This window comes from Rhizobium sp. RAF36, from assembly GCF_052114105.1.
Taxonomy (GTDB): domain Bacteria; phylum Pseudomonadota; class Alphaproteobacteria; order Rhizobiales; family Rhizobiaceae; genus Rhizobium.
This window is the reverse complement of record NZ_JBFREC010000008.1, coordinates 1-57,671: the sequence shown is the minus strand read 5'-3', so window position 1 is coordinate 57,671 and position 57,671 is coordinate 1. Positions and strand designations below refer to the sequence as shown.

The window sequence follows — 57,671 nt, the reverse complement described above, 5'->3', positions numbered from 1 at the left end:
TTCTCAGACTGGCAAACCAGGTACCATGCAACCGGAAACCCGAGCAGCATGCAGATCACAGTTGTCAGGCCCGCCAGATAGACCGACCGCAGAATGATGATCACATAGCTCCAGGAGAACAGCAGCGTATCATCGAAATCGCGCTGGAAGAGGAACTGCACATAGGCATCCAGCGTCAGCGGCATGTCGACGCCGCCATAGGGATTGGCAGTCATGAAGGAATAGGCGACGGCCACCAGCAACGGCAGCACCATGAAGATGCCGATGACCAGGACGGCCGGGGCAGCGAGCGTCAATGTGCGCTGTGTGTTCATCCGCCCTCTCCCTAGTTCGTCAGATGCCGTTCGGCATCGCTCGACCAGTCGAGCACCACGGCCTGCCCGGCGACCAGGCCATCGACCGACTGGCGGGTGCGGCTGCGCAGCCGTTCGCCGTTTTCGATGACGATTTCGTAGAGCGTATCGAGCCCGAGATAGGTCACGGCGGTAACCGTGCCGCGGATCCGCCCCGCCGAGCCGCTAGCCGGCGCCGAGACCGCAATCCTTTCCGGCCGCACCGCGATCAGAATGTCGTTGCCGCGGCCGATCATGGCGCCGGGCAAGACATTGGATTCGCCGATGAAATCAGCCACGAAGCGGCTCTTCGGATTGTCGTAGATCTCGCGTGGCTCGCCGATCTGCAGCACGCGGCCGGCCGACATCACGGCGATATGGTCGGACATCGCCAGCGCTTCTTCCTGGTCATGGGTGACGAGGACGAAGGTGATGCCGGTTTCCCGCTGCAGCCGCTTCAACTCGCTCTGCATTTCCTTGCGCAATTTCAGGTCAAGGGCGCTCAACGGCTCGTCGAGCAGCAGCACTTTCGGCCGCGGTGCAAGCGCCCTCGCCAGAGCCACACGCTGCTGCTGCCCCCCGGAGAGCTGGCGAGGCAATCTCGCCGCCATGGTTTCGAGCCGGACCAGCCGCAGTACCTCCGCAACGCGAAGATCCCGTTCAGCCCTGGGCACCTTTTGCATCTGCAGTCCAAAGCCAACGTTTTCGGCCACGGTCATGTGCGGAAAGAGGGCATAGCTCTGGAAAACCGTATTCACCGGCCGCTTCTGCGGCGGCAAGAAAGAGGAGTCCGCCCCCTCTATCCGGACCGTTCCGGCGGTCGGAAGTTCGAAACCGGCAATAATGCGCAAAAGTGTTGTCTTACCGCAGCCAGAGGGACCAAGCAGCGTGAAGAACTCTCGGTCCTGGATCTGTAGGCTAACCCCGTCCAGAGCCGTGGACGCGCCAACGCCCTTCGTAGGAAACGATTTTGAGACATTCTCGATGGTGATCATCGCTCGCAAACCAGTCTCCCAAGTCGCTATGTAACTATTTAGTTATTAGCTAGCAGTGGCGAATTTACATTGTCAAGTTGAACATCAGGATTTTATTTTTTACCGCCCTCTGATGCGGTGGCGTCAAGAAATAGAGGTTGAGAGCGCGATTTAACTAACTGTTTTAGCCTGTCTTTCGAAGAAACCGGTAGGACTTCTCTGCGTCAACGGCATTGGGAAAACACAACCAAAGGCAAACCGCCGGCAGCTTCCATCGGAAGCGCCGTTGCGAACGCCTGCCCCTGCCACGCAGCAGCTGCTAGCGCCGCCTTCGGGCAGTTTGCATCAATATCATCCCAGTTCTGTGCTCACCTTTCCGGCATTCAAATGCCAGCTGCCAACGGCCGGTTATCCGGCTCTTTCATGGCTTCGCGTTCACCCATTGCCACTGTCTTTCGGACAGTAGACGCGGAAAAGATAACACAACACTTTTTAATTAAAAGACTTTTGATAAAACAGGCCGCAATGGTATGAATGGCGGCATGAATCTTCGCCTCGATCGTGACGGTGCGCTGCCCGGCACAAACCTGCTACAGACCCGGACGCTCAACAGGAGAGCCGTGTTCGATGCCGTCCGGCGCAGTGGACCGATCACCCGTACCGAGCTGGCGCAAACGATCGGCCTGACGGTTCAGGCAATCTCGAACATCGCGGCGGATCTCGAGGAAGCAGGTCTGATCCGCCAGCAGGGCAAACGTGCAGGACAGCGTGGGCAGCCGGCTGTGGAGCTGTCTCTCAATCCGCGCGGCGGCTACACGATCGGCCTCAGCCTCGCCTATCAGCGCGTCACCGGCCTGCTTGTCGATCTGACCGGCGCAGTTGTCGCCACCGAAACCCGGATCCTTGGCGAGCGCGACCCGAAGACCACCGCTGACGTGCTTGCAGACATTGCTTCCGGGCTGCTGGTGGCGGGGCAAGTGCGGCGCGAGGAAATCTGGGGCGTGGGCTGCAGCGTTCCAGGCACCGTCGAAAACGGCACCTTCTGGTACGACAAGGTGCAGGAAGGCGACGATTGGACGAAGTTTCCGCTGACATCGCGTCTCGAGGAGCTGACGGGGATTAAGACATTTGTCGAGAATGACGCGACGGTCGCAGCGATCGGCGAGCGGCTCTATGGCATCGGGCGCAGCGTCCGCTCGTTCTTTTATCTGCACTTCAATCTCGGCATTGGCGGCGGTCTGGTATTGGATGGCCAGCACTTTCGAGGGGCGTTCGGCGGCGCTGGCGAAATCGGCCATCTGATCGTCAAGCCGGGCGGACGGTTCTGTGCCTGCGGCAGCCGCGGCTGCCTGGAGCAATATGTCTCCTTCTATGCGGCGGCAGAAACCATCTGCGGCCCGGCGCGCACGCCGGACGAGGTTTCGGCCGAAGAGCTTGTCGAGCGCTTGGTCGAGGACGATCCACGCCTGATAGCGTGGCTGCGTGAGGCGGCGCAGTATCTGCGCATCGCGATCCGCAACATCGAGGCAATGTTCGACCCGGACACAGTCGTTATCGGCGGCGGGTTGCCGGCAGAGCTTCTGGAACGTCTCATGGATGCGACAACGCCGCTGCCGCCTGCGATGATCCACCGGCATTCGAGCACCCTGCCCCGCTTGATGCGGGCAGAACACAGCTCGGAGCTTCCGGCGCTTGGCGCGGCAGCATTGCCGATCGCAATCGCGCTTCAACCCAACGTCTCTGGCTTTGCCAGCAATGCGGCAGGCGCGGCCGCAACCGACAATCCCGCCCTTGTCTCACTCGGCATCGATCTCGGCCGGCGCTAAGCCTTGGATCCGAAGCGTGCCAACAGCCATGCAACGGGTCGGCGTATAGGCCTTACAGCGTTGCTCGGCATAACGAGATTGCGTAGCCAATCTGACGAAAAAACGCGCTGGGTGCAGAAGAAATAGTCAGTTGCCGCCGGAGGCTACGGCAATACAGGCTGTTTTCAAATGGCACGGGATTTGCGTCGATTGATTGTCCAACAATCGATCGGCAGCCGATGTTCAACCTTCTGATGACCTGTCTTCTGCTTGCGGCGGCGCTCGGGCTCAGCCTGCGCCGCTTTGCCCTTCCCTACCTTGCCCGGCGCGACATCGCCGAGCAGTCGGAACCGGTCACCATGGTTGCGAGCGCGGTCTTTCTCGCAGCCCTCGCCTTGACCGTATCGGACAAGGACCTCTGGCACGCAAGCCTGACGGTCGCGGGTGGCATAGTGGTCGCACTGATTTTCGATCAGCAGAGACCCAGGCTGGCGGCCGTCTTATCGGCAGCCTGCCTGCTCTGCTATCTGGCGCTGCGCTGAGCTGTTCAGGCCGCTGCACCCTCTTCGCCGGGTTTCTTCGGCAGCGAGCGTGAGACGGAGCTCAGGAGGTCCGTCTGCGAAACCAAGCCAAGAATTTGATCGTTTTCGTCGATGATGATGACGGCATGCGTCCGGCCGTTGGTCAGCAGAGGCAGAAGATCGAAGGCGCGGTCACTGGCGCGCGCTGTCGTCGCTTCCGAAATCCGCCCTTCCAGGGCACCCGAGAAAAGCGCCAGTTCGCGCAGTCCAACGGTGCCCATCAGCCGCCGCCCGGCATCCCTTACCGGCAGGGTGCGGACGTTGTGGTTGAGCAGCAGCCAGCGGGCCTGTTCGACCGTCGCATCGGCGTCGATGGCGATCACATCGCGCGACATGATGTCGGCGCAGCTGATCTCGGCATTGGAGCGCGCGACGGCCTCGAATTCAACCCGGCGCAGCAGACGGCCGAGATCGGCGCGGTCGATGTCGAAGGTCTCGTTCAGTGCGGCAAGCGCTGCGTCGATATCTTCCTCCCGAAATCCCGTCCGCTCTTCCGGGCGCGGATCGGCGGTCCGATGGGTATTTGCAGGCGCGATGACGACATGCGGATAGTTGTGCCGCGAGAGCTTGTGGAACAGCAGCCCGATCGCCACCAGCAGGCAGGAGTTGAGAGCCACCGGCACGAAGGGGAAAAGCAGGCCCCAGCTGGCGACGACGGGCCCGCCGAGAACAGCGGTGAGCGCCGCAGCGCCGCCTGGCGGATGCAGGCATCGTGTCAGGGACATCGCCGCAATGGCGAGCGATACGCCGAGGCCTGTGGCAACGATCGGATCCTTGATCAGGCTCGCTGCGGCAACGCCCATTAAAGCCGAGATGGTATTGCCGCCGATGATCGACCAAGGCTGCGCGAGCGGGCTTGCCGGGACAGCGAACAGCAGAACGGCCGAGGCTCCCATGGGGGCTACGATCAGCGGCAGATGCGATCCCTCACCGAACAAGAACCCGCATAACATGCCCGTCATCGCGATAGCGACGAGCGCGCCCAAACAGGCGAGCAGCCGGTCCCGCAGCGTGGCGCCGGCAAGGATCGGGTGAAACAGGCGGGACGCAAGCGAGTTTTTATCGGAAAAGCGCTGCTGACTGGGAGGGGTCATGGGGTAGCCAGATAAGACCGTTTGCAGTTTCGGTATGTCGATGCGGTTGATAGCGGATGTTTGCTGCCGCGAAAAGGAGAAGTTCGAACCGGTGTACCTATGCCGCATGTTCACTGCCGGCCAGTTTACAGCCTGGAATTCAATCCGGCACGGTGCTGCCGGAAAGCGCCTCTCGATCCAGGACTTGCGCAATCTTCCCGGCTTCCATCACGACGGCACGGTCGCACATATGGGCGACGACGCCGGGATCGTGGCTGACCAGAATGAAGGTCATGCCGTGCGAGGCCTTGAGATCGTTGAGCAGGTTCAGGATTTCGGCCTGCACCGAGACATCGAGCGCCGAGGTCGGCTCGTCGAGCAGCAACAGCTTGGGTTTGAGCAACAGCGCACGGGCAATCGCCACACGCTGGCGCTGGCCGCCGGAAAACTGGTGCGGATAGCGGCCCGCGACGGCTGTGGGCAGCCCAACCTGATCGAGTGCGATGCGCACCTCTTCCTCGACATTGCGAATGCCGCGCAGTGACAGCGGTTCGCCGAGAATGCGGGAAATGCGATGGCGCGGATGCAGCGACGAATAGGGATCCTGGAACACCATCTGGATACCGGCACGCAATGCGCCGGTGATCTTCCGGCCGGGGTGCAGAGGTTCGCCAGACACGGAGATCGAGCCCTGCCAATTGGTGTTCAAGCCGGCGACTGCGCGCAGAACCGTGGTCTTGCCGCATCCCGACGGGCCGATCAGTCCGAAGGTCTCGCCCGGCGCGACATCGAAACTCACCCCGCACACGGCGGTAAAGCCCTTGCCGCCGCCCTGGAACGTGACGGAGAGATCGGCGATCGACAGCGCGTTCATGCCCCGTCTCCGTAAACGGGAAGCCGTGTCCCGTAGGTCGCCGCCGACGGGCGGGCGGCCCAGAGCGCACGGGTATAGGCGGAGCTGGCATTGGCAAGATCGGCGGAGGCCATCTGCTCCTCGATCCTTCCCTGGCGCATGACCATGACGCGGTCGGCATAGCGGGAAACCTGTTGCAGGTCGTGGCTGATCAGCAGCAGCCCCATGCCGAGCTCTTCGGTCAGCGAGCGCAGCAAGGTTAGGATTTGATCCTGTAGCTCGCGATCGAGCGCCGAGGTCGGTTCGTCGGCAATCAGCAGCTTAGGCCGGTTGATCAGCATGGCGGCGATCATCACGCGCTGGCCCATGCCGCCAGACAAGGCGGCGGGATAGCTGGAATAGATCCGCCCGGGGTCAGGCAGGCCGACCTTGCCGAGCATGTCGAGTGCGCGATCGCGCCGCTCAGCGGATGAAAGCTTGGTGTGCAGCAGCAGGGTTTCCTCGACCTGCCGGCCGATTTTATGGGCCGGGTTCAGCGAATATTTGGGATCCTGCAAAATCAGGCCAAGGCCGCTGCCGCGCAGGCTGTTCCAGCCGGACGCGGAAAGTGCCGTGAGGTCCTTTTCATCGAAGGAGAGGCGCTTCGCCGCGACCTCAGCGCGCCTCGGCAGAAGGCCCATGACCGCCCTGCCCGTCATCGACTTGCCGGAACCGGATTCACCGACAAGTGCGACCACTTCGCGTCCGACCGAAAAGGAAATTCCGTCGACAACCCGGATCGGCCCGGCCTCAGACGGAAAGGTAACAGATAGATCCTCGGCGGAGAGCAGCGGCTCAGTCATGACGCGGATCCAGAATGTCGCGCAGGCCGTCGGCCAGCAGATTGAAGGCAAAGGAGGTGACGAGAATGGCAACACCGGGAACCGCGGCCACCCACCATTGATCGAAGATCACCTGTGTGCCTTCGGAGACCATCGAACCCCATTCCGCCGTCGGCGGACGAACGCCGAGGCCGAGGAACCCGAGCCCGGCGGCCGCGAGAATGATTCCCGAGAGATCGAGCGCCAGCCGGATGATGGCGGATGGCAGCACCAGCGGCAGGATATGTCCCCAGAGCAATCTTGCCCCCCGGATACCGACCATTTCAGCGGCCGCTAGATAATCGCTGCGCCGCAGAGCAGCGGTCTCCACACGGGCCTGCCGGGCATAGGCGGGCCAACTGGTCAGCGCCAGCGCCAGGGCTCCGTTGATGAGGCCCGGCCCCATGATCGCGACAAAGGCGAAGGCGAGCAGCAGACGCGGAAAGGACATGACGATATCGGTGATCCGCATCAGCAGGCGCTCGGTCATACCGCCGAAGAAGCCCGCGAAGGTGCCGACGACAATGCCGAGCGGCGCCATCAGCAGCACGACGACGAGAACGAGGAGCAAGGTCGGCCGCGCGCCGTAAATCATGCGCGACAGGATGTCCCTTCCGAAAGCGTCGGTGCCGAGCCAGTGCAGGGCGCTCGGCGGCATCAGCCGGTTTGCGGTCTCCTGCAGGTTCGGGTCATAGGGCGCAATCAGCGGCGCCAGCAGCGCGAAGGCGAGAATGAGCAGCACGATGGCGCTGCCGGCGGCGGCCGATGGCGAGCGCAGGACACGCCGGACGAAGGATGGGCCGCCAAGCGGCGCCTGGATGATCGCACTCATCGCGTCTTCCCCGCTTCCAGCCGGGCGACACCGAGATCGGTCAGCGCATTCAGAAGCACGAAGCAGGCGCCGACGATCAGCGTGGCGCCAAGGATGGCAGGCATATCCCCGGCAAACATAGCCGTCGTCAGATAGCGGCCGATACCGGGCCAGGCAAAGACGGTTTCAGTGAGTACCGCGCCCTCAAGCAGGCCTGCATAGGAAAGAGCGATCACGGTCAGCAGCGTTCCTGAAATATTGGGAAGAATGTGGACGAAGACGATGCGGCCGAGACCTGCCCCCTTGGCGCGCGCTGTCGTCACATATTCCTGTCCAAGTTCGGTGAGGACGGCGGCACGCGTCAGCCGGGAGATCGCAGCCAGCGCATTCAGGGCCAGGACGGTGGCCGGCAATGCCAGATGGGCGAGCGCATCGCGAAAGGCGCCCGCCTTGCCGGACATCCAGGTATCGATCAGGGCAAAGCCGGTGACCGGCTTGACGGTGTATTGAAAGACCACATCCGCCCTGCCCGGTCCCGGCGCCCAGTGCAGCCGGGCGTAAAACAGGAGCAGCATCAGCAGGCCAAGCCAGAAGATCGGCACCGAGTAGCCAAAGAGGGAGACGAAGCGTGCAAGACTATCCACCCACGTGCCCTGCCGCATGGCGGCGGCGATGCCGAGCGCAAGGCCGATCACGGCTCCAAGAATGATGGCCGCAGTCGCCAGCTCGATCGTTGCCGGGAAAGTGCGGGCGATATCCTTGGCAACAGGCTGGCCCGTGGAGATCGACTGGCCGAAATTGCCCGACAGCGCCGTCTCGACATAGCGGACGAACTGAAGCGGCAAGGGCTGATCGAGCCCGAGTTCCACCCGTGCCTGCTGATAGGTCGATTGGCTGGCATGATCGCCGACCAGCTGCAGCGCCGGATCGATCGGCGAGAGCCGCGTCATCGCAAAGGTCACCAGCGCCAGGCCGAACAGCGTCAGCGCGAAAGACCATGTCCACTTGACGAGCGGCCAGACGAAAGACAACTCCCGCCAGCTGTTGTGCTGGCGGGAGTTTTTCATGTCGGCGCTATTATCGATTGCCGTTTGCGGCACTTATTTCTCTACCTTGTCGTAATAGACCTGGTCTGCGTTCAGGCCCTGGGCATAGTTCTTGACCTTGTCGCTTATCACGACCTGGTCATTGCCCTGAAGCGTAAAGATGAAGGGCGAGCTCGCCTGGATCTTCTTCTGCAGGTCCTGATAGAGCGCGACGCGCTTGGCCGCATCCTGTTCCTTGACGGCGGCGAGCGTCTCGTCCGTCAGCTCGGGGATCACCCAGCCGGCATATTTGGCGGCCGTGTTGGTGGAATTGTCCTTGTTGATCGCAAATGCGCTGGCGTTGGAATGCGGATCGAAATAATCCGGGATCCAGTAGCGCAGCGTCATTTCGAACTTGCCGGAACGGCCGCGGGCATAGATGTCGCTGGCGACGCCCGGCTGGATATCGAGGTTGATACCGGCCTGAGCGAAGGTCGACTGCAGCGACTGGGCGATCGAGAGGAACGGCTGGTCGTTGAAGACGATGAACTCGACCTTGAACGGCGTCTTGATGCCGGCATCCGCAAGCACCTTCTTTGCCTTTTCGACATCGAGCTTGAACGGGGTATCCGTCAGAGCGCCCGGGAAGCCGACCGGCAGGAAGGACTGGTGAACGGTGCTCTGCCCGCGCAACAGGTTCTTGGCGATACCATCGTAATCGACGAGATAGCGGGCTGCTTCCCAGAAGGCCGGGTTGCCGAGCGTCGGGTTTGCCTTGGTGTTGAGCAGGATGTAATCGGTGCGGGCCGAGGGAACGGAGAGAACCTTGACGCCGCTCTTGTCCTTCAGCGCGTCGATCTGGTCGGCAGCGAGGCCGCGGGCGATATCGGCATCGCCCTGCTCGACGAGCAGGCGGCGGGCGCCGACATCAGGCACGTTGCGGATGATGACGTTCTCGAGCTTCGGCTTGTCGGACGAATTGGCGTTCGCCTGCAGAACCAGCGCCTCATGCGGCGTGTAGGTGGCGATTGTGAAGGCGCCGCTGCCGGCGGAATTGGTCTTCAACCAGCCATTGCCGAAATCATTGTCCTTGGCCTCAGCTGAAACCGTCTGCTCATCGACAACCGAAGCGATCGGCGCGGTCAGCAGTGACAGCGCAAAGCCGGCGCCGACATCGGCGGTCCATGTGAGCTTCACGTGCTTGTCGTCTACCTTGGTGACGGCGGCATCGACGTTGTCGGCCTTCCAGCCGAGTTCGTTGAGGATGAAGGCCGGGGATTTGTTGAGCTTCACGGCGCGGGTCAGCGAGAAGATCACGTCTTCGGGACGCACGGGATTGCCGGATGCGAACTTGGCATCGGCGAGCGCGAAGGTCAGGCTCTTGCCGTCGCTGCCAGCTTCCCAGGACGCGGCGAGCGCCGGCTCGATCTTGGTGCCGTCGTCGCGGTTCGACTGTACGAGACGCTGATAGAGATTGTTGAAGGACTGAACGGTGGTGAGCTCGAAACCTTCGGCCGGGTCAAAGCTGACGGCGTCATCGATCGACTGCGCAACGACCAGCGTATCGGCAGGGGTTTCGGCGTGGGCGAGCGGGCTTAAAGCAAAGCTGAAAACGGCGCCGAGCAGCGCGGCGCGGCAAGACTGCAGCAACATTTTGATCTCCTTATATATTTCTTCTTTGAGCGTCGTTCCGGCGATGCGCCGTGTCACCCGCAGGCCGTCAACTTACGGCGCGACAATTGTTTCGACAGATCAGATCGTTTCGATTTTGGTGTTCGTACAGGAAAAATATTCTGGCAACGCCTGTTTTCTCAAAAGCCGGCATTAAGCACGCATGTTCACGCGGCAGTTTTGCCGCGTAAGCGTGCTTCCGTGCGCCCCCGCAGGAAATCGGCAGCCGTGTGCCAGACGACGGCTGCGACGATGACGACCCCACCGAGCACGGTTGCCAGGGGAGGCCTCTCGCTGAGAAACAGCCAGACCCAAAATGGCGTCAGGACGATTTCCATCGTGCCGATGAGCGCCGCCTCGGCAGGCGGCATGCGTTTCGCGCCGGCGAGGAACAGGACAAGCGCGATCGAGAAGTTGGTGGCGCCGAAAGCTGCAAGGACGACCCAGTTATAGAGGTCGATCGATCCAACTGAACCGAAGGGCGAGAAGATCGCCAGTGTCAGGAAAGCGCTGACAATGGTCGGCGGCAGGCTTGGCACACCGGGGCTGATGCGCGGAATGACGATGATCAGGGCGAAGGATGCCGTCATGCCGAGGGCGAGAAGATCGCCGAGACCCGTCCCTCCGCCGATCGACGAGGCGACGATGATGACGACGCCGAGCAGACAGGCGCCGCCCGCCATCATGGTTCGCCGTGCAACGCGTTCCCGGAGCAGCAGCCAGCCGAGCAGCGCGGCGATGAACGGGGCCGTCGCATAGATCACCGCGACATTTGCCACGCTGGTCGTATAGAGCGCCCCGATGAAACAAGCTTGGCAAAAAGTCTGGCACGCGATCATCGCCATGCCCGACGGATGGAAGATCGAAGCCCATTGCTTTCTCGACAAACCGCCTTCGAGGAAGAAGCTCGGTATCAGCAGAAACAGGCCGCCGAACAGCGACCGCCAGGCGATCGTCGTCCAGGCATCGATGCTGAGCATGCGAGAGTAGATGCCGCTCGCGCTCCAAGCCAGCGTTGCGGCAACCACCAGAATAACGCCCTTCTCGTGCTCGCTCAGGCCGAGCGGGCGGACGTCCGTATTGAGTGACATTGGTTTTCCCGAACCAGAGGTCTGATTTGCCCTGTTTGCTCTCATTCTTGACATCAGGCAAACGAATAGTTGAGATGACTGCCATCTGATTTTTTTGTGGCTCTATCATGCGGCAACCCATCGAAAGCGATCTGCTCCGGACCTTCCTCGTCGTCGTCGAGACGTCGAATTTCTCGGCAGCGGCGCAGGCGATCGGGCGAACGCAGTCCGCGGTCAGCGCGCAGATCAAGAAACTCGAGGAAACCATCGGCGAAAGTCTCTTCGAGCGCGGGGCCCGCGGCGTTGTCCCGACCCGCTGGGGATTGCAGCTTCTGCCCTATGCGCGGCGCGTCATCGACCTGCTGGACGAAGCGGCGGCGACGATCCGCACCAAGCCGCTGGATGGGCCGGTCCGCATCGGCATTCCCGAGGAATACAGCCAGACGGTGCTGCCGGCGGCGCTTTCCGCCTTTGCCGTCCGGCATCCGGCTGTCGAGGTTACGGTTTCCTGCGATTACACGGCGCGGAATCTCGCCGCGCTCGAGCGGGACGAGCTCGATCTCGCTGTGGTCTTCGACTGGAACAACCAGTCTCCGGGCGAGGTTCTCTGCGTCGATCCAACGGTGTGGGTCACCTCCATGGTGCACCGGCTGCAGGATCTCGATCCCCTGCCTATTGCGACCTACCGGAATTCCACATGGTCGCGGGACTTCGCCTTTCGCTCGCTCGATCTGCAAGGACGGAAATACCGCGTCGCTTTTGTCGCCGACACGAGCTCGGGATTGAAAAACGCAGCCTCTGCGGGCCTCGCAGTAACGACGCTGTCGCGGAGCAATATCCCGCCCGGTTGCCGCGAACTCACGGCAGATGACGGCTTTCCGCCGGTCGATTCTTCGCGTGTCGTTCTGCGCCGCAATCCTTATCATTCAACCGAAGCTGTCCGCGAACTCGCGGAAATGGTTCGTGAGGCGTTCAAGCCGATCGGGTATCAGGCACTGGCGTAATGGGGCGGCGCAGCCTTCGCCGGGTGTCAGATGGGCTTTCGGAGAAGCTGGCGCGATAGCTGCGGGCAAAGGCGGAGGCGGAGTTGAAGCCGGTCGCAGCGGCGATATCGGCGAAGGATGCCTTGGTCTCGATGACTTTCCGCCGCGCCGCATTCAGCCGCAACGCCAGATAATGCACATGTGGCGGCGCGCCGATGCTCTCCTGAAACAATCCCTGCAAGTGGCGGGCGCTGACGCCGACGCGTTTGGCGATACGGCTCAGCATGACAGGCTGCTCGATGTGCTCCTCCATCAACCGCACGGCTGACGCCACGCGCGGATCGCGCATGCTCAAGCCCGCGGCGGAGGGTGAAAGTTGGCTTTCGTTGTGGAAGGATATCTGTTCGTAGCTGAAAAGGCGGCTGACCTCGAGTGCCAGCGAATAGCCCTGCCGCTGGCGGATGATCTCCAGCATCAGATCAACGGTCGGGAGCGGCCCCGCCGTGGTGAGCCGCTTTCCGTCGATGACGAAGCGGTCCTTGACTGCCTTGACCTGCGGATAGGCCAGCAAAAAATCCTCGAAATCCTCCCAGTGGATCGTTGCCGTCAGGCGGTCGAGAAGGCTGGATTCGGCCAATAACCATGTGCCGGATTCGATTCCGGCAATGACACTGCGATGGCGCGCTGCCTGTGAGAGCTGCATCTTCAGCGCCGCCGTTGCGCTCCGGCGCCAATTGTAACTCGCCAGAACGAAGAGCGGCGCATCCTCTCGCGCAGTGCTGAAAGCCCCCGCCGCAGGCACCGGAATGCCGCTCGTCGTCAAGACAGGCGCGCCATCAGGCGTCAAAAGCCGCCAGCGGTAGAGCTCGCTGCCGGCGATACGGTTTGCGCCGCGCATCGGCTCGATCACCGAGGCGAGCAGGATCAGGTTCGTCTCCGGCAGGACGAGAAGATCGAGATCGAGGCGGTCGTTCGAGGGGCTGAGCATGGTCTCTCCAGATTGCCGAAACTGTATCAATCAATTCCGTTTCTGCAAAGCATGTGGCTGTATCTTGCCGCGTAATGGGGTCAATACGAGGGAGAACACGATGCCTCTTGCGATGAACCGCGATGTCTTCATCACCTGTGCCGTCACCGGCGCCGGTGACACGGTTTCGAAATCCAGCCACGTTCCCATTACTCCCAAGCAGATCGCGGATTCCGCGATCGACGCCGCCAAGGCTGGGGCGGCCGTTGTTCACTGTCACGTCCGCGATCCCGAGACGGGGGCTGCAAGCCGCCGCAACGATCTCTACCGCGAAGTGACGGACCGCATCCGCTCCGCCGATATCGACGTCGTGCTGAACCTGACGGCCGGCATGGGTGGCGACTTGATTTTTGGTGATGTCGAACGCCCGCTGCCGCTCAATCCCGCGGGCACCGACATGGCCGGCGCCACCGAACGCGTCAGCCATATCGCCGAATGCCTGCCGGAGATCTGCACGCTCGACTGCGGCACGATGAATTTCAGCCTCGGCGATTACGTCATGACCAACACGCCGGCGATGCTGCGGGCGATGGCGAAGAAGATGACCGATCTCGGCGTCCGCCCTGAGATCGAGGCCTTCGACACCGGTCATCTCTGGTTTGCCAAGCAGCTAGCCGAAGAAGGCCTGATCGAGGATCCGGTGCTGATCCAGCTCTGCATGGGCATTCCCTGGGGCGCGCCGGATGATCTCAATACCTTCATGGCGATGGTCAATAACGTGCCCAAGAGCTGGACCTTCTCGGCCTTCTCGATCGGCCGTAATGCCATGGCCTATCCGGCGGCGGCGGTGCTCGCGGGCGGCAATGTCCGTGTCGGCCTCGAAGACAATCTCTATGCCGGAAAAGGCATGCTCGCCACCAATGCGCAGCTGGTCGAAAAGGCCGTGCAGGTGGTGGAGGGCATGGGCGCGCGCATCATCGGCCCTGCGGCCGTGCGTGAAAAACTGAAGCTGACGAAGCGTTGAGGGCTGCATGATCAAGATCAACAAGGCAGCCTGTGTTGGCGGCGGCGTCATTGGTGGCGGATGGATCGCCCGCTTCCTGCTGGCCGGGATCGATGTCGATGTCTTCGACCCGCATCCGGAAGCGCAGCGCATCGTCGGCGAAGTGATCGCCAATGCCGAGCGCGCCTATGCGATGCTGACAGGCGCCCCCCTGCCTACGCGCGGCAAGCTTACCTTTTGCAAGACACTGGAGGAAGCTGTTGTCGATGCCGACTGGATCCAGGAAAGCGTCCCCGAACGGCTCGATCTGAAGCGCGGCGTGCTGACTCAGATCGACGGCGCCTGCCGCCCCGATGCGCTGATCGGTTCGTCGACCTCCGGTCTGCTGCCGACTGATCTGCAGCGCGACATGCAATTTCCCGATCGCCTGTTCGTCGCCCATCCCTACAACCCGGTCTACCTGCTGCCGCTGGTCGAGATCGTCGGCGGCGAGAAGACCAGCCATGCAACGATCAAGGCGGCGATGGAAAAGCTGCCGCCGATCGGCATGAAGGGCGTGCATATCGCCAAGGAGATCGAGGCCTTCGTCGGCGATCGTCTGCTGGAAGCGCTGTGGCGCGAGGCGCTCTGGTTGATCCAGGACGATATCTGCACCGTCGAGACGCTCGACGACGTGATCCGCTATTCTTTCGGCCTGCGCTGGGCGCAGATGGGTCTATTCCAGACCTATCGGATCGCCGGTGGTGAAGCCGGGATGCGCCATTTCCTGGCACAGTTCGGCCCCTGCCTGCAGTGGCCCTGGACCAAGCTGACGGATGTCGTCGATCTCGACGACGCACTGGTCGAAAAGATCGGCCAGCAGTCGGATGAGCAGGCAGGCGATCTTTCGATCCGCGAGCTCGAACGGATCCGCGATGAGAACCTGGCCGGTATCTTCCAGGCGCTGAAGGCCGGCGACGGCGGCAAGGGCTGGGGCGCGGGCAAGCTGCTCAAGGATTTCGAGCATTCGCTCTGGGCTGCCGCCAAGCCGGCCGAACAAGCGAAGACTTCGGCTCCACTTCGGCTTGTTGATACCAAGGTCAGCCCCGCCTGGGTCGATTACAACGGCCACATGACCGAGCATCGCTACCTGCAGGTCTTCGGCGATACGACGGACGCGCTGCTGCGGCTGATCGGCGCCGGTCTCGCCTATGTCGAGGCCGGACACAGCTACTACACCGTCGAGACCCATATCCGGCATCTCGGCGAAGCGAAGCTTGGTCAGGCGATCTATTCGACCTGCCAGCTGCTCTCGGTCGACGACAAGAGGCTGCACGTCTTCCACAGCATCTGCGATGCAGCGAATGGGGAGGTGCTGGCAACCGCCGAGCAGATGCTGCTGCATGTGGATTCCAAGGCCGGAAAGGCGGTTTCGGCGCCGCCGGAAATCCTGGCCGAGGCGAAAGCGATCGCCGGGGCACACGCCGCCCTTCCCGCCCCGGATGGCGTTGGACGCCATGTCGGCCAGAAGAAACAGGGGTGAGCAATGATCTGCCTGCCAACTCCCCTTTCCGATAGCGTATCCCGCAAGGCATTACCTTGCGGGCTGGCGGGATCGGGAGGGCGTGGCAGCGAAGAGATCAACCAATACAACCAGAGAGATGGGGTTGCATCCTTATCTGCCGGGTGGCTTTCTCGGCGGAGGCGCGAAATGTCTCCTGCCCTCATCAATGCAGAACCGCCCTTGGCGCGGGCATATGCTCGTTATGTCGCATACGATGCAGATCATGTCGCTACACCCGCCCCCCTACTGTCCAAAACAGCCCTTAATTCAATCTCACTCATATCAGAGGCAGAGGCAGTCCTGACGGGCCGCGTCGCCGCAAGAGCGGAGGTAGCGTAGGTTGAACGGACGTAGCTTTACCGCCTTTGAGCTGCTGACCTCCCCGCCTTCCGCCGCGGCGAAAGTGCATGTGGCACGCTGTCGTCTCGCCATCGCGGGCGCCATCCTTACCCATCATTCCGATCTTCAGGAAACAGGCCGGACAATAAGAACTCCCGGCATTCCCGATCGCCGCGCCATCAAGCTGGCGCCTCCGCTCACGCGCAATCTTCGAACCGAGAAAGGAAGATAAGGCGGCACCAACCGCGACGTTTTCCCGAACGAATATGGATCTGGCACCGGAGAGGAAACCGGTTCTGCGGTCCACTTGCCAATTCTTAAATCATGACAAGAAGGAACAGGGGAATGAACGACTACACGAAATATCTTGCAAGCCGCGTCACCGCAGGCGGGTTGAACCGCCGTGAATTTCTGGGACGCGCCATGGCTGCCGGCCTCACGCTCGCAGTCGCCGACAAGCTCTTCACCGAAAGCGCCGAAGCCGCCGAACCGAAGCGCGGCGGCCACCTGAAGCTCGGCCTCGAAGGCGGCGCTGCCACCGACTCGAAAGACCCGGCGAAGTTTCTCTCGCAATTCATGTTCTGCGTCGGCCGCTGCTGGGGCGACATGCTGGTGGAATCCGATCCGCTGACCGGTGCCGCCGTTCCGTCGCTGGCCGAATCCTGGGAACCGTCGAAGGACGCCGCCACCTGGACCTTCAAGATCCGCAAGGGCGTGAAATTCCACAACGGCAAGGAACTGACGATCGACGACGTCGTCGCCACCCTGAAGCGCCATACCGACAAAAAGTCGGAATCGGGCGCGCTGGGCGTTCTCGGCTCGATCAAGGATATCAAGGCCGACGGCGGCAACCTCGTGCTGACGCTGACCGAAGGCAATGCGGACATGCCGCTGCTGCTGACGGACTATCACCTGGTCATCCAGCCGAATGGCGGCAATGACGATCCGCTCGCCTCGATCGGTACCGGTCCCTACAAGCTGGCGAGCTTCGAGCCAGGCGTCCGCGCTACCTTTGAGAAGAACGCCGACGACTGGCGCTCGGATCGCGGCTATGTCGATTCCATCGAAATCATCGGCATGAACGATGCGACTGCCCGTATCGCAGCGCTCTCCTCCGGCCAGGTGCACTATATCAACCGAGTCGATCCGAAGACCGTCGATCTCTTGAAGCGCGCGCCGACCGTCGAGATTCTCTCGACCTCGGGCCGTGGCCACTATGTCTTCATCATGCATTGCGACAAGGCGCCGTTCGACAACAACGACCTTCGCCTCGCGCTGAAATACGCCATGGACCGCGAAACCATGGTCAAGAAGATCCTCGGCGGCTACGGCAAGGTCGGCAACGACTTCCCGATCAACAACACCTATGCCCTCTTCCCAGAAGGCATCGAGCAGCGCGCCTACGATCCCGACAAGGCGGCCTTCCACTACAAGAAGTCCGGCCACAGCGGCTCGGTTCTGCTGCGCACCTCCGAAGTCGCGTTCCCGGGCGGCGTCGATGCGGCGGTTCTCTATCAGGAAAGCTGCAAGAAGGCCGGCATCGAGATCGAGGTCAAGCGCGAGCCGGGTGACGGCTATTGGACCAACGTCTGGAACGTCCAGCCCTTCTCGACCTCCTACTGGGGCGGACGCCCGACGCAAGACCAGATGTATTCCACGGCCTATCTCTCGACGGCCGACTGGAACGACACCCGCTTCAAGCGTCCCGACTTCGACAAGCTGCTCCTTGAAGCACGCTCGGAACTCGACGAGACCAAGCGCAAGGACATGTACCGCACCATGGCGATGATGGTGCGCGACGAAGGCGGCCTGATCCTGCCGATGTTCAACGATTTCGTGAACGCCTGCTCCAAGCAGGTGAAGGGCTATGTCCACGATATCGGCAACGACATGTCGAACGGCTACGTCGCCACTCGCGTCTGGCTTGATGCCTGACGGCCGGGGGCTTCCCCGCCATCTCTGACTGAACCAGGACCGCAAGGATATCCCTTGCGGTCCCCCTGACGTTTCAGCGCGAGGCTTTCGCCATGTCCAGTTCATCGACCGGCAGTCCTTTGCCGGGCCTGAGGTTCAGGCAGCGTTTTCCGCTGCTTGCACTCATCATCGAGCGCTTCGTGCTCTCGCTCATCCTGCTGCTTGCGGTGTCGGTGCTGATCTTCGGCGGGCTGGAAGCCCTGCCCGGCGATTTCGCTACCACCTATCTCGGCCAGTCGGCAACGCCGCAGGCGGTCGCCAACATCCGCCAGGATCTCGGCCTCGACCGGCCAGTGACGACGCGCTATTTCGAATGGCTCGGCAATGCCGTGCAGGGTGACTTCGGTACGTCCTGGGCCAGCAAGAACTCGGTCAGCGAGCAGATCGGCAAACGTCTCGGGAACTCGCTGTTTCTTGCCGGTTTCGCCGCATTAATCTCGGTCCCGCTGGCCGTCGCGCTCGGCATGTTCTCGGTGCATTTCCGAAACCGCATGCCCGACAAGATCATCAATGTGATCTCACTGGCGGCGATCTCGCTGCCGGAATTTTTCATCGGATACCTGCTGATCCTCGTCTTCGCCGTCAAGCTCGGTGTCGCGACCTTTCCGGCGACTGTCTATGACAGCATGGGCTTTGCCGAGCGGCTGCAGGCGATCGCGCTGCCGACGGCAACACTGGTTCTCGTCGTCCTCGCCCACATGATGCGGATGACGCGGGCGGCGATCCTCTCTGTCATGTCTTCGGCCTATATGGAGACGGCGGAACTCAAGGGCCTCAGCGCCTTCCGCTCGATCGTCAAGCATGCGGCGCCCAACGCGCTGGCGCCGATCATCAATGTCGTGGCGCTCAACCTCGCCTATCTCGTCGTCGGCGTCGTCGTCGTCGAGGTGGTCTTCGTCTATCCCGGCATGGGCCAGTACATGGTGGATGCGGTGACGGTGCGCGACATGCCTGTCGTCCAGGCCTGCGGCCTGATCTTCGCGGCTGTCTACATCTTCCTCAACATGATCGCCGACATCCTGGCCATCGTCGCCAATCCAAGATTGAGGCACCCGCGATGAGATTGAGAGATATCCCCATCACCGCCTGGCTCGGCATGACCGGTATCGTCATCGCCTTCATCTTCGCAATCTTCGCGCCCTGGATTGCCCCTTACGGCGAGACCGAAGTGGTCGGCAATGTCTGGCAGGTGGCCGACAGCCAGTATTTCTTCGGCCTCGACAATCTCGGCCGCGATATTCTTTCGCGGCTGATCTACGGCGCCCGCACGACGCTCTTCGTGGCGCTCGGCGCAACGCTGATCTCGTTTTCGCTCGGCATCCTGCTGAGTTTCACGGCAGCTGTGTCACGCGGCATCATCGATACGGTGTTCTCGCGTTTCAACGACCTGATGATGTCGATCCCGACGCTGATCTTTGCGCTCGTCGTTCTGGCGGTCCTGCCGCAAAACATCATCATCCTGATCCTCGTCATGGCGATCCTCGATTCCACCCGCGTCTACCGCCTCGGCCGCGCCGTGGCGCTCGATGTCGCCGTCATGGAATTCGTCGAGGCCGCCAAACTGCGTGGCGAGGGCAAGGCGTGGATCATCTTCCGCGAGATACTGCCGAACACGCTGACCCCGCTTTTGGCCGAATTCGGCCTGCGCTTCGCCTTCTCCATCCTGTTTCTCTCCACCCTCTCCTTCCTCGGCCTCGGCATCCAGCCGCCGGCAGCAGACTGGGGCGGCATGGTGAAGGACAACAAGGACGGCATCATCTTCGGCATTTCGGCAGCACTCGTTCCGGGAACGGCGATCGCCGCTCTTGCCGTCTGCGTCAATCTCGTCGTCGATTGGCTTTTGAAACGCACATCCAGCCTCAAGGGAGGGCGCGGCGATGCCTGAGCTTCTTTCCGTTCGCAATCTGAAGATCGAGGCCACCAGCTATCCGCCCGGCGAGCCGCCGAAACGGGTGACGATCGTCGATGGCGTTTCCTTCGACCTGCAAAAGGGCAAGGTGCTCGGCCTGATCGGCGAATCCGGCGCCGGCAAATCGACCATCGGCCTGTCGGCGCTGGCCTATGGCCGCGGCGGCGCCGAGATCACCGGCGGCGAGGTGTTGCTCGAGGGCAAGGACATCCTGCCGCTCGGCAAGGGCGGCATCCGGCAGATCCGCGGTGCGCGTGTTTGCTACGTGGCGCAGTCGGCGGCGGCCGCCTTCAATCCGGCCCACAAGCTCGGCGATCAGGTGATCGAGGCTTCCGTCAAGCACGGGCTGATGACAAAGGACGAGGCGCGCAAGCGGGCACTCTACCTCTTCCAGGTGCTTGGCCTGCCAAACCCGGAAAGCTTCGGCGACCGCTTTCCGCATCAGGTCTCCGGCGGCCAGCTGCAGCGCGCCATGACCGCCATGGCGCTCTGCTCCAATCCGTCACTGATCGTCTTTGACGAACCGACGACGGCGCTAGACGTCACAACGCAGATCGACGTGCTCGCCGCCATCAAGCATGCGATCGAGGAGACGCATACGGCGGCCCTCTACATCACCCACGACCTCGCCGTCGTTGCGCAGATATCCGATGACATCATGGTTCTCCGGCACGGCAAGACGGTTGAGTATGGCAGCGTGCAGCAGATCATCGAGCAACCGCAGCAGGACTACACGCGGGCGCTGGTGAATGTCCGGCAGGCCGCGCGCGAGGAGGCGCCAGATCAATCGGGGACGCTGCTAAAGGTCGAGAATGTCAGCGCCGAATATTCCAACGGTTTCAAGGTGCTGCACGACGTTTCTCTACACGTGCCGAAGGGCCAGACACTGGCGGTCGTCGGCGAATCCGGTTCCGGAAAATCGACGCTCGCGCGCGTCATCACCGGCCTGCTGCCGCCGAACCAAGGCCGCGTGATCTTCGACGGCAAGCCGCTGACGCCGGATCTGAAGAAGCGCTCGAATGACGATCTCCGTCGCATCCAGCTGATCTATCAGATGGCCGACACGGCAATGAACCCGCGCCAGACCGTTCGTGATATCATCGGCCGTCCCCTCACCTTCTACTATGGGCTGCGCGGCGCCAAGAAGACGGCGCGGGTGAAGGAGCTGCTCGATCAGATCGAAATGGGCAACGGCTTCATCGATCGCTACCCGGCCGAGCTCTCCGGTGGGCAGAAGCAACGTGTGGCGATCGCCCGGGCGCTGGCGGCAAAGCCCGAGCTCATCCTCTGCGACGAACCGACCTCGGCACTCGACCCGCTGGTGGCGGAGGGGATCCTGAAGCTGCTGCTGCGGCTGCAGGAGGAGGAGCAGCTCTCCTATGTCTTCATCACGCACGATATCGCTATCGTCCGGGCGATCGCCGACAGCGTGGCGGTGATGCATCGTGGCAAGCTTGTCAGGTTCGGGCCGAAGTCGAAAGCGCTCGCGCCGCCCTTCGACGACTATACCGACCTGCTGCTCAAATCCGTGCCGGAGATGGAGATCGGCTGGCTGGAGCGGGTTCTTGCCACGCGGCGCATGGAAAGTGCCGGCAACTGAATAGGCGCGGGGCGGCGCAAGCCGCCTCGTCTCACAAGAGTGCATCGAGGAAAAGGCATGACCGACCGCGGCTTCACCACCATCGAAAACCAATGGATTACGCTTGAGGACGGGACGCGGCTTGCCGCCCGCATCTGGATGCCTGATGGCGCCGAGAGCGATCCGGTTCCGGCCGTCTTCGAATTCCTGCCCTACCGCAAGCGCGACGGAACCTGCCTGCGTGACGAGTCGACCTATCCGGTGTTTGCCGCCGCAGGCATCGCCGGCGTGCGCGTCGATATCCGCGGCTCCGGCGAATCCGATGGCGTCATCGATGGCGAATATACAGAGCTCGAGCTTGCCAATGCCTGCGAGCTGATTGCCTGGATCGCCGCCCAGCCGTGGTCGAACGGCTCGGTCGGCATGATGGGTATCTCCTGGGGCGGCTTCAACAGCCTGCAGGTCGCAGCCCTTCGCCCGGCTGCCTTGAAAGCCGTGATCTCGATCGCCTCGACCGTCGATCGCTACAATGACGATATCCACTACAAGAACGGCTGCCATCTCTCGGCCCAACTTTCCTGGGCAGCCACCATGCTCGGCTATCAGTCCCGCTCACCCGATCCTGAATTGGTCGGCGACCGCTGGAAGGCGATGTGGCTGGAGCGCCTCGAGCACGAACCATTCTTCATGGAAGAGTGGCTGACGCATCAGCGCCGCGACGAATTCTGGCAGCATGGCTCGATCTCCGAGAATTTCGGCAATGTCGAAATCCCGGCCCTCGTGCTTGCCGGATGGGCGGATGGATATCGCAACACGCCACTGATGGCAGTCGAAGGGCTCGGCGAGAAGGCCAAGGCGCTTGTCGGACCCTGGGTGCATAAATATCCACATTTCGCCTGGCCGAAACCACGCACGGATTTCCACAGCGAGGCGATCGCTTGGTGGAACAAGTGGTTGCGCGGCGACGACAACGGCATCGACAGGCTGCCGCAGACCCGCGCCTACATTCTCGACGCCATCCGCCCTGCCCCGCCGCGCGATTTCGATCCCGGCTTCTGGGTGGCGAAGGATGTCTGGACCGCACCCGAAATGCAGTGCTTCTATGTCGAGCAGTTCGGCAAGCTCACCGAGGGCATGCCGACCCCGCAGGCTCCGGAACATAGCGTCTATCTTCGCTCGCCACTCGATACTGGGACGTCTTCAGGTGAATACTTCACGCTGAAACCGGACGCCGAAATGGCGCTGGATCAGCGCTCCGACGATGCCGGCTCGCTCATCTTCGACACGGTGCCTCTCGGATCGGATCACGACTATCTCGGCCGCCCGGTGCTGACGCTATCGCTGCGCCCGAACGCCCAGACCGGCAATCTTTGCGCCCGTCTCGTCGACGTTCACCCCGACGGTACAGCGACACGCGTCGCCTTCGGCGTCATCAATCTGACCCATCGTAATGGCAACGCGGATCCGCAGCCGCTGGTCCCGGGTGAAACGGTGTCCATCCGGCTACAGCTGGATGCCTGCGGCTATCGCTTCCGCAAGGGCCACCGGATCCGTCTGGCGATCTCGACTGCCTATTGGCCGATGATCCTGCCGCCACCCGACGATCTCGGTGTCGAGATTGACATCGCTTCAATTGGCTTGGGGCTGCCGTCGCTCGGCGATCACAGCCAGATCAGTATTCCCGAGCCCGAGAACCCCGATCCGCTGCCGGAATATATCGAGCACGCGCCGTCAGTGACAAAGCGGCAGGTTTTGCGCGATCTCTCGGCCAATCGGACCGAATACCGGATCCATGAGGATACCGGCCTTTTCGAACATCTGGATACCGGGCTCTCGACGCGGCAGTTGCGCGAAGAAACCTGGTCGATCACGCCGGGCGATCCGCTATCGATGACCGGCACATCCACCTGGACCTGTGACATGCGCCGCCTAGGCTGGTTCGTGCGGACGGTCTCGACCGCAAAGATTGGCTGCACCGCCAGCGACTGGGTCATCAGCGCCGTGGTGACCGCCTATGAAGGAGATGTTCAGGTCTTCGAGAAGGTATTTGCCGAAATGCGCATTCCCCGCGACCTGATGTAAGCCTCAGCTATTTACGAAACGGCGCACTGCTTCGCAAACGGCGCGAAATCCGGCTCGCGCGCCCTCGCTCATGTGGCGGGCGCGCAGCCAGGCATGCACCATCTGTGGCTCCTCGCGGAACCAGACCTCGACGCCGGATTTTGCCAGCCGCGCTGCATAGTTCCGGGCATCGTCACGCAGCGGATCGAAAGCGGCGGCGGTGATGAAAACAGGCGGCAGGCCCTTTACCGAGGCGCTGTTCAGCGGCGCGGCAACGGGATCATCCTGCGGCGCCCGCAGGACCTCGCGGTAATAGGCGACATCGGCAGTGGTCAGCCCGGGTGCTTCGGCCATCTCGATATAAGAGCCCTTGGAAAGATCGCCGCCGAGAGCCGGATAGATCAGAACCTGGCCTGCAATGCCGGAAACGCCCGCCTGCGTTGTGCGAATGGCCAGACCCGCGGCCAGATTTCCGCCCGCACTATCGCCGATCAGCACGATCCGCTGTCCGCTTTCTGCAAGTGCCGAAAGCACCGCGAAACCATCATCGGTCTGCGCCGGCCACAGGTACTCGGGGGCCAGCCGGTAATCGACAGCGACGAGTTCGGCGCCAGCGAATTCGGCAATCTCGGCGCAAATGGCATGGTGGCTTTCCAGCGAGCCAACGACGAAGCCGCCGCCATGCAGGTAAAGAAGCAGCGTCGGCGTCGTCACCTTCGACGGTCGATAGCGCCGCGTCGGGACGCCCCGAATGATGCTGTCGGCAAATGTCAGTCCATCTGGAATCGGTGGGCTGAAGCGGGCGCAAAGCGCATCATATTGCGCCCGTTGCGCCTCAATCGATTGCGATACCGCATCGTCGGAATAGACGCTGCTGCAGATCTCCAGGAACTTGAGGATGCCCGCTTCTTCGGGCATCGGGCGCGTAACGGTCATGGTGCAATCCGTGCAGGTCGGCGATATCACGCAGGATAGGATTTGCCGCAAAGCCTAGGCAAGCGCGTTGACGCCATCCCCGCGCCGGAACCCGCCAGAGGCGCGATTATCCGCGGCGCGCCGAGCGCTCCAACGCTTCGTCTTCGCGCACCGGCCGCGGCTTTTCCGTCAGCCCCACCAGTTGACGCAGCGGGCTCGGCAACTGATCGACGGCAATGGCAAAGGCGATCGAGACGGCAGCCGTTGCCGCGGCGACAAGCGCGAAGCTCGGGATCGCCGGCAGATCGAGCGGCAGGACATAATAGAGCGCTCCGACCGTTACCGTCTGGTGGACGATATAGAGCGGGAAAACGAGCCGGTTCATCGTCACCAGGCGTTCGCTCGGCTGATTGAGATAGCGCGCCGCAAAACCGATCAGCGTGAGGATCATGCTCCAGGCGAGCAGGAAGACGCTGATCTTGAAGAGCAGGGTCTCGTTGATATCGTAGCTGCCGATCGCCTGTTCTGGAGCAACGGTCCAGGATGCCAGATAGAGCCAGATGGTCGTCACCATCGCGATCCCACCACTGACGTAACGGCGCGCAATCAGCGTACCGATCAGCGCCCGGTGATGGCGGGAAATCAGGAAGCCGAGGCCGAACCAGCTGGCCCAGACGGCAAACCAGGCGCCGTCATTATAGAGCGCATTGGTCTCGCGCGGATAGATCGGCGAAAGCGCCAGGTTGAGGCCGAGGGGCAGAAGGAAGAAGAGGTAGATGGCGCCTGTCCTGGCCGTGCGCTCGAACCAGGCAAAGACCGGGTTTCCTGGCCGCAGCAGATACTGAAAGATCGGGTAGCAGATGACGGACATCACCAGCAGGTAGGCGACGAACCACATATGCGCCCAGGTAAAATTGCCGGTCGGATATTTTCCCTCGGTGAAATAGCGCGTCAGCCAGAATTCCAGGAAGGAGCCGGTATAGCCGTTTTCGTACATCCGCTCGTACCAGACCTGCGGCACGACGATGACAGCCATGGCAAAGAGCAGCGGGATGAGCAGGCGCAGGGTGCGCCGGTAAATGAAGGTCAGCCCCTGCTCCGGCCTGAAGGTAAAGGCAACGCCCATGCCGGATATGAAGAACAGCAGCGCAAGGCGCCAGGCGCGCGGAAAATCCATGATGAGCGACAGGCCGCGACTGGTATTCTCGCTATGCAGCAGCCAGCCCATGTCAGGGAAAAATGCGGCCGCGGAATGATAGAGGATCAGCAGGCCAAAGGCGAAAACCCTCAGACGATCCACATAGTAAAGTCTCTCTCTCATCGCAGACGACGGATCCCCACACAGCACCATCATCCGATATGCTGTACCCCTCAGATATTAAGGATCGCTGCCGAAACTTCGTAAACTGATGCTTTATTAGCCAAACAAGCGAGATGCCAAGCAGGGGCCGGCGAGCTAGCGTGATGTTGCCTGGGTCAAATCGGCAGATTTTCGAGGTCGCGACGGCCATCTATAACACAGACGATCTGAACGGTTTCGACCGGTGCCTCATCATCGTCAGGATTGTCGAGGTTTGCACGTAGATGTCGTGCACATCCGTTAGAGCCTTTAGTAGCCAGACTAGCTTAGCGGCCATTGTTGCGCGCTGTGTCCAATGCTTTGCGCGCCTCCATTCGAATGCTCTCGAAATCAGCGGCAACCGGCTCTCCGCTTGCCTTGCCTTCTTCCCAGGCGCGGCGTAGGCGCTCGATGTCGCCTTTGCGGTTCTCCCATTTGGCGGTCCAGTCCCGCAAAGCCTCGCGGATCACTTCGCTATTGCTCGCGTAGGCGCCGCTGCTTACCGCATCGCGAAGCAGATCGGCCTGCTGCGGCGTCATGGAAACACTGATCTTTTCAACATTGGCCATCGGCTGTTTCCCCAACATCGGTGGTAAATATTACTACCGCCCGAGCATTCTGCAAGGTCTCACCTGAATGGAAGCGCTGCTTCCAATGACGTTTCAGTATCCCACCTCTCCCATCGAGGGCGCGATAGCCATCCTCGCTCACCGCTATTCATAACCGCGATCGAAGCAAGACAGCTATCAGATGTGAGAAAACCTTTTCTCACTTGACAGTCGGCTTGGTAAAAGGTTTTCTCACCGTCGAACTACGGGAGGACGACACTGGATATCGCGGGCGGAAAGCGCGGGCGGATTACCATTCACGACGTGGCGGCGGCTGCGGGCGTCAGTATCTCGACGGCGTCAAAGGCGTTGAATGATACCGGCCGGATGGGTGCTGAGACGCGTGAGCGGGTCAAACGCATCGCTGCCGAGATCGGCTTCCGGCCGAATGCTCTGGCGCGCGGCCTGCTCAGCAAGCGCAGCTTCACGATCGGGCTTCTGACCAACGACACATACGGCCGTTTCACCCTGCCTGTGATGGCTGGAATTTCCGAGGCGCTGGTCGATCATGGTGTTTCGGTTTTCCTCTGCGCGATCGAGGATGACCCGGCACTCGCGCAGATCCATGTCGACGCGATGCTCGACAAGCAGGTGGACGGCATCATCGCGACAGGAAAGCGTCTGGACAGACGGTTACCAGTCGATCTGTCGAATTTGCATGTGCCTGTCGTCTACGCCTTCACCGAGGGGGCGCCTGACAGCGTCACGTTCCGTTCCGACGACGCACATGGAGCAAAGCTTGCCGCCGAATGGCTGGCGAAGCTTGGGCGGCGGCGGCTCGTGCATATCACCGGGCCGGAGGATTTCTTCTCGGTGCGCGAGCGGGCCAATGCGTTCCGCGAGGCTGCCGGCAGCGAGCGGCCTGTGATGTTCGGCGTCTGGTCGGAAAGCTGGGGGCACGATGCGGTCGCAAGGCTCTGGAGTGCCGGGGGCGAAAGGCCAGACGGCATCTTCTGCGGCAACGACCAGATTGCCCGCGGCGTCATCGACGCGTTGCGGGAGCGCGGCATCAAGGTGCCGCAGGATGTTTCGGTGGTCGGCTTCGACAATTGGGAGATTGTCGCCGCCCAGACCCGTCCGCCGCTGACAACGGTGGACATGGAGCTGCGGGAACTGGGACGCCAGGCCGGGTTGACGGTTCTGGCGCTTGCCGAAGGGCGGCCGGTGGAGCCCGGCATCCGGAAATTGCCGTGCCGCCTCGTGGTGCGGCAGACATGCGGGGGCGACGCCCTCGGGATTTAGAAACGGCGCGAAGGAGACGCGCCCTATTGGGAGGAGTGCCATGATGAAGCGTCTGTTGGTGGCAACGAGCCTTGCCACCCTTAGCCTCGTATCGACAGCCTCGGCTGCCGAAAAGATCGAAATGTGGGTTCGCTCGGGTATCGGCGACGCCTTCAAGAAGGTCGTCGAAGCCTATAATTCCAGCCACGAAAACCAGGTCGTCGCCACCGAGGTGCCGTTCAGCGAGCTGGTGCAGAAGTATGCGACGGCAATCGCCGGCGGCCAGGCGCCCGACGCGCTGTCTATGGACCTGATCTATACCCCGGCCTTCGCCGCCGCGGGACAGCTGGAGGACCTGACGGACTGGGCAAAGAAGCTGCCCTATTTCAACTCGCTGTCGCCGTCGCATGTCCGGCTCGGCACTTATCAGGACAAGATCTACGGCCTGCCGCTTTCGGTCGAGACCTCGGTCTTCGCCTGGAACAAGGACCTCTACAAGAAGGCCGGGCTCGACCCTGAAAAGGCGCCGGCCACCTGGGAAGAAATCGAGGCCAATGCCGAGAAGATCCGCAAGCTCGGTGACGATACCTACGGCTTCTATTTCTCGGGTGGCGGCTGTGGCGGCTGCATGATCTTCACCTTCACGCCGCTCGTCTGGGGCGGGGGTGCCGATATCCTTTCGGCTGATGGCAAGACTGCGACGCTCGATACGCCGCAGATGCGCAAGGCTGTCGGCTTCTATCGCGACATGGTCAAGAAGGATCTCGTTCCGGCGGGTGCTGCCAGCGATAACGGCTCCAACTTCCTGAGCTTCACCAACGGCAAGATCGGCCAGCAGTCGCTGGGCGCCTTTGCCATCGGCACGCTGGTCACCAGCCATCCGGATATCAACTTCGGTGTGACGCTGATCCCCGGCGTCGATGGCAAGCCCTCGTCCTTTGCCGGTGGCGACAACTTCGTCATCACCAAGGGCACCAAGAAGATCGACGCGGTGAAGGAGTTTATCGAATATATCTACTCGATGGACGGCCAGAAGGTGATGGCCAAGTATGGCAGCCTGCCGACCCGCGGCGATATCGCCAATGAGGTCCTTGCCGGGCTCGACCCGCGCATGGAAGTCGGCCTGAAGGCCATTGCCGTCGCCAAGACGCCCTACACGCTGCAGTTCAACGACCTGATCAACAGCGCCAACGGCCCCTGGGCAACGTTCACCAACGCAGCGATCTTCGGCGACGATGTCGATGGTGCGTTCTCGAACGCCCAGTCCGAAATGCAGTCGATCATAGACAGCGGCCAATAAGTCTCTCCCGGCCGCGGCCGGGGAGCGGTGGCAGCTCTCCGGCCGATCCATCCCTTATGCAGCAATGAAAGATGCGGAGCGTTTCGATGACCGTTTCAGGTCCCCAGCGCCAGCTCGCCGGTCGCAAGCGGCGGCGCAGATCGCAATGGCGCGGACTTTTCTACATCGCGCCAGCCATGGCGCTGGTCATCGTCTTCTTCGTGATGCCGGTGCTGTTTACCGGCTGGATGAGCCTGCACAACTGGCCGCTGATGGGCGCGCAGCGCTGGATCGGCTTTGCCAATTATACCCGCATGTTCAATGACAGCCGCTTCATGGCGGCGTTGAATTTCACCGCTTATTACACCGTCATCGTGACCATCGCTATTTTCGCAGTCGCCTTCCCGCTGGCGATCTTCGTCGAGAAAGAGCGGCGCTTCGTCAGTACCTACAGGACGATCATCTTCCTGCCCGTCGTCGTCGGTCTCGCCACGGCCTCGCTGCTCTGGGTGTGGCTTGCGAATGTCGACAGCGGCTTCTTCGGCCCGGCTCTGCGCGCCCTCGGTCTCGTCGAGCGCAGCCCCAATATCATGGCGAGCTTCGACACCGCCTTTGCGACCATCGTCGTCATGGTCGTCTGGAAGATTGCCGGTTTCACGATGATCATCCTGCTGACCGGACTGCAGGCCATTCCCACGGAACTCACCGAAGCCGCCCGTATCGATGGCGCCGGGCGCTGGCAGCGCTTCCGCCATCTCACCCTGCCGCTGATGCGCAAGACCATTGCGCTGGCGCTGATTGTCTCCGTCACCGGCTCGATCCTCGCCTTCGACCAGTTCTACATCATGACCTCGGGCGGGCCTCAGAACAAAATGATCTCGGTGGTCTACTATATCTTCAACCAGTCCTTCGTGTCCTTCAATCTCGGCTATGGCGCCGCTTTGTCGATCGCGCTTCTGGCGATCCTGGTGGCGATCTCCATCGTCCAGCTTTGGTTGCTGCGTGTCGGGGAGGAACGCTGATGACTTCCTCCAGCCAGCGCCGCGCCCGCAAGCGCTTCCGCTCGCAATCTGCCTATCATGTCGCCGGGATCGCCATTTCGGTGTTTTTCCTGGCGCCTTTCGTCATCGCCCTGCTCTCGTCTTTCCGGCATGGCACGGAAGCCAGCCTGCCGCCCCTACCGCCATGGCCGACGACGGGTGTCAGCTTCGATGCCTATGCCCTGCTCGATACCTTCGGCGCCGGCATCTGGCAGCACATGATCAATTCGCTGTTCGTGTCGCTGGCAACCGTGGTGCTGACGGTCGCCGTCAGCCTGCTCGCCGGCTATGGTTTTTCACGCTACCGCTTTCCGCTGAAGAACGCGCTTTTCGTGCTGATCATCGCCACGCTGATGATCCCGTTCCAGTCGATCCTGACGCCGCTCTTCATCATTCTCGCCAAGCTCGGCCTCAACAATTCGCTGCTCGGGCTGACGCTCGTTTATGTGACGCTGCAGCTGCCCTTCTCGGTCTTCATGATGCGCAATGCCTTCGATGCGGTGCCGAAGGAGATCGAGGAGGCGGCGCGGATCGACGGTGCGCGCGACCTGAAACTCTTGATCCGCGTGCTCCTGCCGCTGGTGCTGCCGGGCGTCGCGACCGTTGCGATCTTCGCCTTCCTGAATGCCTGGAACGAGTTCCTCGCCGCCCTCGTGCTGCTCTCCAGCAACGAGAAGTACACCTTGCCCGTCCTGATGACGGCGGTGCGCGCCGGGCGCCTCGGCGCCATCAACTGGGGCGCGGTCCAGGCCGGTGTCGTCGTCATGACGATCCCCTGCCTGATCGTCTTCCTGCTTCTGCAACGCTACTACATGCGCGGGCTGATGGCCGGCGCGGTGAAATGATGATCTTTCAACGAAATGGATGAAGCCATGAACAAGCTGAAGAGAGACCGCCAGTTCCGTCCCCTGCCCGTGCCGAGCGTCGAGCTCGCCGGCCTGTTCGGCGACCGCCAGGATGCGATCTGCGATTCGACGGCAGAAACGCTGCTCGACCGCTGCGTCGAGGCCGGGATGATCCAGGCGATCGACGTCAACCAGCCAAGCCCCGGCGTCGTCATCCCTATCGGCCCATGGGGCGGTTCGACGCAGATGTTCTGGGACAGCGATCTCGGCAAGTCGATCGAGACAGTGGCCTATTCACTCTACCGCCGCGCCAATCCGAAGCTTGAGGCCCGCGTCGATGAGATCATCGACATGTACGAGAAGCTGCAGGACAAGGACGGCTACTTGAACGCCTGGTTCCAGCGCGTGCAGCCCGGCCGCCGCTGGACGAACCTTCGCGACCATCACGAGCTCTATTGCGCCGGACACCTTATCGAAGGTGCGGTCGCCTATTATCAAGCAACAGGCAAGCGCAAGCTGCTCGATATCATGTGCCGTTATGCCGATTACCTGATCACCGTCTTCGGCCATGGCCCCGGCAAGCTTCCCGGCTATTGCGGTCATGAGGAAGTGGAGCTTGCGCTGGTGAAGCTTGCCCGCGTCACCGGCGAGAAGAAATATCTCGACCTCTCGAAGTTCTTCATCGACGAGCGCGGCACGGAACCGCATTTCTTCACCGAGGAAGCGACCCGCGATGGCCGCAGTGCTGCCGATTTCCACCAGAAGACCTATGAATATGGCCAGGCGCATCTGCCGGTGCGCGAGCAGAAGAAGGTCGTCGGCCATGCCGTGCGCGCCATGTATCTCTATGCGGGCATGGCCGATATCGCCACCGAGTATAACGACGATACGCTGACTTCGGCGCTCGAGACGCTCTGGGACGACCTGACGACCAAGCAGATGTATGTCACCGGCGGCATTGGCCCAGCGGCCTCGAATGAAGGCTTCACCGACTACTACGACCTGCCGAACGAGAGCGCCTATGCCGAGACCTGCGCCTCCGTCGGCCTCGTCTTCTGGGCCAACCGCATGCTCGGCCGCGGCCCGAACCGCCGCTATGCCGATATCATGGAGCAGGCGCTTTATAACGGCGCGATGGCGGGCCTTTCACTCGACGGCAAGACCTTTTTCTACGAAAACCCGCTGGAAAGCTCGGGCAAGCATCACCGCTGGATCTGGCATCATTGCCCTTGCTGCCCGCCGAACATCGCCCGGCTTTTGGCATCCGTCGGCTCCTATATGTATGCGGTCGCCGAAGACGAGATTGCCGTCCATCTCTATGGGGAAAGCAAGGCTCGCTTCGAGGTGTCAGGTGCCAAGGTCGAGTTGGCGCAGACGACGCGTTACCCATGGGACGGCGCGATCCATTTCGACCTCGATCTCGACCGCCCTGCCCGCTTTGCCATCTCGTTGCGTATCCCGGAATGGGCTGATGGCGCGACACTTTCCGTCAATGGAGAAAGCATCGCGCTCGAATCCGTCGTCGTGGATGGTTATGCTCGCATCGATCGGGAATGGAAGAGCGGCGACAAGGTGGATCTCACCATTCCGCTTGAAGCCCGTAAGCTTTTCGCCAATCCGCGCGTGCGCCAGGATGCCGGACGGACTGCGCTGATGCGCGGGCCGCTGGTCTATTGCGCCGAGGAGACGGATAACGGTGCCGGGTTGAACGGTATTTCGCTTTCCGCCGATGCGTCGAAGGCAAAGGTCTCGGAAGTCGCGGGATTGCGCGGCGCCGTCGCGCTCGATCTGCCGGTCAGCCGCGACGCGTCGGATTGGGGTGTCGATCTCTACCGGACATCACCGCCTTCAACCAAGCCGGCAACGGCGCGCTTCGTTCCTTATCCTCTGTGGGATAACCGCGAACCGGGCGAGATGCTGGTGTGGGTTCGTGCCGGTGAGGCGCATGGTGAATAAGATGCCGGATACAGGGGTGGTGCTGTCGGGCATTCGCAAGAGCTTCGGCAGTCTCGATGTCATCCATGGCGTCGATCTGACGATCGCCGAGGGATCCTTCGTGGTCTTCGTCGGCCCCTCCGGCTGCGGCAAGTCCACACTGCTGCGGATGATTGCCGGGTTGGAAGATGTCACCGATGGCGAGATCGAAATCAAGGGACGCAATGTCACCGATCTCGATCCCTCCGACCGCGGCATCGCCATGGTCTTTCAGTCCTATGCGCTCTATCCGCATATGAGCGTCCGCGACAACCTCGCTTTCGGGCTGAAGATGGCGCGGACACAAACGCCCGAGATCGATGCCCGCGTCAGGGCGGCGTCGGCGATCCTGAAGATCGACCATCTTCTCGACCGCCGCCCCGGCCAGCTTTCCGGCGGCCAGCGGCAGCGCGTCGCGATCGGGCGGGCCATCGTCCGCAAGCCCGACGTCTTCCTGTTCGACGAACCCTTGTCGAACCTGGATGCAGAGCTGCGCGTCTCCATGCGCATCGAGATTGCCAGGCTGCACCGCGAGCTCGGCAATACGATGATCTATGTGACGCATGATCAGACCGAGGCGATGACGCTGGCCGACAAGATCGTCGTGCTGCGCGATGGCCGCGTCGAGCAGACCGGAACGCCGCGCGAAGTCTATGAGAGGCCAGCGAATGTTTTCGTCGCTGGTTTCATCGGCTCGCCGCGCATGAACCTGCTGAACGCCGAATGGCGCGGCAATGGGCTTATCGCCGCCGGTGGACAGACGATACAGTCGCCGATCTCCGGCGACGGTCTTTCGACAGGTGCCAAGGTGACGCTCGGCATTCGCCCCGAGCATCTCACCCTTGCGACCGGCGAAACGGCGGGTACCTTGCGCGCCACCGTCGATTTTTCCGAGTATCTCGGCGGGACGCAATATCTCTACTGCCAGCTGCCGGATGGCCAGCCTCTGACGGCGGAATACCGTTCGGCTGTGCCGATCGGCGTCGGCGCCGAGGTCGCGCTGCGGGCTTCGCCAGAGGATATCAGACTGTTCGATGAACAGGGATTGAGGCGGGACTAACTCGATAGCAGCCGCCTATTTTTTATCCACAGATTCGCTCTGCTCAAATTTATAGCCATTCTCTTGCGAGTCTTGCTGCACTGCGTCATAACTGGCGCATGAACCACCTCGACCTGACGATCCTTGTCATCGACGAAACCGCGATCCGTGCTTCGATCATCGAAGAGGGATTGCGCGAAGCCGGGCATCTGCGCGTCACCGTCATTCACGAGGTCCAGGGCGTTGCGCGCATCATCGAAACGCTGAAGCCCGACGTCATCATCATCGACATCGAGAACCCCAACCGCGACATGATGGAACATCTGTTTCAGCTGACGCGCTCGGTCAGCCGCCCGATCGCCATGTTCGTCGATCGCTCCGATAGCGCCTCGATCGAGGCTGCCGTCGATGCCGGCGTCTCGGCCTATGTGGTTGACGGACTGAAGAAGGAGCGCGTCAAGCCGATTCTCGATATGGCCGTCAGCCGTTTCAATGCCTTCAGCCGCTTGCAACGCGAGCTTGCCGATGCCAAATCAGCCCTTGAGGAGCGCAAAGTCGTCGAGCGGGCCAAGGGCATCATGATGCGGATGCGTGGCCTGTCGGAAGAGGAAGCCTTTGCGTTGCTGCGCCAAACGGCGATGAACGAAAAGAAGAAAATGTCTGAAATCGCGCAGAGCGTCGTGACTGCGGCTGGGCTGTTGATGTGAGCCCGCTCTTCGACGCGATGGGCGCCCGGAGGACGCTGGAGTGAATGTCTTGACGAAAATCAGCAGCGGCGATGGCCGCGCCGCATCTCCCGCCCTTTTGACCGGTGAAGGACCAAAAGTCCTGCGCGCCGGCTTCATTCCGCTGGTCGACGCTTCCGTCTTGATCGCAGCCGCGGAATTCGGCTTTGCCAAGAAGGAAGGGCTGACGCTCGATCTGGTCAAAGACGTCTCCTGGGCCAATGTGCGTGACCGGCTGGCGTTCCGTCAATTCGACATCGCCCATATGCTGTCGCCGATGCCGGTCGCAGCCATGCTCGGCCTCGGCTCCAATCCGTCCCCGGCAATCACGCCCTTTTCGCTCGGGCGCGGCGGCAATGCGATCACCCTCTCAACGCGCCTGTTCGAGCGCATGCAGCAGACGGCAGGCATTTCCGAGACTGCCGGCGCGCTCGACAATGCCAAGGCGCTTGCGGCCGTTCTCGCCGATATGCGCGCGCGCGGCGAAGCCATGCCGACCCTTGGGATGACCTATCCCTTTTCGTCGCACAATTACGAATTCCGCTATTGGCTGGCAGCCGGCGGCATCGACCCGGACAAGGACGTGAAGCTCGTGGTCGTTCCGCCGCCGCTGACCTCCGACGCGCTGGCAGCCGGTGGCATTGACGGCTTTTGCGTCGGCGCACCGTGGAACATGGTGGCCTCCGAACGCGGCGTCGGCCGTATCGTCGCCGCCAAGCAGGATATCTGGCCTTCTGCGCCGGAAAAGGTGATCGGCATGCGGCCGGATTGGGCCGAGAGCCACCCGGAAACCGTGTCGCGGCTGATCGTGGCGCTCGATGGCGCCGCCCGCTGGTGCGACGATCCCGCCAATCACGACGCGCTGGCGGAAGCGCTGGCCGACGCTCGCTATATCGCCGCCCCGGTCGAGATCATCCGCCACGTTCTCGCCGGCGAATTCAGCCTCGACGCCAAGGGCAACCGCCGCGTCATCGAAAACTACTTCCAGTTCCACGCCGGTCACGCCAATTATCCACGTCCCAGCCAGGCGCTCTGGATCTATAGCCAGATGGTGCGTTGGGGCCAGGCGGAACCAAGCCTGACGCTGGCACGCGCCGCCGCTTCCGCCTACCGGCCCGATCTCTACCGTGCCGCACTCGGTGATGGCTGCACACCTGAAGACGCCGACGTGCGGATCGAGGGTGAGCGCGATGGCGACCGCTTCATGGACGGCCGGATCTTCGATCCGGGCGACTTCGCTGGCTACATCAACGGCTTTCCAGTCAAGAGCGCATCCATCCTCATCCGCGAGCCCACAGAGGCGTAAAGCTCTACTGCGCTGCACAAATCGATGGCATGCGGGCGCGCCTTGTTGAGAGCATTCGCATAAAAGATACGCAGTTCTCAGAGTTGCTCAATTTGAGGCAGACCGCCCTTTCTGGCTAAAAGCAGCAACCTTTCCAGATACTTGAATAATCTCTTCTGAAACTGGCACGCCCTTTGCAGGGCTAACAACGTCCGGATCAACGGCGATCCAGGCAGACGAGCGCGCGATAGGCGTTCGCAACAGACATCGACGTCGCAAGGTTTTTGCAGTCCGGGACCTCCCTTCCCGCAGACGCAATCTCCGAGCGGCGTTTTTTTATGCCCAAAATCCGGCAACCACTCGACAGCAAGGGGACTGCGCATGACCAAGATCTTCTCCGGCAGCATCGGCCGCCGCAATGTCCTGAAGATAACCGCCACTGCTGCCCTGATCGGCGCGGTCCGTTCCGCCTTCCCATCGGGCGCTTTCGCTGCGTCGGCAGGGCCGGAAGTATCCGGCGCCAAGCTCGGCTTCATCGCGTTGACGGATACCGCCCCCTTGATCGTGGCCAAGGAAAAGGGTCTCTTCGAAAAGCACGGAATGCCTGACGTCGACGTCGCCAAGCAGGCGTCATGGGGTGCCACGCGCGACAATCTCGTCCTCGGTGGCGCCGCGAACGGCATCGATGGCGCACATATCCTCTCGCCGCTGCCTTATCTCATGCACACCGGCAAGGTGACGCAGAACAACCAGCCGGTCCGGATGGCTGTGCTCGCGCGCCTCAACTACGACAGCCAGGGCATTTCCGTCGCCAAGGAATATGCCGGTACCGGCGTTGGCCTCGACGCCTCGAAACTGAAGGCGGCCTTCGAGAAGAAGAAGGCCGGCGGCGGTGAGGTCAAGGTTGCGATGACCTTCCCGGGCGGCACGCATGATCTCTGGGTCCGCTACTGGCTGGCCGCCGGCGGCATCGATCCCGACAAGGATGTCTCGACCATCGTCGTTCCGCCACCGCAGATGGTGGCCAACATGAAGGTCGGCAACATGGACGTCTTCTGTGTCGGCGAGCCCTGGAACGAGCAGCTCGTCAACCAGGGCATCGGCTTCACCGCGGCGACCACCGGCGAACTCTGGAAGCACCACCCTGAAAAGGCGCTCGGCATGCGTGCCGACTGGATCGAGAAAAATCCCAGCGCCGCCAAGGCATTGCTGATGGCGGTGATGGAGGCCCAGCAATGGTGCGACAGCATGGACAACAAGGAGGAAATGTCGGCGATCCTTGGAAAGCGGCAATGGTTCAACGTGCCGCCGAAGGATGTGCTCGGGCGCCTGAAGGGCGATATCAACTACGGCAATGGCCGCGTCGAGCACGGCACGGACCTCTACATGAAGTTCTGGGCCGGTGGTGTTTCCTACCCCTTCAAGAGCCATGACAGCTGGTTCATTTCCGAAAACATCCGCTGGGGCAAGTTCGCCCCGGATACGGATATCAAGACGCTGGTCGATCAGGTGAACCGCGAGGACATCTGGCGCGAGGCTGCCGAGGATCTCGGCGTTGCCGCCGCCGATATTCCGGCCTCGGCGTCACGCGGCAAGGAGACCTTCTTCGACGGCAAGGTCTTCGATCCGGAAAACCCATCCGCCTACCTCGATAGCCTCGCCATCAAGGCCGCGTCCTAGTTCCCCGCCTCCGGCGCGTGACGGGCGCGCCGGCCTTTTCATTCTCAAGGAGCGATCGCATGTCAGCCCTCGCAAAGAACGAACCGATCACGCCAGTCCCGGCCTCATCGAAAGCCGCGAAAGTGGTGCATCTGACCAAGCCGCCGGTGCGGCGCTTCAATCTCGGCAGTCTCGGTGCGGCCATCGTGCGCAATGTCGTACCGCCGATGATCGTGCTCTTCATCATCCTCGGCGTCTGGCAGGTTCTCTGTTCGTCGCCGACCGCCTCGCTCCCTTCGCCGCATCAGGTCTGGCAGGAAAGCTATGATCTGATCGCCTATCCGTTCTTCAACTATGGTTCGCAGGATATCGGCCTCGGCTGGCGCGTACTGATTTCGCTGCAGCGCGTTGCCTATGGCTTCGGCCTGGCGGCCGTAGGCGGCATCGTCATCGGCGCCATCATCGGCCAGTCGGTCTGGGCGATGCGCGGCCTCGACCCAATCTTCCAGGTGCTGCGCACCGTTCCGCCGCTCGCCTGGCTGCCGCTGTCGCTGGCTGCCTTCCAAGACAGCAATCCGTCGGCGATCTTCGTGATCTTTATCACCTCGATCTGGCCCGTGATCATCAATACCGCCGTTGGCGTGCGCAACATTCCGCAGGATTACCGCAACGTTGCCGAGGTGCTGCGACTCAACCAGGTCGAATTCTTTTTCAAGATCATGCTGCCATCGGCCGCCCCCTACATCTTCACCGGCTTGCGGATCGGCGTCGGCCTGTCCTGGCTCGCCATCGTCGCGGCCGAAATGCTGACCGGCGGCGTCGGTATCGGCTTCTTCATCTGGGATGCGTGGAACTCCTCGCGCCTGCCCGACATCATCGTCGCGCTCGCCTATATCGGCGTCGTCGGCTTCGCCCTCGACAAGCTCGTTGCGGCAGCCGGACGGCTGATTACCCGCGGCGCAAACTGAGGAGCAGCAATCCAGGAAAAGCGGGAACCGGTTTTCCGTCCGGAATTGCGTCCAGAACAAGGGATACTCAGATGACTGCCTATTTGAAGCTCGACCATATCGACAAGCATTTCGATCGCGGCGGCACGCGCGCCGAAGTCCTGAAGGGGATCAACCTGACGATCGCCAAGGGCGAGTTCGTTTCTATCATCGGCCATTCCGGCTGCGGCAAGTCCACGCTGCTCAACCTGATCGCCGGGCTGACGCCGGTGTCTTCAGGCGCCGTTCTGCTTGAAAACCGGGAGGTGAATGCACCGGGGCCGGAACGCGCCGTGGTGTTCCAGAACCACTCGCTGCTGCCCTGGCTGTCGGTCTATGACAACGTCAATCTGGCCGTCTCCAAAGTCTTCGGCGGCACCAAAACGAAGGCCGAACGCCATGACTGGGTGATGGCCAATCTCGATCTCGTGCAGATGGCGCATGCCAGGGACAAGCGCCCCGCCGAAATCTCGGGCGGCATGAAGCAGCGTGTCGGCATAGCACGCGCACTAGCGATGGAACCGAAGATCCTGTTGCTCGACGAGCCCTTTGGCGCGCTCGATGCCCTGACCCGCGCCCATCTGCAGGATGCGGTGATGGAAATTCATCAGCGGCTCGGCAACACCATGGTGATGATCACCCACGACGTCGACGAAGCGGTACTGCTGTCCGACCGGATCGTGATGATGACCAATGGCCCGGCGGCGCGCATCGGCGAAGTCCTCGACGTTCCGATCCCGCGTCCGAGGGGTCGCATCGAGCTTGCTTCCGACAGAACCTATCTCAAATGCCGCGAGGCCGTGCTGAAGTTCCTCTACGAACGTCACCGCTTCGTCGAAGCTGCGGAGTGAACCCATGACCGAGAAACTCGTCATCATCGGCAATGGCATGGCGCCCGGGCGCATGCTGGAACATCTCTTCGAACAGGCCCCCGGCCGCTATCAGGTCACGATCTTCAACGCCGAACCGCGCGTCAACTACGACCGCATCATGCTGTCGCCAGTTCTCTCCGGTGAGAAGACCTATGACCAGATCGTCATCCATGGTGACGGCTGGTACATCGATCACGGCATCACGCTCTACAAGGGCCACAAGATCGTCGCGATCGATCGGATGGCGAAGACCGTCACGTCGGATCACGGCGTCACTGAGAGCTACGACAAACTCGTCATCGCCACCGGCTCGGTGCCTTTCATCATTCCGGTTCCCGGCAAGGATCTGCCGGGGGTCATCACCTATCGCGATCTGGACGATGTGCAGGCCATGCTGCTTGCCGCACAGTCGCGCGCCAAGGCGGTCGTCATCGGCGGCGGCCTGCTCGGCCTTGAAGCGGCCGCAGGTCTCAGCTTGCGCGGCATGGATGTCACCGTGCTGCACGTCAACCCGACCCTGATGGAGCGCCAGCTCGATCCCGCCGCCGGCTATCTCCTGCAGAAGGCGATCGAGGAACGCGGCATCAAGGTGATCTGCAAGGCCAATACCAAGGCGATCGTCGGCGACGGCAAGGTCGAGGGCATCGAGCTCGATGATGGCAGGATCATTCCCGCCACCCTCGTCGTCATGGCTGTCGGCATCCGACCCAATGCCGGTCTTGCAAAGGACGCCGGGCTGGCCGTCAATCGCGGTATCGTTGTCGATGACGGCATGCAGACGTCCGACGGCAGCATTTTCTCACTCGGCGAATGCGCCGAGGTCGATGGCATGGTCTACGGACTTGTCGCGCCGCTCTACGAGATGGCCCGCATTGCCGCCGCGCATCTGGCCGGTGATACCAAGCCTGCCTTCGTTCACTCCGACACGCCAACCAAGCTCAAGGTCACCGGCATCGAGCTCTTCTCGCTGGGCGATTTTGCCGATGGCGACGATCGCGAGGAGATCGTGCTCCGCGATGCGACAGCCGGCATCTACAAGCGGCTCGTCATCAAGGAAAACCGCATCATCGGCACGGTACTCTACGGCGAAACCGCCGACGGCGCCTGGTTCAACGACCTGAAGAAGAAGACGACCGATATTTCGCAGATGCGCGATACGCTGATCTTCGGTCAGGCCTACCAGGGAGGGTCGCCGCTGGACCCTATGGCGGCCGTTGCAGCCTTGCCGGATGATGCGGAAATCTGCGGCTGCAACGGCGTTTGCAAGGGAAAGATCACGTCTGCCATCAGCTCCAAGGGCCTGACATCGCTCGATGATGTCCGTGCGCATACGAAGGCGTCAGCCTCCTGTGGCTCCTGCACCGGACTTGTGGAACAGCTGATGTCGATGACGCTCGGCGACGCCTATAGCGCCAAGGCGGTTCAGCCGATGTGCACCTGCACCGAGCTCGGCCATGACGACGTCCGCCGCCTGATCAAGGCGAAGAAGCTGAAGACGATCCCCGCCGTCATGCAGGAACTGGAATGGAAGACGTCCTGCGGCTGCGCCAAATGCCGCCCGGCGCTGAACTATTATCTCGTCGCCGACTGGCCGGATGAGTATGCCGACGACTACCAGTCGCGTTTCATCAACGAGCGCGTCCACGCCAACATCCAGAAGGATGGCACCTATTCCGTCGTGCCGCGCATGTGGGGTGGGGTGACCAACGCCAGCGAATTGCGCGCCATCGCCGATGTCGTCGACAAGTTCGAGATCCCGATGGTGAAAGTCACCGGCGGCCAGCGGATCGACCTTCTGGGGATCGAGAAGGAGGACCTGCCTGCGGTCTGGGCCGATCTCGGTAAGGCGGGTTTCATCTCCGGTCAGGCCTATGCCAAGGGGCTTCGGACCGTGAAGACCTGCGTCGGCTCCGACTGGTGCCGCTTCGGCACGCAGGATTCCACCGGCCTCGGCATCCGCATCGAAAAGTTCATGTGGGGCTCCTGGACACCGGCAAAATTGAAGCTCGCGGTCTCCGGGTGTCCGCGTAACTGCGCCGAGGCGACCTGCAAGGATATCGGCGTCATCTGCGTCGATTCCGGTTTCGAGATCCACTTCGCCGGCGCCGCAGGCCTCGACATCAAAGGCACGGAAGTGCTCGGTCTGGTGAAAACCGAGGATGAGGCGCTGCAGCACATCGTGGCGCTGACGCAGATGTACCGCGAGCAGGGCCGCTATCTCGAGCGCATCTATAAATGGGCAAAACGCATCGGTCTCGACGAAATCCGCCGCCAGATCATGACGGATCACGACAAGCGCCGCGGGTATTACGAGCGCTTCGTCTTCTCGCAGACATTCGCCCAGGTCGATCCCTGGTCGGAACGCGTCTCCGGCAAGGACAAGCATGAGTTCAAGCCGATGGCGACTGTCGGCTTCAGCGAAGCGGCAGAGTGAGGAGATGGATATGAACTGGATTTCGATCGGCAGCATATCCGATATCCCGCTGCGCGGCGCGCGCTGCGTGAAGACGCCCCAAGGCAAGATCGCCGTCTTCAGGACGGCAGAGAACGAGGTCTTCGCGATCGAGGATCACTGTCCGCACAAGGGCGGGCCGCTCTCGCAGGGTATCGTCCACGGCAAGGCCGTCACCTGCCCGCTGCACAACTGGGTGATCTCGCTGGAAACAGGGAAGGCTCTTGGGGCGGATGAGGGTGTGGTGCGTACGATCCCCGTCAGGAACGAGGATGGGGCGCTGTTTATAGCGTTCGAGAGCTTGATGATGGCGGCGGAGTGAGCGGCTGATGGTGGAGAGAACACCCCCCTCTGCCCTACCGGGCATCTCCCCCTCAAGGGGGGAGATCGACTCGCGGTTGGCGTCTCGCCAAACAATTGAAGGTAGAACGATCGGCCGCGCCCAGCCAATCTCCCCCCTTGAGGGGGAGATGTCCGGCAGGACAGAGGGGGGTAACCACACCCGCCAATACCTGAGAGGGCACCCCCATGCCCACTGAAACCAAAACCACCTGCCCCTATTGCGGCGTCGGCTGCGGCGTCATCGCGAAACTTGACGACAGCGGATCGGTATCCGTCACAGGCGACCCGGATCATCCCGCCAATTTCGGCCGCCTCTGCTCCAAAGGCTCGGCCCTCGCCGAAACCATCGATCTCGACGGCCGCCTGCTTTATCCTGAGATTGGTGGAGAAAGGTCAAACTGGAATGCCGCTCTCGACCTCGTCGCCTCCAAATTCTCCGAAGTCATCGCCGAACACGGCCCTGATGCCGTCGCCTTCTATGTCTCCGGCCAGCTGCTGACCGAGGATTACTACGTCGCCAACAAGCTGACGAAAGGCTTCATCGGTTCGGGCAATATCGACACCAATTCCCGCCTCTGCATGTCGTCGTCCGTCGCCGGTCACCGCCGCGCCTTCGGTTCCGATACCGTGCCCGGAACCTACGAGGATCTGGAGCTTGCCGATCTCGTCATCCTGACGGGTTCGAATCTCGCCTGGTGCCACCCGGTTCTCTACCAGCGGCTTTCGGCTGCAAAGACCACCCGCCCGGGCATGAAGATCGTCGTCATCGATCCGCGCCGGACGATGACCTCTGACATTGCCGACCTGCACCTTGCGATCCGCCCCGATGGCGACGTCGCGCTTTTTACCGGATTGCTGGCGCATATCGCCACCAGTCCAGCGATCGACCAGAACTATATCGGCGCTCACACGGCGGGATTTGGCGAGGCCTTCGCTGCCGCATCATCGATCAGCTGGGACACGCTGCTGGAAAGGACCGGGCTGCCCGCCATGCAGCTCCGCGAATTCTTCCGGGTGTTCGAAACCACCGAGCGGGTGGTCACCTGCTACAGCCAGGGCGTCAACCAGTCGTCATCGGGCACGGACAAGGTCAACGCCATCATCAACTGCCACCTGGCGACCGGCCGGATCGGCCGGCCGGGCATGGGACCGTTTTCGCTGACCGGCCAGCCGAACGCCATGGGCGGACGCGAAGTCGGCGGTCTTGCCAACATGCTAGCCGCCCACATGGCCATCGAAAACGCCGACGACAGGGATCGTGTCCAGCGCTTCTGGTCGTCGCCCGTTATTGCGCAGAAGCCCGGTCTCAAGGCCGTCGACATGTTCCGCGCCGTCGCCGATGGGCGTATCAAGGCGCTCTGGATCATGGCCACCAATCCCGTCGTCTCTATGCCTGACGCGAACGCGGTCGAGGCAGCGATTGCCGCCTGCCCCTTTGTCGTCGTTTCCGATGTTCTGCGAGAGACGGATACGACCCGCCATGCCGATGTGCTGCTGCCATCGCTCGGATGGGGAGAAAAGGATGGCACCGTCACCAACTCCGAGCGCCGCATTTCCCGCCAGCGTCCATTTCTGACCACTCCCGGCGAAGCAAAGCCGGACTGGTGGCAGCTTGCGCAAGTTGCGCGCCGCATGGGACACACGAGCGCTTTCGGCTTCGAAAACCCTGCGGCGATATTCGCCGAGCATGCCGCATTGTCGGCTTTCGAGAATGGTGGCACGCGTGACTTCGATATCGGCGCGCATGCCGATCTGGATCCTGATGCTTACGACAGTCAGCCGCCGTTCCAATGGCCGGCGCCGTCAGGCGGCGGCAACACGGCCCGGTTCTTCAGCCAGGGCGGCTTCTTTCACGGCGATCGCCGCGCCCGTTTCATCGCCGTCGAATTGCCGGAGACGGATCGCACCAGCAGCGACTACCCGCTGACACTCAACACCGGGCGTATCCGCGACCAGTGGCACACCATGACCCGCACCGGCAAAAGCGCGCGCCTGTCTGCCCATATCGCCGAGCCCTTCGCCGAGATCCATCCCCGCGACGCGATAGAACTTGGCGTGCGCAGCGCCGGTCTGGTGCAGCTTGAAAGTCCGCATGGCACGGCGGTTGTCCGCGCGCTGGTGACCGACCGGCAGGCTCGGGGCAGCGTGTTCGTCCCGATGCATTGGAACGACCAGTTCGCCGCCCGGTCCCGCATCGATGCCGTCGTCGCGCCCGTCGTCGATCCGCTCTCAGGCCAACCGGCTTCGAAAAACGTTGCGGTCAAGATTCAGCCGGTGAAGGTCCAGCACTATGGCTTCGCGGTCTCGGTCGAAAAACCGGATGGTCTCGACTGCGATTACTGGGCACTCGCCAAGGCGGACGGTGGCTGGCGGCTGGAATTTGCCGCATGCGACAGCATTCAGGATTGGACGGGGTGGTGCAGAGCGCATCTCGGAATTCCGATGGAGGCGGAGCCGATCGGCTACACCGACGGCGCGACTGGTGAGACCCGCCTCGCCTTTTTCGACGGCAGCCGCCTGCTTGCCGCCCTCTTTATCGCCGCCGAGCCGGTCGCCGTCGCCCGCACCTGGGCCATCCAGCAACTGGTTGCCTCGCATGACGACTTGCGCAAACGCTTCGCGATCGTAGCCGGCCGGCCGGGCGCCGGAAAGCCGGATCCGGGCGCCACCGTCTGCTCCTGCTTCGGCGTCGGGGTCAACCAGATCATCGGCGCGATCCGCGGCGGCTGTCACAGCGTCGAAGCGGTCGGCAGGGAGCTGAATGCGGGAACCAATTGTGGCTCCTGCCGCGCCGAAATCCGCACGATCATCGACGGATGTCTGGCGGCTGCGGCGGAGTGAGCGGTTCGGCCGAACAGACCGCAAAGCATGCGATCATTGATCAGAAACTGTAGTTCCGCCACCCTTCGCGAAGTGCTAAACCATGCCGAAATAGCTGCATGATTTCGCTTTCTTTTTTGCACTTTCGACGGGAGGATGGGCACGGATGGAGGTCGCAGGCCAGAAGATCCAGCTGAGTTACGGCGTGGAACCCGGCATACGTTTTGCCGTCATTCTCGATGGCAAGGGCGGCTGCCGCGAAATCGGCGCGGCCGGTCTTCGCGACTGGAAGCCTGCCGATGGCATTCTCTGGGTTCACCTGGAACGCGATCACGACGCAGCTGCCGCCTGGGTCGCCAGCAACGGTGGTTTCGATCCGCTCGTAGCCGATGCCCTGCTAGAGGACGAATCCCGTCCACGCGTCGAGCCCGTTGACGACGGTCTGCTGATCATCCTGCGCGGCGTCTGCGCGGCGCCACCCGAGGAAGCCGAGGACGCCACCATCGAGATCGATCTCGTTCCCCTTCATGCCTGGGTGGACGAAAACCGCGTCGTGACGCTGCGCGACAGTGGACATTATATCACGGCGCTGCGCGATATTCGGCAGGCGCTCGAAAAGGGCAAAGGGCCGAAGCGGACAGGCGAGTTGCTCGCCCTCGTCAGCGACAAGCTTGTCAGGGACTTGGAGCCGGTTCTTGACCAGATGGACGAGGAAGTCGACGAACTCGACGAATTGATCTTTCATGGTGAGGCCGCCGAGGTCCGGGAGCGCCTGAAGTTGTTACGCCGGCGGTCCGTACAGCTGCGCCGCTACCTCGCACCACAGCGCGACGCGCTGAACCGCATAGAGCATGACGACGCGCCCTGGCTTGCCGAGCGCGACAAGCTCCGGATGCGCGAGGTCATAGACAAGCTGATGCGCTTTATCGAATATCTGGATGCGATCCGCGACCGTACCGGCATCCTGCATGACGACTTGTCGACCGTGATCAGCGAGCGCATCGCCCGCAATTCCAACCGACTTGCCGCCCTCGCCGCGCTGCTCCTGCCGCCGAGCGTCGTCGCCGGCCTGTTCGGCATGAATGTCGGCGGCATTCCTGGCGTCAACGACACCTGGGCCTTCATCATCATCGTCGCCTTCGTGGCGGCAACCTCGATCGCGACCCTCTATATCCTGAAGCGCATCAACTGGCTCTGAACTCATCAGGCGGAACCGCGGCCGCTTTCACGGCGTTCTGTGTCAATTCCGCTCATGGGGATTAAGATCATGCGCATTCAGGCACGCCTCTTTGCAATTCTTGCCGGACTTTGCGTTGCGGCGCCGGCCGCCGCCGACGAGGCAGGCTTCCTGCAGCCGCTTAGCGGCAACTGGACGGGAACTGGCAAAGTCACCCGCAAGATCGGCAGCTCACCGATCAACGTCTCGTGCAAGTTCAATATCAACGCGCCGGGAGCTTCGATCTCTATGCGCGGCAATTGCCGCGGGCTTCTGGTGATCAACCGCGCCATATCCGCCGACCTGACGGCACGGGGCACGCGCTATTCCGGAACCTATGTCGGCCCGTCAGGGGCGCCCTCGCAGCTTTCGGGAAGTCGTCAGGGCGATGTGATCAATCTCGCGGTCCGCTGGGCGCGTCTGATCAATGGCGACCGCAATGCCAACATGACGATCAGCAAGCGCGGTAACAGCCAGTTGTCGATCCAGACGGTCGACAGGGATCCGGCATCCGGCAAGACCGTGGTCACCAGCGAGATCAGCCTGCGCCGGCTTTGACGATCAGGCGATACGGCGCTTCTTCTGCTGTTCGGCGCGCGTTGCGGCCAAGGCCCGGGCCTGGTGGCGCTGGACGAGTACCGTCTGGACGGTTGCCTGAAAATCGAGAACGCGCTCGCTGATCGCTTCGCTTGCCAGTCCGCACTGGGCGAGTTCGTCCGCCAGCCGGCGGCACTCAGACTTCCAGAATGTCACGGCTGCCTCGCCATGCAGGTTGTCGAGCGTTTCGGCGCAACGATCGACATCGCCTGCCTTGCTCACATCGCGCACGATCAAAAGTTCACTGTTCTTAAGAGCGGCAAGAAGCGCCGCAGGAGAGGCATCCATCGAATCATCCCGGTTCACGAACTCAATCGTTAGACCGGCGATGGTTAACGACTGCTTGCGCATCGAAGAGATCGCGTCCCGATCTGCCTTGCGGCGTTATTCAGGTATCTTGGAAGTCACCTCGATTGACGCCAGCCAAATGCGCTTCCATTGTCGCGCTCGCTTTTGAAATGATTTGGACGGCCGGAACGATCATGAAACTTGATGCCATCGACCTCAGAATTCTCGATGCGATTCAGCGGGATGGCCGCATTACCAAACTTGCTTTGGCAGAAAAGGCCGGGCTTTCGCCGACGCCCTGCTGGATGCGGCTGCGCAAGCTGGAAAAAGCAGGCATCGTCACCGGTTATCATGCCCGCATCGCCCTGCGCAAAATCGCCCCGGTCGCCAGCGTCATGGTGGAAGTGACGCTCGCCAATCACCGGCAGAGCGATTTCGAACGCTTCGAGCGGGCGGTCACCGGCATCCCGGAAATCGTCGGCTGCTGGTCGGTCGGTGGTGGTGTCGATTATTTCCTGAAGGTCGCAGCCCCTGACATCGATGCCTACCAGCGGCTGATCGATGGCCTGCTCGATCGCGAGCTCGGGATCGAGCGCTATTTCACCTATATCGTTACCAAGACCGTCAAGGACGAGACGGTCTTGCCGGTCGCAGCCCTGGTGCAGACAGAGACCCCATCCGAGCCATAGACAGATCGTGTGGCCTGCCGCCCAAGCCTTAGACAATCTCTCTCTTTGAAGTGCCCTCAAAGGACAAAATCTCGCCTCCTCCCGTGAAAGACTTCGCCGTCGGTAACGAGGAGACAGACATGACTGCGGTTTTTGCCCGCCCCGATTTTCATCAGGCGCTGTCGCGCCTCAAGGACAGGCATCTGCTGCGGGACCTCGCCTATTGCGATGGCCGCTGGTCTGCAGGCACCGACGGCAAAAGCTTCGAGGTTACCGATCCCGCAAACGGCGCAACTGTCGCCTGGGTCGCAAGCCTTGGCGCTGAAGAGACCACGGCGGCCATCGATTCCGCTGCACGCGCCATGCCCGCCTGGCGGGCGATGCTGCCGCAGGCGCGGGCTCGGATTCTTCGCAAATGGCACGACCTGATGCTGGAAGCCAAGGACGATCTGGCTCTGATCATGACGCTGGAACAAGGCAAGCCGCTGTCGGAATCGCTCGGCGAAATCGACTATGCCGCCTCCTTCGTCGAATGGTATGCCGAAGAGGGCAAGCGGCTGAATGCCGAAAACGTCACCAGTCATCTGCCGGGCGCCGAGATGATCGTTCGCCGCGAAGCGCTTGGCGTCGCAGGCATCGTCACGCCCTGGAATTTTCCGTCCGCGATGATCACCCGCAAGGCGGCCGCCGCCCTTGCCGCCGGCTGCACCGTCGTTGCTCACCCGTCTTCGGAAACGCCGCTCTCTGCACTGGCTCTTGCCGAACTCGGCGAGCGTGCCGGGCTTCCCGCCGGGGTCTTTAATGTCGTGACCGGCGATGCTGCGACCATCGTCGGCCGCCTTTGCGAAGACGAGCGCATCCGGGCAATCAGCTTTACCGGCTCGACCGGTATCGGCAAGTTGATCGCAGGCCAATGCGCGCCGACCATGAAGCGGCTCGTCATGGAGCTCGGCGGCCACGCCCCTCTCATCATCTTCGACGATGCGGATATCGCGCAGGCGGTGAAGATCGCCATCGACGCGAAGTTTGCGACCTCTGGCCAGGACTGCCTCGCCGCCAACCGCATCTTCGTGCATCGCTCGATCGCTGCACAGTTCGAAGCGGCATTTGCCGAGCGTATCCGCGAACTGAAGGTCGGCGACGGCCTGTCCACCGGTGCCGAAATCGGCCCTCTCATGCATGAGCGCGCCGTCGCCAAGGTCGAGGAGCAGGTCGAGGATGCGCTGAAGCGCGGCGCCAGGCTCGTCACCGGTGGCAAGCGGCACAAGGCGGGCAAACTGTTTTTCGAACCGACGCTGCTGTCGGATATCCCGGCCGACGCGCTGATCATGCGCGAGGAAACCTTCGGCCCGGTCGCGGGCATCACCGTCTTCGATACCGAAGAGGAGGTCGTCGCCAAAGCCAACGACACCGAATACGGCCTCGTCGCCTATGTCGTCACCGCCAATGGCGCGCGGCAGATGCGGCTCGGACGGGCGCTGGAATACGGAATGGTCGCCATCAACCGGGTGAAGATCACGGGCGGCCCGATCCCCTTCGGCGGCTGGAAGCAATCCGGCATCGGCCGCGAGGGCTCGCGCCACGGCATCGAGGCCTTCACCGAGCTCAAATATCTCTGCATCGACACCGCCGCCTGACGCGGCACTCACACTCATGACATCAAGGACATCTGCCATGCTCGACAGAAGCAACGAACTCAACGCCTGGGACCGCGACCACTTCTTCCATCCCTCGACGCATATGGGCATGCACGCCCGCGGCGAAACGCCGACCCGCGTCATCTCTTCGGGCGAAGGCGCCTACATCACCGACACCAATGGCCGCACCAGCCTGGATGCCTTTGCCGGTCTCTACTGCGTCAATGTCGGCTACGGCCGGCAGAAGATCGCCGACGCGATCGCCAATCAGGCGAAGAACCTCGCCTACTACCATTCCTATGTCGGTCACGGCACGGAAGCCTCGATCACGCTGTCGAAGATGATCATCGACCGGGCACCCGAGGGCATGAGCCGCGTCTATTTCGGCCTGTCCGGCTCGGATGCGAACGAGACCAACATCAAGCTGATCTGGTACTACAACAACATTCTCGGCCGCCCGGAGAAGAAGAAGATCATCTCGCGCTGGCGCGGCTATCATGGCTCCGGCGTCATGACCGGCTCGCTGACCGGGCTCGAACTCTTCCACAAGGCCTTCGATCTGCCGCGGGCGCCTGTCCTGCATACCGAGGCGCCCTACTATTTCCGCCGCCCGGACCGCTCGATGGACGAGGAGCAGTTCTCGCAATATTGCGCCGACAAGCTGGAAGAGATGATCCTGGCCGAAGGCCCGGATACGGTCGCCGCCTTCATCGGTGAGCCGATTCTCGGCACCGGTGGCATCGTGCCGCCGCCGAAGGGATACTGGCAGAAGATCCAGGCCGTGCTCGACAAGTATGACGTCATGCTCGTCGCCGACGAAGTGGTCACCGGCTTCGGCCGCCTCGGCACCATGTTCGGCTCTGATCACTACGGCATGAAGCCCGGTCTGATCACCATCGCCAAGGGCCTGACCTCGGCCTATGCCCCGCTCTCCGGCACCATCGTCTCCGACAAAGTCTGGCAAGTGCTGGTTCAGGGTTCGGATCAGATGGGCGCGATCGGCCATGGGTGGACTTATGCGGCGCACCCGATCTGCGCGGCAGCCGGCATTGCCAATCTGGAACTGATCGATGAGCTCGATCTCGTAAAGAACGCCGGCGAAACCGGCGCCTACTTCCGCAGCGAGCTTGCCAAGGCTGTCGGCTCTCACAAGCATGTCGGCGAAGTGCGCGGCGACGGCCTGATGGCGGCGATCGAATTCGTCGAAGACAAGGATGACCGCAAGTTCTTCGACGTCTCGCGCAAGATCGGCCCGCAGATCTCTGCTGCGCTTCTGGAGCGCGGCGTGATCGGCCGGGCGATGCCGCAGGGTGACATCCTCGGATTTGCGCCGCCGCTCTGCCTGACGCGCGCCGAGGCCGATATCGTCGTCAAGGCTGCCGCCGGCGCCATCGATACGGTCCTCAAGTCGATTTGATAGATCGGGAGCCTGCAATAGCGGGCTCCCCTCCGCGGTTGCGGAACCAATTGTTTGCTCGCCAGTTTGCCTTGTGCAGAAGGAGCAAAACCATGCTGACACTTGAAGACGCACTGATGGTCTCCGCCGAGCGCGTCGCTCATTGCCGTGGAGAGGTCGAACTCGACATTGTCGATATCATCGACAGGTTCGAGGCGGTCGGCTTTTCCCGCAAGGAAGTGCTGGTGGCGCTCAGCGAAATTCTGACGGAGCAATTCGCCGGCCTGCCGGATCTGCCGCGCTTCCATTAAGGCGCTGGCGGCAACCGCGGTCAGCCTGTAGAAAACAGCGATGGACATCCGCTTCCTGATAACAGGCGATGATAGCGCCGGAACCACTATTCTTCTCGCCCATGGCGCTGGCGCGCCGATGGATTCCAAATCGATGAATGCTGTCTCCGCAGCACTCGCTGATGCCGGTTTCCGCGTCGCCCGCTTCGAATTCGGCTATATGTCCGCCCGCCGGACATCCGGCCAGCGCCGCCCTCCACCGAAGGCCGAGACGTTGCAGTCGGAATATCGTGACGCCGTCGAGGCTCTCAATTGCCAAGGCAGGCTGATCATCGGCGGCAAGTCGATGGGCGGACGGGTCGCCAGCATGGTGGCCGATGACCTTTTCGCGGCCGGTCAGATCGCCGGGCTTCTCTGCCTCGGCTACCCCTTCCATCCTCCGGAGAAACCGGCGCAGCTGCGCACCGCCCATCTGGAAGGATTGCGTACGCCAACCTTGATCGTGCAGGGTACACGCGATGAATTCGGCACCCGGCCCGAGGTCGAGGGCTATAGGCTTTCGGCAGCGATCCGGATCCTGTGGCTGGAAGACGGCGACCATGACCTGGTCCCGCGCAAGAAGATTTCCGGCTTCGCGGCGTCCGACCATCTGAAGACAACAGGCACAGAAGTCGCAGCCTGGGCTGCAACGCTGACATAGAGCCGAAAAAGAAAAAGGTGCTCTACCCTTTCGGGGAGCACCTTTTCTTTATTGCCCGGACGGCAAACGCTTGGCTGACCAGAGGTCGGCTTCGCAGGCCATCGATACGGGTGGTGAGCGCTAAATAGCTTCACGCCCCCGCGATTTCAAGGGTCCTGCCAGCATTTTCTGCAATTTTTTGATCAGCGTTCCCACGACGCTTAAAGGACACCCGCCTCCCATCAGGGCTGGGAGGCGGGCGTACTAGAAAGCCGGTACGCAATACTTGAACCGGCTCGTGTGGCCACGGCCGGAGAATGCCCTGAAACGGGGCGTATTCAAGCGAATGCTGATGTGGTGGTTACGGGGTAAGCTTAACGAGGCTGGGGAGAAGCCTTCGCCAAGCGCCTCATGAGATTTGGCGCGATATGACATGGTCTGTCTGACTCACGCGGCGTAAGTCAAAACGGCGGCAGCTATAACGATCATTGTTACGCTGACCAGACCTATCAGACCGTAATTTGGTGCAGCGTTCATGCTGTCCCTCCTGTTTGATAGTGGGACAGATTTTCCTATAAGGTGTGCCACTTGGTAAAGAACGCAAAACGAGCATCATATTTCATGGTATAGGCGCCGTTAACGGCTGTATTCAGCCAGTTTTTCCGCCTGTTCGACGCCCATTTTGCATCAGATGTCGAGCAGCAGATCACCACCTTCTGCAGGCACCGAACAGCAGATCAACGCCTCGCCGCCTTCGACTGGATAGCTGGGCTCCGAGACGTAGCTGACGGCGCCCTTGACGATGCGCGTTCTGCAGTCGCCGCAGTTCCCGGCACGGCAGCCATATGTCGGGGAAAGCCCGCGTGCCTCGGCAAATTCCAGCAGCGAACCGTCTCCAGGCTTCCAGCGTGCCTCCTTCGCAGACTGAGTGAAGATCACCTTTGCAGGCGTTGTGGCCGCCGGTTTCGACGGCACGCCCGCCGCGGTGACAGGTTTGGCATCGCGCTTCAGCGCCGAGGGACCGAAGGCTTCGGCATGGATGCGCTCTTCCGCGATGTTCAATCCACGCAAACCATCATGAATCGATTGCATGAAGGCGCCGGGGCCGCAGAGATAGAAGTCATAGTCGGCGAATGGCAGATGCGCCTTCAGGAGCTCCATGTCGATGCGGCCCGCCGCATCGTATTTTCCCGCATCGTCGGCAGCCGGGGAACTCAGCACCCGGATATCGTGGACCGAGCCATTTGCGCGCTCGACTAGCCCGGCAATTTCCTGATCGAAGGCGCGCTCACCGTAGGTGCGTGACGACCGGAACAGCCAGATCGGCCGCCGGTGACGTGTTCGGTCACCTTCATGAACCACATGGCGCAGCATCGATAGCATGGGCGTGATGCCGATGCCGGCGGCCAGCAGAACCGCGGGCCGCTTGCGCTCCATCGCCTCGATGGTGAATGCGCCGCCAGGCGCCCGTGCCTCGATCTCGTCGCCCGGCTGCATCCGGTGCAGCAGGTTCGATGCCTTGCCCTCGCGCTTGACGCTCAGCCGGTAATGGCCGTCCGATGGTGCGCTCGAGATCGTATAGCTCCGGCGGATCTGCTGATCGCCGTCGGCGATGCGGATAGGCAGATGTTGCCCAGCCAGATGTGGGATCAACGCTTCGCCATCGACGGGCGCCAGCGTCAGCGAACGGATCGTCTCGCTCTCATCGACAGCCTTCTCGATGCGGAAACGCCGCCAGCCGTTAGCCTTCTCGGCGGCCTGTAGGCGGCGTTCCGCCTGCGCCCAGCTGCCGGTCATCAGGCTGCTCGGAGAGAAGCCGTTTTCGGCAAAGGTCCAGCGCAGCGGCAAGGCCTCGGGCCGCAGCACGATCTTCTCCGGTGTGAAGCGCCAGAGGCGCTCGGCACCATCGAACGCTGCGATCTCCGGCGAATCCAGGATGACCTCGACCGCTCCCGTCAACTGCAGCATGCCGCCGCTTTCGTGATCGACGAACACCAGCCCTGCCCGCGGATTGACCATGAAATTGCCAAGCGTGCTGAAGAACAGGTTCCCGTTGAAATCCGGCACGGTCAGGCTGCCATCGGCATCGATGCGAACGAAGCCCGGCTTGCCGCCGCGGTGGGAAACGTCCACTTCCCGGCCCTCGCCGCGATCGGCATAGGACGCGACGAAGAACGTATCGGCTTCCTCAATGATCTTCCGTGCCTCGCCTTCCAGCCGGTTCGAGACGATTGCCGCAGCCGTGGAGCTTGCCGCCGGATCACGGATGAACGTGAACTGGCGGTTCTGGATATAGCGCGGGCAGTTGCCGAAGCTCTGGCCAACGGTGACCGAAAAGCGGTCATCGGCGCTGCGGCTGACGGTGCCGTTCAGCCGGTTTCTGCGCCGGGTAATCAGATCGACCCCGACCATGCCGATCGGATCGCCGTCCTCCATGCCGCGCTCGGCCGGGTCATCATGATCACGCGCCACCTCGATATCGAGCGTCAGCGGGTCCGGAGAATGCAGAAAACCGGGCTGCCCGGCGCGGATCGTCGCCCAGGGCGCGCCATCCGGATCGACCGCGCCGATGACGATGAACGGCAGCAACGGGTAGAACTCGCGGTGCTGGTCCAGCAGATAGGGGCGCAGCACCTTGCGACCGACGGGATCCATCTGCTCGGCCATCCCGACGCTACGCTGCAATTCGAGTTCGCCTTCATGCCAGGGCGAAGCTGGTGTTTCGGCACTATCAAGCATGAGAGCCTCCAATGGAGAAGCGGCCGGATGTCTCCGGCCGCGGTTTGCCGCTAGGCGGCAAGGCCAGCCGCTGTCTTCTGGAACGGTACGAAGCCCGGTAGCGCCTCGATTCGGGCCAGCCAGTGGCGGACCTCGGGATAGGCGGCGAGATCGACGTTTCCTTCAGGTGCGTTGACGATGTAGCTGTAGAGCGAGACGTCGGCGATCGTCGGCCGGTCGCCGATGATGAAACGATGCGTCTCAAGCTCGGCATTGATCAGCGTCAGAATGCGGTGGGCGCGGGCAATCACTTCCTCGGCGCGGAAATTGGCACCGAAGACGGTGATCAGGCGCGCCGCTGCTGGCCCGTAGGCGATTTCGCCTGCAGCCACCGACAGCCACTTCTGTACCTTCGCCGCCGTTGCAGCATCATCCGGCAGCCAATCCTTGCGGCCAAGTTTCGTGGCGACATACACGAGGATGGCGTTGGAATCGCTGACCGCCACGTCGCCATCTTCCAGAACCGGTACCTGGCCGAACGGGTTGAGCTTTAGATAGTCAGGCGACTTATGTGCGCCGCCGGGGATATCGACTTCGACAAGCTCAGCCTTGACGCCGAGGAGCGAGAGAAACAGCACGGCGCGGTGGGCGTGGCCGGAGAGCGGGAAATGGTGGAGTTTCATGGGGGTGCCTTTCGCAGCGGGTTGAAATCCGTTGGCCCGAAGACCTGCGAAGAAACCTAGTGATTTCCGCTTTTCTGTAGTAGATAGCGATCTTGATAGTTATCCTCTCGTTTTTCGGAGGTCAGATGGATCGTCTTGATGCGATGAGCGTGCTTTTGGCGGTGGTCGAGAACGGCAGCCTGTCGGCGGCCTCGCGCGCCCTGCACTCGCCTCTACCGACTGTCAGCCGCAAGATATCGGAGCTGGAGGCCCATCTCGGCATCCGGCTGATCAAGCGCACCAACCGCCGCATTTCGCTGACCGAAGCAGGCGAAGGCTATGTAAGTGCGGCGCGCGAAATCCTCGGACGCGTCGAGGAGGCGGAACGGCGGGCCACCGGCGAATATCTGGCGCCCAAGGGCGACCTGACGATGACAGCGCCGATCGTCTTCGGACGGCTGCACGTCCTGCCTGTCATCACCGATTTCCTAAAAGCCTTCCCTGAAATCAACATGCGGCTGGTGATGAGCGACCGGCCGGTCAGCCTGGCCGACGAGCATATCGACGTGGCGCTGCGCATCCGCCATCTCTCGGAAAACAACCTGATTGCGACCCGGCTCGGCACCGTCAGGCGAACGGCCTATGCCAGCCCGGATTATCTGCGGCGGCGCGGCACGCCCCTTGATCCGCAGCAGCTTGCCGATCACGCCTGCATTTCCTTCGAAGGGGTCACGCCGGCGCAGTTCTGGGTCTTTCGCCAGGATGGTCAGGATGTGTCCACGCCGATCCATCCCCGTCTTTCCGTCAACACCGCCGAAGCTGCAGTCGATGCTGCGGTCTCCGGTCTCGGCATCACCCGCACGCTCTCCTACCAGGCAAAACGCGCCGTCGAGGACGGGCGGTTGGTGCCGCTACTGGAAGAATTCGAACAGCCCCCCTCTCCCGTCAGTCTCGTGCATCTGTCACAGGGCGTGCTGCCGCTGAAACTCCGGGCCTTTCTCGACTTTGCCGCGCCGCGGCTTCGCGCTGTGTTGCGATAGGTGGCGAAACGCCGTTCACCTTGGCGGCGTCAGCGGCTATACCGGTCTTCCCATCACGCATTTCGGATGATCCCATGACCAGCACCGTCCTCGACCGCTTTTTGCGCTACGCCGTCATCGATACCCAGTCAGACCCGGCATCGAAGAGCCAGCCCTCGACCGAGAAGCAGAAGAATCTCGGCCGGGTGCTCGTCGAGGAGCTGCTGGAAATCGGCCTTGCCGACGCGCATCTTGACGAGCACGGCTATGTCTACGCGACGATTCCCGCAAACACTGCCAAGGCCGTTCCGGTGATCTGCTTTTGCTCGCATATGGATACGGCGCCCGATTTCACCGGCACCAACGTCAAGCCGCAGATCGTCAGGAATTACCAGGGCGGCGATATCAGGCTGACGGGCGATCCGCAGCAGGTGATCCGTGTTGCCGATCATCCCGAGCTGAAGAACCAGATCGGCAACGACATCATCACCACCGACGGAACGACGCTGCTCGGCGCCGACGACAAGGCCGGGCTTGCCGAAATCATGACGGCGGCGAAATTCCTGATCGACAATCCCGATATCAAGCACGGGACGATCAAGCTCTTGCTCACACCGGACGAGGAAATCGGCCGCGGCGTCGACAAGGCGGATCTGAAGAAACTTGGCGCCGAGTTTGCCTACACGGTCGACGGCTCGACAGCCGGCGAAATCGAGGACGAGACCTTTTCCGCCGACGGCGTCGAGATCGTCATCCAGGGCGTTGCCATGCATCCGGGCTTTGCCAAGGGCAAGATGGAGAACGCCATCAAGATCGCCGCCGATATCATCGCCCGGCTGCCGAAGGAGATCGCGCCGGAAACGACCTCAGGGCGCGACGGCTTCATTCACCCGACCGGCGTGACCGGTTCGATGGAGAGGGCCGAGCTCGGCTTCATCATCCGCGATTTCGTCGATAACGGCCTTGCCGCCAAGGAAGCCCTGCTCGAGGACCTCGTCAAGGTCGTCATGCAGGCCTATCCCGGCTCCTCCTACACCTTCACCGTCAAGCACCAGTACCGGAACATGAAGGCCGTGCTCGACCGCAATCCGGAGATCGTCGACCACGCGATCGAGGCGATCAGGCGTGCAGGCATGACCCCGGTCCGCGGCAGCATCCGCGGCGGCACGGATGGTTCGCGGCTCTCCTTCATGGGGCTTCCGACCGCCAATATCTTCGACGGCGGACACGCATTCCACTCGCCGCTGGAGTGGGTCAGCCTGCAGGATATGGAAAAAGCCGTGGCAACGATCGTCGAAATCGCCAGGATCTGGGAAGAGCGCGCTTGAGCCACTGCATTCGCCAGCAAAGCGAAAGTGCGGTTTTCACCCATTGCACAGCTGAGCAATGATTTGCGCCTGATCTTCCGTTTTTGGATGCCTGAAACATTCGTTTGACATTCGCTTCGTCTTCACTTCTAGTCTGCGTAGTTTCGGTTTGCCGGGGAGGGTAACCGAGACAAAAGGCACACGGGAGGGGAATGTGGGCCAGGCACTTCACGACCTATTCGTGATCGGCGGCGGTATCAACGGCTGCGGGATCGCCCGGGATGCGGCTGGCCGCGGCTATTCGGTGGCGCTGGCCGAGATGAACGACTTCGCCTCGGGCACGTCGTCGGGTGCCACCAAGCTCATCCATGGCGGTCTGC

At 62.0% G+C, this 57,671-nt stretch carries 50 protein-coding genes (1 of these 50 running past the window's edge); 34 read left to right on the top strand and 16 right to left on the bottom strand.

All coding sequences use genetic code 11. The annotated features are described in order from the left end of the window. A protein-coding gene (locus tag AB4Z25_RS23605) for an ABC transporter permease (RefSeq protein ID WP_442209418.1) crosses the window boundary here: on the bottom strand, positions 1-314 show its 5' end (the start). Its footprint begins 556 nt before the window's first position; 314 of the gene's 870 nt are visible here — the first part of the coding sequence; its start codon is at positions 312-314; its stop codon lies beyond the left edge, outside the window. Positions 315-325: 11 nt separating this feature from the next. Continuing rightward, entirely contained in the window at positions 326-1,327 is a 1,002-nt protein-coding gene (locus AB4Z25_RS23600) for an ABC transporter ATP-binding protein (protein WP_442209654.1), read from the bottom strand. A gap of 521 nt (positions 1,328-1,848) precedes the next feature. On the opposite strand from AB4Z25_RS23600, the gene AB4Z25_RS23595 reads away from it, so the two are divergent. Continuing rightward, positions 1,849-3,132 carry an ROK family transcriptional regulator gene (locus tag AB4Z25_RS23595; RefSeq protein WP_442209416.1) on the top strand — a complete coding sequence of 428 codons (1,284 nt, stop codon included), beginning with the start codon at positions 1,849-1,851 and terminating at the stop codon, positions 3,130-3,132. 218 nt (positions 3,133-3,350) lie between these two features. Next, positions 3,351-3,653, top strand: a complete 303-nt coding sequence (locus AB4Z25_RS23590; RefSeq protein ID WP_112596572.1) for a hypothetical protein — start codon at positions 3,351-3,353, stop codon at positions 3,651-3,653. A gap of 5 nt (positions 3,654-3,658) precedes the next feature. Here AB4Z25_RS23590 and AB4Z25_RS23585 read toward each other — a convergent pair whose 3' ends face one another. The 7 genes from AB4Z25_RS23585 to AB4Z25_RS23555 all read right to left on the bottom strand — a co-directional run bounded on the left by AB4Z25_RS23585 (position 3,659) and on the right by AB4Z25_RS23555 (position 11,076). Next, positions 3,659-4,786, bottom strand: a complete 1,128-nt coding sequence (locus tag AB4Z25_RS23585; protein WP_442209414.1) for an HPP family protein — start codon at positions 4,784-4,786, stop codon at positions 3,659-3,661. Positions 4,787-4,925: 139 nt separating this feature from the next. Further along, on the bottom strand, positions 4,926-5,639 hold the full coding sequence (locus tag AB4Z25_RS23580) for an ABC transporter ATP-binding protein (RefSeq protein WP_442209410.1): 714 nt from the start codon (positions 5,637-5,639) through the stop codon (positions 4,926-4,928). Continuing rightward, positions 5,636-6,460, bottom strand: coding sequence for an ATP-binding cassette domain-containing protein (locus AB4Z25_RS23575; RefSeq protein ID WP_442209409.1), 825 nt, complete (start codon positions 6,458-6,460; stop codon positions 5,636-5,638). The genes AB4Z25_RS23580 and AB4Z25_RS23575 overlap by 4 nt, the downstream gene beginning before the upstream one ends. Beyond that, entirely contained in the window at positions 6,453-7,310 is an 858-nt protein-coding gene (locus AB4Z25_RS23570) for an ABC transporter permease (protein WP_442209407.1), read from the bottom strand. Before AB4Z25_RS23570 ends, AB4Z25_RS23575 begins: the two co-directional genes overlap by 8 nt. Continuing rightward, a complete protein-coding gene (locus tag AB4Z25_RS23565) occupies positions 7,307-8,389 on the bottom strand; it encodes an ABC transporter permease (protein WP_442209405.1) in 1,083 nt (360 codons plus the stop codon). The genes AB4Z25_RS23570 and AB4Z25_RS23565 overlap by 4 nt, the downstream gene beginning before the upstream one ends. After that, positions 8,390-9,967 carry an ABC transporter substrate-binding protein gene (locus AB4Z25_RS23560; protein ID WP_442209403.1) on the bottom strand — a complete coding sequence of 526 codons (1,578 nt, stop codon included), beginning with the start codon at positions 9,965-9,967 and terminating at the stop codon, positions 8,390-8,392. A 185-nt stretch (positions 9,968-10,152) separates the two neighbouring features. After that, complete coding sequence (locus AB4Z25_RS23555) at positions 10,153-11,076, bottom strand: DMT family transporter (protein ID WP_442209401.1); 924 nt, start codon at positions 11,074-11,076, stop codon at positions 10,153-10,155. 107 nt (positions 11,077-11,183) lie between these two features. Between AB4Z25_RS23555 and AB4Z25_RS23550 the strand changes: the two genes are divergently transcribed. Further along, on the top strand, positions 11,184-12,059 hold the full coding sequence (locus tag AB4Z25_RS23550; protein WP_112388197.1) for a LysR substrate-binding domain-containing protein: 876 nt from the start codon (positions 11,184-11,186) through the stop codon (positions 12,057-12,059). Here AB4Z25_RS23550 and AB4Z25_RS23545 read toward each other — a convergent pair. After that, positions 12,028-13,026 (bottom strand): GlxA family transcriptional regulator, encoded by a 999-nt coding sequence (locus tag AB4Z25_RS23545; protein WP_442209399.1) that lies wholly within the window; start codon positions 13,024-13,026, stop codon positions 12,028-12,030. The two genes, AB4Z25_RS23550 and AB4Z25_RS23545, sit on opposite strands and share 32 nt — an antisense overlap. 100 nt (positions 13,027-13,126) lie before the next feature. On the opposite strand from AB4Z25_RS23545, the gene AB4Z25_RS23540 reads away from it, so the two are divergent. The 7 genes from AB4Z25_RS23540 (at position 13,127) to AB4Z25_RS23510 (ending at position 23,434) form a co-directional block, all read left to right on the top strand. Further along, positions 13,127-14,029: a 3-keto-5-aminohexanoate cleavage protein gene (locus AB4Z25_RS23540; protein WP_442209397.1), complete on the top strand. Its 903-nt coding sequence runs from the start codon at positions 13,127-13,129 to the stop codon at positions 14,027-14,029. 7 nt (positions 14,030-14,036) lie between these two features. After that, positions 14,037-15,530: a carnitine 3-dehydrogenase gene (locus tag AB4Z25_RS23535; RefSeq protein WP_442209396.1), complete on the top strand. Its 1,494-nt coding sequence runs from the start codon at positions 14,037-14,039 to the stop codon at positions 15,528-15,530. Between the two features lie 705 nt (positions 15,531-16,235). Then, a complete protein-coding gene (locus AB4Z25_RS23530; protein WP_112388202.1) occupies positions 16,236-17,825 on the top strand; it encodes an ABC transporter substrate-binding protein in 1,590 nt (529 codons plus the stop codon). A 92-nt stretch (positions 17,826-17,917) separates the two neighbouring features. Further along, positions 17,918-18,925 (top strand): ABC transporter permease, encoded by a 1,008-nt coding sequence (locus AB4Z25_RS23525; RefSeq protein ID WP_112514925.1) that lies wholly within the window; start codon positions 17,918-17,920, stop codon positions 18,923-18,925. Further along, on the top strand, positions 18,922-19,749 hold the full coding sequence (locus AB4Z25_RS23520) for an ABC transporter permease (RefSeq protein WP_442209394.1): 828 nt from the start codon (positions 18,922-18,924) through the stop codon (positions 19,747-19,749). The genes AB4Z25_RS23525 and AB4Z25_RS23520 overlap by 4 nt, the downstream gene beginning before the upstream one ends. Continuing rightward, entirely contained in the window at positions 19,742-21,373 is a 1,632-nt protein-coding gene (locus AB4Z25_RS23515; protein WP_442209392.1) for an ABC transporter ATP-binding protein, read from the top strand. Before AB4Z25_RS23520 ends, AB4Z25_RS23515 begins: the two co-directional genes overlap by 8 nt. A 57-nt stretch (positions 21,374-21,430) precedes the next feature. Next, positions 21,431-23,434 carry a CocE/NonD family hydrolase gene (locus tag AB4Z25_RS23510; protein WP_442209391.1) on the top strand — a complete coding sequence of 668 codons (2,004 nt, stop codon included), beginning with the start codon at positions 21,431-21,433 and terminating at the stop codon, positions 23,432-23,434. Positions 23,435-23,437: 3 nt separating this feature from the next. Here the strand turns inward: AB4Z25_RS23510 and AB4Z25_RS23505 are convergent, their stop codons facing one another. The 3 genes from AB4Z25_RS23505 to AB4Z25_RS23495 form a co-directional block, all read right to left on the bottom strand. Next, positions 23,438-24,349, bottom strand: a complete 912-nt coding sequence (locus AB4Z25_RS23505) for an alpha/beta hydrolase (RefSeq protein WP_442209389.1) — start codon at positions 24,347-24,349, stop codon at positions 23,438-23,440. 106 nt (positions 24,350-24,455) lie between these two features. Beyond that, positions 24,456-25,649, bottom strand: a complete 1,194-nt coding sequence (locus tag AB4Z25_RS23500; RefSeq protein WP_442209388.1) for an acyltransferase family protein — start codon at positions 25,647-25,649, stop codon at positions 24,456-24,458. A 305-nt stretch (positions 25,650-25,954) separates the two neighbouring features. After that, positions 25,955-26,236 carry a type II toxin-antitoxin system ParD family antitoxin gene (locus AB4Z25_RS23495; RefSeq protein ID WP_112388208.1) on the bottom strand — a complete coding sequence of 94 codons (282 nt, stop codon included), beginning with the start codon at positions 26,234-26,236 and terminating at the stop codon, positions 25,955-25,957. Positions 26,237-26,539: 303 nt separating this feature from the next. Between AB4Z25_RS23495 and AB4Z25_RS23490 the strand changes: the two genes are divergently transcribed. The 16 genes from AB4Z25_RS23490 to AB4Z25_RS23415 all read left to right on the top strand — a co-directional run bounded on the left by AB4Z25_RS23490 (position 26,540) and on the right by AB4Z25_RS23415 (position 46,588). After that, positions 26,540-27,517 (top strand): LacI family DNA-binding transcriptional regulator, encoded by a 978-nt coding sequence (locus AB4Z25_RS23490; protein WP_442209386.1) that lies wholly within the window; start codon positions 26,540-26,542, stop codon positions 27,515-27,517. Between the two features lie 40 nt (positions 27,518-27,557). Continuing rightward, the gene (locus AB4Z25_RS23485) at positions 27,558-28,796 is read left to right on the top strand and encodes an ABC transporter substrate-binding protein (RefSeq protein WP_442209384.1); all 1,239 of its coding nucleotides are present in this window, start codon (positions 27,558-27,560) and stop codon (positions 28,794-28,796) included. A gap of 86 nt (positions 28,797-28,882) precedes the next feature. After that, a complete protein-coding gene (locus AB4Z25_RS23480) occupies positions 28,883-29,797 on the top strand; it encodes a carbohydrate ABC transporter permease (RefSeq protein WP_442209382.1) in 915 nt (304 codons plus the stop codon). Further along, positions 29,797-30,660: a carbohydrate ABC transporter permease gene (locus AB4Z25_RS23475; RefSeq protein WP_442209380.1), complete on the top strand. Its 864-nt coding sequence runs from the start codon at positions 29,797-29,799 to the stop codon at positions 30,658-30,660. Before AB4Z25_RS23480 ends, AB4Z25_RS23475 begins: the two co-directional genes overlap by 1 nt. A gap of 27 nt (positions 30,661-30,687) precedes the next feature. Further along, entirely contained in the window at positions 30,688-32,616 is a 1,929-nt protein-coding gene (locus AB4Z25_RS23470) for a glycoside hydrolase family 127 protein (RefSeq protein ID WP_442209378.1), read from the top strand. Position 32,617: 1 nt separating this feature from the next. Further along, a complete protein-coding gene (locus AB4Z25_RS23465) occupies positions 32,618-33,694 on the top strand; it encodes an ABC transporter ATP-binding protein (protein WP_442209652.1) in 1,077 nt (358 codons plus the stop codon). Positions 33,695-33,792: 98 nt separating this feature from the next. Continuing rightward, complete coding sequence (locus tag AB4Z25_RS23460; protein ID WP_112388214.1) at positions 33,793-34,380, top strand: ANTAR domain-containing response regulator; 588 nt, start codon at positions 33,793-33,795, stop codon at positions 34,378-34,380. 49 nt (positions 34,381-34,429) lie between these two features. Then, the gene (locus AB4Z25_RS23455) at positions 34,430-35,704 is read left to right on the top strand and encodes a CmpA/NrtA family ABC transporter substrate-binding protein (protein ID WP_442209376.1); all 1,275 of its coding nucleotides are present in this window, start codon (positions 34,430-34,432) and stop codon (positions 35,702-35,704) included. Positions 35,705-36,064: 360 nt separating this feature from the next. Next, the gene (locus AB4Z25_RS23450; protein WP_442209375.1) at positions 36,065-37,363 is read left to right on the top strand and encodes a CmpA/NrtA family ABC transporter substrate-binding protein; all 1,299 of its coding nucleotides are present in this window, start codon (positions 36,065-36,067) and stop codon (positions 37,361-37,363) included. Between the two features lie 59 nt (positions 37,364-37,422). Continuing rightward, a complete protein-coding gene (gene ntrB / locus AB4Z25_RS23445; RefSeq protein ID WP_442209373.1) occupies positions 37,423-38,310 on the top strand; it encodes a nitrate ABC transporter permease in 888 nt (295 codons plus the stop codon). A gap of 71 nt (positions 38,311-38,381) precedes the next feature. Further along, complete coding sequence (locus AB4Z25_RS23440; protein WP_112388218.1) at positions 38,382-39,179, top strand: ABC transporter ATP-binding protein; 798 nt, start codon at positions 38,382-38,384, stop codon at positions 39,177-39,179. 4 nt (positions 39,180-39,183) lie between these two features. After that, complete coding sequence (gene nirB, locus AB4Z25_RS23435; RefSeq protein ID WP_442209370.1) at positions 39,184-41,634, top strand: nitrite reductase large subunit NirB; 2,451 nt, start codon at positions 39,184-39,186, stop codon at positions 41,632-41,634. A 4-nt stretch (positions 41,635-41,638) separates the two neighbouring features. Next, positions 41,639-41,974 carry a nitrite reductase small subunit NirD gene (nirD, locus tag AB4Z25_RS23430; protein ID WP_112514901.1) on the top strand — a complete coding sequence of 112 codons (336 nt, stop codon included), beginning with the start codon at positions 41,639-41,641 and terminating at the stop codon, positions 41,972-41,974. Between the two features lie 206 nt (positions 41,975-42,180). Continuing rightward, positions 42,181-44,835 carry a nitrate reductase gene (locus AB4Z25_RS23425; protein ID WP_442209368.1) on the top strand — a complete coding sequence of 885 codons (2,655 nt, stop codon included), beginning with the start codon at positions 42,181-42,183 and terminating at the stop codon, positions 44,833-44,835. Between the two features lie 145 nt (positions 44,836-44,980). Beyond that, a complete protein-coding gene (locus AB4Z25_RS23420; RefSeq protein ID WP_112514897.1) occupies positions 44,981-46,012 on the top strand; it encodes a CorA family divalent cation transporter in 1,032 nt (343 codons plus the stop codon). Between the two features lie 69 nt (positions 46,013-46,081). Then, a complete protein-coding gene (locus AB4Z25_RS23415; protein ID WP_112388987.1) occupies positions 46,082-46,588 on the top strand; it encodes a hypothetical protein in 507 nt (168 codons plus the stop codon). A gap of 3 nt (positions 46,589-46,591) precedes the next feature. On the opposite strand, the gene AB4Z25_RS23410 is transcribed toward AB4Z25_RS23415, so the two are convergent. Continuing rightward, on the bottom strand, positions 46,592-46,915 hold the full coding sequence (locus AB4Z25_RS23410) for a DUF6074 family protein (RefSeq protein WP_442209366.1): 324 nt from the start codon (positions 46,913-46,915) through the stop codon (positions 46,592-46,594). A gap of 194 nt (positions 46,916-47,109) precedes the next feature. On the opposite strand from AB4Z25_RS23410, the gene AB4Z25_RS23405 reads away from it, so the two are divergent. The 5 genes from AB4Z25_RS23405 (at position 47,110) to AB4Z25_RS23385 (ending at position 51,606) form a co-directional block, all read left to right on the top strand. Then, a complete protein-coding gene (locus tag AB4Z25_RS23405) occupies positions 47,110-47,604 on the top strand; it encodes an Lrp/AsnC family transcriptional regulator (protein ID WP_112597459.1) in 495 nt (164 codons plus the stop codon). A 119-nt stretch (positions 47,605-47,723) separates the two neighbouring features. Continuing rightward, positions 47,724-49,220 carry an NAD-dependent succinate-semialdehyde dehydrogenase gene (locus AB4Z25_RS23400; RefSeq protein WP_442209364.1) on the top strand — a complete coding sequence of 499 codons (1,497 nt, stop codon included), beginning with the start codon at positions 47,724-47,726 and terminating at the stop codon, positions 49,218-49,220. 37 nt (positions 49,221-49,257) lie between these two features. Continuing rightward, entirely contained in the window at positions 49,258-50,637 is a 1,380-nt protein-coding gene (locus tag AB4Z25_RS23395) for an aspartate aminotransferase family protein (RefSeq protein WP_442209363.1), read from the top strand. Positions 50,638-50,729: 92 nt separating this feature from the next. Beyond that, positions 50,730-50,927, top strand: coding sequence for a hypothetical protein (locus tag AB4Z25_RS23390; protein WP_112388225.1), 198 nt, complete (start codon positions 50,730-50,732; stop codon positions 50,925-50,927). A gap of 40 nt (positions 50,928-50,967) precedes the next feature. Beyond that, positions 50,968-51,606 (top strand): alpha/beta hydrolase family protein, encoded by a 639-nt coding sequence (locus AB4Z25_RS23385; protein WP_442209361.1) that lies wholly within the window; start codon positions 50,968-50,970, stop codon positions 51,604-51,606. A gap of 666 nt (positions 51,607-52,272) precedes the next feature. On the opposite strand, the gene AB4Z25_RS23380 is transcribed toward AB4Z25_RS23385, so the two are convergent. Together AB4Z25_RS23380 and AB4Z25_RS23375 are read right to left on the bottom strand one after the other, a co-directional pair. After that, positions 52,273-54,324: an FAD-binding oxidoreductase gene (locus AB4Z25_RS23380; protein WP_442209360.1), complete on the bottom strand. Its 2,052-nt coding sequence runs from the start codon at positions 54,322-54,324 to the stop codon at positions 52,273-52,275. A 50-nt stretch (positions 54,325-54,374) separates the two neighbouring features. Next, the gene (locus AB4Z25_RS23375) at positions 54,375-54,986 is read right to left on the bottom strand and encodes a glutathione S-transferase family protein (protein ID WP_112388228.1); all 612 of its coding nucleotides are present in this window, start codon (positions 54,984-54,986) and stop codon (positions 54,375-54,377) included. A gap of 125 nt (positions 54,987-55,111) precedes the next feature. Between AB4Z25_RS23375 and AB4Z25_RS23370 the strand changes: the two genes are divergently transcribed. The 3 genes from AB4Z25_RS23370 to AB4Z25_RS23360 all read left to right on the top strand — a co-directional run. Next, the gene (locus AB4Z25_RS23370) at positions 55,112-56,005 is read left to right on the top strand and encodes a LysR family transcriptional regulator (protein ID WP_442209359.1); all 894 of its coding nucleotides are present in this window, start codon (positions 55,112-55,114) and stop codon (positions 56,003-56,005) included. Between the two features lie 74 nt (positions 56,006-56,079). Further along, positions 56,080-57,312, top strand: a complete 1,233-nt coding sequence (pepT, locus tag AB4Z25_RS23365; protein WP_442209357.1) for a peptidase T — start codon at positions 56,080-56,082, stop codon at positions 57,310-57,312. A 193-nt stretch (positions 57,313-57,505) separates the two neighbouring features. Beyond that, positions 57,506-57,671: FAD-dependent oxidoreductase (locus AB4Z25_RS23360; RefSeq protein WP_442209651.1), on the top strand; the 166-nt coding region annotated here is incomplete at its 3' end.

Coding starts and splice junctions, on each gene's coding strand:
- AB4Z25_RS23600 (WP_442209654.1), bottom strand. CDS start 1,327: ATGATCACCATCGAGAATGTCTCAAAATCGTTTCCTACGAAGGGCGTT.
- AB4Z25_RS23595 (WP_442209416.1), top strand. CDS start 1,849: ATGAATCTTCGCCTCGATCGTGACGGTGCGCTGCCCGGCACAAACCTG.
- AB4Z25_RS23590 (WP_112596572.1), top strand. CDS start 3,351: ATGTTCAACCTTCTGATGACCTGTCTTCTGCTTGCGGCGGCGCTCGGG.
- AB4Z25_RS23585 (WP_442209414.1), bottom strand. CDS start 4,786: ATGACCCCTCCCAGTCAGCAGCGCTTTTCCGATAAAAACTCGCTTGCG.
- AB4Z25_RS23580 (WP_442209410.1), bottom strand. CDS start 5,639: ATGAACGCGCTGTCGATCGCCGATCTCTCCGTCACGTTCCAGGGCGGC.
- AB4Z25_RS23575 (WP_442209409.1), bottom strand. CDS start 6,460: ATGACTGAGCCGCTGCTCTCCGCCGAGGATCTATCTGTTACCTTTCCG.
- AB4Z25_RS23570 (WP_442209407.1), bottom strand. CDS start 7,310: ATGAGTGCGATCATCCAGGCGCCGCTTGGCGGCCCATCCTTCGTCCGG.
- AB4Z25_RS23560 (WP_442209403.1), bottom strand. CDS start 9,967: ATGTTGCTGCAGTCTTGCCGCGCCGCGCTGCTCGGCGCCGTTTTCAGC.
- AB4Z25_RS23555 (WP_442209401.1), bottom strand. CDS start 11,076: ATGTCACTCAATACGGACGTCCGCCCGCTCGGCCTGAGCGAGCACGAG.
- AB4Z25_RS23550 (WP_112388197.1), top strand. CDS start 11,184: ATGCGGCAACCCATCGAAAGCGATCTGCTCCGGACCTTCCTCGTCGTC.
- AB4Z25_RS23545 (WP_442209399.1), bottom strand. CDS start 13,026: ATGCTCAGCCCCTCGAACGACCGCCTCGATCTCGATCTTCTCGTCCTG.
- AB4Z25_RS23540 (WP_442209397.1), top strand. CDS start 13,127: ATGCCTCTTGCGATGAACCGCGATGTCTTCATCACCTGTGCCGTCACC.
- AB4Z25_RS23535 (WP_442209396.1), top strand. CDS start 14,037: ATGATCAAGATCAACAAGGCAGCCTGTGTTGGCGGCGGCGTCATTGGT.
- AB4Z25_RS23530 (WP_112388202.1), top strand. CDS start 16,236: ATGAACGACTACACGAAATATCTTGCAAGCCGCGTCACCGCAGGCGGG.
- AB4Z25_RS23525 (WP_112514925.1), top strand. CDS start 17,918: ATGTCCAGTTCATCGACCGGCAGTCCTTTGCCGGGCCTGAGGTTCAGG.
- AB4Z25_RS23520 (WP_442209394.1), top strand. CDS start 18,922: ATGAGATTGAGAGATATCCCCATCACCGCCTGGCTCGGCATGACCGGT.
- AB4Z25_RS23515 (WP_442209392.1), top strand. CDS start 19,742: ATGCCTGAGCTTCTTTCCGTTCGCAATCTGAAGATCGAGGCCACCAGC.
- AB4Z25_RS23510 (WP_442209391.1), top strand. CDS start 21,431: ATGACCGACCGCGGCTTCACCACCATCGAAAACCAATGGATTACGCTT.
- AB4Z25_RS23505 (WP_442209389.1), bottom strand. CDS start 24,349: ATGACCGTTACGCGCCCGATGCCCGAAGAAGCGGGCATCCTCAAGTTC.
- AB4Z25_RS23500 (WP_442209388.1), bottom strand. CDS start 25,649: ATGAGAGAGAGACTTTACTATGTGGATCGTCTGAGGGTTTTCGCCTTT.
- AB4Z25_RS23495 (WP_112388208.1), bottom strand. CDS start 26,236: ATGGCCAATGTTGAAAAGATCAGTGTTTCCATGACGCCGCAGCAGGCC.
- AB4Z25_RS23485 (WP_442209384.1), top strand. CDS start 27,558: ATGATGAAGCGTCTGTTGGTGGCAACGAGCCTTGCCACCCTTAGCCTC.
- AB4Z25_RS23480 (WP_442209382.1), top strand. CDS start 28,883: ATGACCGTTTCAGGTCCCCAGCGCCAGCTCGCCGGTCGCAAGCGGCGG.
- AB4Z25_RS23475 (WP_442209380.1), top strand. CDS start 29,797: ATGACTTCCTCCAGCCAGCGCCGCGCCCGCAAGCGCTTCCGCTCGCAA.
- AB4Z25_RS23470 (WP_442209378.1), top strand. CDS start 30,688: ATGAACAAGCTGAAGAGAGACCGCCAGTTCCGTCCCCTGCCCGTGCCG.
- AB4Z25_RS23465 (WP_442209652.1), top strand. CDS start 32,618: ATGCCGGATACAGGGGTGGTGCTGTCGGGCATTCGCAAGAGCTTCGGC.
- AB4Z25_RS23460 (WP_112388214.1), top strand. CDS start 33,793: ATGAACCACCTCGACCTGACGATCCTTGTCATCGACGAAACCGCGATC.
- AB4Z25_RS23450 (WP_442209375.1), top strand. CDS start 36,065: ATGACCAAGATCTTCTCCGGCAGCATCGGCCGCCGCAATGTCCTGAAG.
- ntrB (WP_442209373.1), top strand. CDS start 37,423: ATGTCAGCCCTCGCAAAGAACGAACCGATCACGCCAGTCCCGGCCTCA.
- AB4Z25_RS23440 (WP_112388218.1), top strand. CDS start 38,382: ATGACTGCCTATTTGAAGCTCGACCATATCGACAAGCATTTCGATCGC.
- nirB (WP_442209370.1), top strand. CDS start 39,184: ATGACCGAGAAACTCGTCATCATCGGCAATGGCATGGCGCCCGGGCGC.
- nirD (WP_112514901.1), top strand. CDS start 41,639: ATGGATATGAACTGGATTTCGATCGGCAGCATATCCGATATCCCGCTG.
- AB4Z25_RS23425 (WP_442209368.1), top strand. CDS start 42,181: ATGCCCACTGAAACCAAAACCACCTGCCCCTATTGCGGCGTCGGCTGC.
- AB4Z25_RS23420 (WP_112514897.1), top strand. CDS start 44,981: ATGGAGGTCGCAGGCCAGAAGATCCAGCTGAGTTACGGCGTGGAACCC.
- AB4Z25_RS23415 (WP_112388987.1), top strand. CDS start 46,082: ATGCGCATTCAGGCACGCCTCTTTGCAATTCTTGCCGGACTTTGCGTT.
- AB4Z25_RS23410 (WP_442209366.1), bottom strand. CDS start 46,915: ATGGATGCCTCTCCTGCGGCGCTTCTTGCCGCTCTTAAGAACAGTGAA.
- AB4Z25_RS23405 (WP_112597459.1), top strand. CDS start 47,110: ATGAAACTTGATGCCATCGACCTCAGAATTCTCGATGCGATTCAGCGG.
- AB4Z25_RS23400 (WP_442209364.1), top strand. CDS start 47,724: ATGACTGCGGTTTTTGCCCGCCCCGATTTTCATCAGGCGCTGTCGCGC.
- AB4Z25_RS23395 (WP_442209363.1), top strand. CDS start 49,258: ATGCTCGACAGAAGCAACGAACTCAACGCCTGGGACCGCGACCACTTC.
- AB4Z25_RS23390 (WP_112388225.1), top strand. CDS start 50,730: ATGCTGACACTTGAAGACGCACTGATGGTCTCCGCCGAGCGCGTCGCT.
- AB4Z25_RS23385 (WP_442209361.1), top strand. CDS start 50,968: ATGGACATCCGCTTCCTGATAACAGGCGATGATAGCGCCGGAACCACT.
- AB4Z25_RS23380 (WP_442209360.1), bottom strand. CDS start 54,324: ATGCTTGATAGTGCCGAAACACCAGCTTCGCCCTGGCATGAAGGCGAA.
- AB4Z25_RS23375 (WP_112388228.1), bottom strand. CDS start 54,986: ATGAAACTCCACCATTTCCCGCTCTCCGGCCACGCCCACCGCGCCGTG.
- AB4Z25_RS23370 (WP_442209359.1), top strand. CDS start 55,112: ATGGATCGTCTTGATGCGATGAGCGTGCTTTTGGCGGTGGTCGAGAAC.
- pepT (WP_442209357.1), top strand. CDS start 56,080: ATGACCAGCACCGTCCTCGACCGCTTTTTGCGCTACGCCGTCATCGAT.